Source organism: Enterobacter sp. SA187 (assembly GCF_001888805.2).
Classification (GTDB): Bacteria; Pseudomonadota; Gammaproteobacteria; order Enterobacterales; family Enterobacteriaceae; genus Enterobacter_D.
Genome location: NZ_CP019113.1, coordinates 3786007 through 3841887, shown reverse-complemented (window position 1 = coordinate 3841887; position 55881 = coordinate 3786007). Strand labels below are relative to the sequence as shown.

The following is a 55881-nucleotide window of genomic DNA, read 5'->3' as shown; positions in this document are numbered from 1 at the left end:
TCTTCTATAATAGGGCACTTTATGTCTTGCCAAACGCGCCTCTCTCCATGATCAACTAATTCTGATACCTTACCGCCTAAGATTCTAACGAAGTCTTTGTTCGAAACGGCAAAAAAACATGCTCCAGATTCTATAATGATCGTGGGTGAAGCATTGAACTTACAAATTCCATCAGGATATTCATCCTCTGGCGTGGGCTGTGGGTAAGCTATTGTATACAGATATTCAAAAGCTTTATCTGTTGATGCATTAAATATTTCATCATCACATGGCATAGCTATAAGAGCATTTTCAGGATCAATAATGTCATCATAATCAACGAATAAGGTCGATGTGCGGATGTCATTAGGGTACATACTCCCGTTCAAAAAGAAATAAAAGAAACCATTCTTTATAGAATCGCCCTACTGCGGAATATATTCAATCCTGATTGCAAAGCGATAGGGATCACCGAAAATCATAAAATTCCTTTACAGAGTAGTTTGCCGATTTAGAGAACTTCTATTCGCAGCATATCAATGCTCTTAAAAATTCATAGTTTTTTATGGAGTAACCACTCATCCCAAGCATTTTGCGCATCAATATCGAGATAGCCTCGGCTTTTGATCATGTCTCTGGCAATCTCTGCAGGTAACTCAATAGCAGTAGCATTATCTCGTATCGACTCAACATCCTCTCGGGTCAATTCTCGTCCGAAGTCCTTCTCTTTGGCTTCAAGTAGCGCAACAAGGGCAGGAATAAACACAATAGCCATGATTTACAATACTCCATAAATGATTAATTTAATTCATTTTGGCATAGATTTCATGTCAATAGATACCCTCATAGCCAGTGCATAACTGGAAAAATTTTATATTGAAGTCCGTTCATGAGGTGCAAACGTCCGCTTCTCGCTCTAAGCAGACATCTGACGCCCCGATCTTAAGGATTTTACCTCGCGTGTTTAGCGCCGGGGCACAATCATGAACAAGGGCGATCAAGCTATACGTTTGTTTTCATACAGATAGTATTCCATCGCTAACATAACCGCTTCTCGCTCATTCGTTGCGCGACGCGCTTTTATGCTGGCGTTATAACTCCATGCACCCTGCTGAGGAGATCCGTTATGCTGCAAGCCCTCAATCACATCACGCTCGCGGTGAGTAATGTATCCAGAAGCTTTGATTTTTATGTGAAAACGCCTGGCTTTACTCCTGCGGCGAAATGGGCGCGTGCAGAGAACATCCCTGCGACCAGATGGAATTTTTCTAATATCAGGTCCGGGCTTATAACACGTGGTTTCTAAAATAATACAAACAGGCGCGCTTTACCGTGGATACGCAGCCTGCCTGTTTTTCTCTTTTGTCCCTGATGCCGACACGCTATGCAACGCCTGAACACTGGCTAATGTCATGCCGGTTCCACTGTTATCGGTGAAGGTAGATATCAGGTCGTGTAATGGTCCACGCGTAATTTTCCCTGTTAACGGGTTCATAGCCAAATTTTTCATAAAGCCAGGGTGCAGTGGTAGTGAACAACATAATTCTGCGTAATTTTTCGAAAACCGGGTGGTCATGAATACACGCCATCAGCCATTTTCCCAGACCTTCGCCCTGGTATTGCTCAAGTACATAGACATCGCACAGATAGGCGAAAGTGGCATAATCTGTTATCAGACGAGCAAAGCCTGTCTGGGAGTCATTATGATAAATGCCAAAGTTAAGGCTGTTGCCGATGGAGGCCACAACGGTTTCCAGATCGATTCCTTTAGCCCATGTGGATCTCGTTAAATACTGATGCACCGCCTGCACATCCAGTTTTTCCGGGTCTGTGCTAATCGTATAGTCATTCATATGCCATTCACGTATCGCTGTAATGCTCATTCTCATACCCTTATTTCAGCATTCAACCCTTAGCACAGGGACAGAACGTCCGCTATTAGCTCTTATTCAGCCACCCAGTCGTACCCCAAAAATATTCTTCCCATGCTCGTGACGGTAATACGCGCTGCCGCCGTGTAATGCGGCGATAGCGCTCACCAGCGACAGCCCCAGGCCGCTGCCGGCGGTGTGGCGGACGTTATCGCCGCGCCAGAACCGTTCGAATACTTTCTCCGGCTCGGCCAGCTCTTCGCCCGTGTTTGCCACTTCGATAGCGATGACATCGCCGCGATGAACGGTGTTAATGGTTATCGTGCCCCTGTCCGGCGCATAGCGGATGGCATTGACCAGCAGGTTTGTGATTGCCCGCTGGAACAGCATCTTATCGGCGGTGAGGCTGCCTTCAGCGTGGAGTTCGATCACCATTTCCCTTTCTTCTGCCAGCGGCTCCAGGAAATCGATTATGGTTTCCAGTGCGTCATGCAGTAAGAAGGTTTCTTTATTGAGTTTAATATTGTGGTGGGTAGCGCGCGCCAGAAAAAGAATGTTTTCCGTCAGCCGCGACAGGCCTTCCAGCTCTTCAATATTCCCTTCCAGCAACGCCTCATATTCCTCTGTGGAGCGCGCATGGCCCAGCGCCACCTGATTCTGGCCTAATAACACGTTAATGGGCGTGCGTATCTCATGGGCCAGGTCGTCGGCAAACTGGGTCAGACGGATAAAGTCCGTCGACAGGCGCTGGCGCATGGCATTCAGCGCCTCGCCAAGGGGCAACAGCTCTTTGGGGATCGCCTGAAGCGGCACGGTGTGGGTTAAGCGATCGCTGCCGGTTTCCGCCATGATTTGACTCAGGCGGCCAATGGCCCGCAGCCCGCGGCGGATCAGCAACGGGCTGATGGCAGCGCAGAGTAAAATCGCCGCCAGCGACACCAGAATACTTTTCTGGCGATACTGCTCCAGCATCATCGCCCGCTCCCGCGCCACCCGCGCCAGCGTAATGGTCACCGGCCCTTCCTGCGAACGGGCCTGCAGGCTCAGCGCCGAGGCTTCGGTCTGATCCGCGTTGACCCAGCGGTGTAGCTGCTGCTCGCCAGGGGGGGTGCTGACCGGGGTGGGGGACATCTCCGGCAGCGTCACGCCGGTATGGTTAATGCTGACGTTCTGCTCATGCTGTGTGCGGATACTGAGAATATCCTGACGAATATCCACCATACGGTTGAAATAGAGCGGCAGAGACGCCGGATGCGCGCCGTCTTCCAGCAGTTGCCGTAACTGGGCGGCGCGGTTGATCAGCGTCTGATCGTCGCGCCACACCAGTTCGCTGCGTAACGCGTTATACAGGATCAGGCTGATACCGCCGCAGGCCAGCGCCATGATCAGCGTGAAAATGGCGGTCAGCCGCAGGGTGAGGGAAGGGCTATACACGGCCTGGCTCCTGATCGGACAAACAATAGCCCATGCCCCTTACCGTGGTGATGAGCTTCTGTGGGAAGGGATCGTCAACTTTACGGCGCAGGCGGCGGATGGCGACATCCACAATGTTGGTTTCGCTGTCAAAATTCACCCCCCAGATTTCACTGGCGAGCAGCGTGCGGGGCAGAATTTCACCGTGGCGGCTGGCGAGCAGCCACAGCAGCATGAACTCCTTGCGTGTCAGCGATACCGGTATGCCGTCGCGCGTTACCTGAAAGCGCGCCGAGTCCATCACCAGATCCGCCACGCGCAGCGTGGTGCTGTGCGGCTGATGCTGGCGCAGCTGATTTTTGACCCGCGCCAGCAGCTCAGCGAAGGAGAAGGGTTTGACAAGGTAATCGTTCGCCCCCAGCTCCAGGCCTTTCACGCGATCCTCCACCGAATCCCGGGCGGTAAGGCAAATCACCGGCGTGTTGCTGGCGGTGCGCAGGGTTTTCAGTACCTGCCAGCCATCCATGCCCGGCAGCATAATGTCCAGAATGACAAGGCTGTAAGAGTGCTCCAGCGCCAGGTGCAGGCCGTCCCGCCCGTCCGCCGCGTGATCCACAATATAGCCCGCTTCCTCAAGCCCTTTGCGCACCCAGGCGCTGGCTTTCTGGTTATCTTCAATCAGTAACAGTTTCATGAAATCAGTTTGCCACGAAATTTCAGGTCGCCCCAGCGTTTCAGCCGCAGATGACAATATGGTCATCTTTCTGACAGGCAATCGGCGCGACCACGGGGGTATAACAGCAGGGTGATTAACAAGGAGATCAACCATGAAAAATTCCATCGCTGCTTTATCCCTCGCAATGCTGCTGGCCGCACCAGGCGTGACCTTTGCTGCCAGTAAGAACCCGATCAGCGTGCACGTGCTGAACCAGCAAACCGGCCTGCCGGCGCCGCACGTGGCGGTGACGCTTGAGCAGAAACAGGGTGAAAACTGGAAGGTACTGAACACCGCCAGCACCGATGACGATGGCCGCGTGGCGGCGCTGTGGCCGGGCAAACCGTTCGAAGCGGGCGACTATCGCGTGACCTTTAAAACCGGCAAATACTTCGCGGATCAGAAACAGGAAAGCTTCTTCCCGGAAATCCCGGTGGAATTCCATATCAGCAATACCACCACCACCTACCACGTTCCGCTGTTGCTGAGCCAGTACGGTTACTCCACCTACCGCGGGAGCTGAGCATAAATGAAACGTCTTATGCTTGCCCTGGCGCTGGCGACGGGGCCGGTCATGGCCTTTGCCGCCGGGCCTGCCACGGTTTACGACATGACACAGGCGCTGAGTAATAAACTGGCAACGGAGGCGCTGGCGGTCTGTCACGGCATGGATCGCCAGGGCGTGGTGGCCGTGGTGGATCGCGGCGGCAACCTGGTATCGCTGATGCGGGATGACAACGTCGGGCCGCATAATACCCAGGCGGCGTGGCGTAAGGCCTTCACGGCGCTGTCCACCAAAACGCCGACCAAAGAGTTTGCCAGAAAAGCGCAGTCCTCTCCGGATACGGTTAACCTGAACACCGTGAATGAGCTATTGCTGCTCGGCGGCGGTGTACCGGTGAAATACCACGGCCAGGTGATCGGGGCCATTGGCCTTGCGGGCACCGGCGGCGGAGACTCGGACGATCGCTGTGGCGCTGACGCTATTCGTAATGTGCTGGGTAACGAGCAGCAGAAATAGTGCTGAAAAGCGGGGAGGCGTTTTTTCCCCGCTTTTACGTGTAGTGCAGCAAAACCACGCTTACATTTTAAGCGTATCGATCACTGCCCGCAAAGCAGGGGACACCTTGCGGTGAGGGTAATAAAGAAACGAACCGTCCAGGCGCAGGCTGTACCGCTGCATGACTCTGATAAGCGTGCCTCGCGCTAAGTCTTCGGCCACCAGTTCCTCCGGGACATATGCCAGGCCCAGACCAAGCCTGGCCGCTTTTGCTTCCATATAGCTGTCTGCAAACGCCCACTGCCCCTGCGGCCTGTGGGTGATTTTTTTCCCGTCCTGAATCAGTTCCCAGGCATAAAGATTGCCATCGCCAAACTGGTAAGCGATGCAGGGATGTATCACCAAATCCGCGGGCGTTTGCGGGAAACCGTAGCGACGAAAATGCTCCGGTGTACCTACTACCGCCATCTCCATGTCAGGTGTGATCCTCACTGCAACCATGCCGCTGGCGACCTCCGGCCCCAGTCGTATTCCCGCATCAAACCTTTCCGCGATAATATCGACAAACCGGCTTTCATTGATGAGTTCGAGCCTGATATCAGGATAGCGCTCTTTAAATATCGCAAGCTTCGGAAGCAGCACTTTATCAATAGCGTGCAGACTGGCATTGATACGCACCGTGCCGGAAGGCGTATTGCGATAATAGGCCAGGGTGGAAAGCCCTTTGTCCAGCGCGTCAAACCCGGACTGCACCGTCCGGTAGAGTTGTTCGCCAGCCTGGGTTAAGGATAATTTGCGCGTGGTACGAACCAGAAGCTGGACGCCCAGTCTCTCTTCAAGCTCACGTATTGAACGACTGATCCCGGACTGCGCCAGTCCAAGTCGCTGTGCCGCAGCGGTAAAACTCCCTTCCTGCACCACCAGCATAAACAGATAGAGATCGTTATAGTTTTCCCGTTTCGCCACCGGTCTGCCTCGTCGCTATTTATAACAATATGATATTAATCTTAGCATTTATACCCCTCTAATCATCACAATAACAGCTCATTACAATGAGCGCATGGCAATAAAGCACAGCAGCATTGCCCGTATCAGACCACTACAAACCACACCTTATTGTTAGGGGAAACATGTCATGAAGGCTTTCACCAGAAAACTGTCACTCTCCATACCTGCCATGCTGCTATGCGCATCATTAAGCGGAGTCACGACCATGAGCTATGCACAAACAACGAATCCCAATGCGCCCGTGTCGATGGTTGAAAAGTGGGATAAAACTTTTGCGGAAAGCGCGAAGGTTGATCACCGCAAAGTGACCTTTCAGAACCGTTATGGGATCACTTTAGTCGGGGATCTTTATATTCCAAAAGATCGGGGAGATCGCAAACTGGCGGCCATTGCAGTTAGCGGCCCTTTCGGTGCGGTCAAAGAACAATCCAGCGGCCTGTATGCGCAGACGCTGGCTGAAAAGGGATTTGTCACTCTGGCATTCGATCCCTCTTATACCGGCGAAAGTGGCGGCTACCCGCGTAATGTCGCGTCTCCTGATATCAATACCGAGGATTTCAGCGCGGCGGTCGATTTTCTGGGCTTACAAAAAGAGGTAGATCGCAACCGTATTGGTCTGCTCGGGATCTGTGGCTGGGGCGGCATGGCGTTGAGTGACGCAGCGATGGATACCCGCGTTAAGGCGGTTGCAACCAGTGTCATGTACGACATGAGTCGCGCCATGGGTCATGGTGTGGGCGAGGGCAAAGACCGCTATTCAACCGCCGACCGCCGTGCCGTCTTGCAGTATTTGAACGAACAGCGCTGGAAGGATGCGGAAAGCGGTACTGCCGCGCCGGGCGGGCATGATATTTATGTCGATGAGAATGGCAAAGCCAGTGCCGCCGGGCGGATCCTGCCGGAGGCTTTACCCGCCGATCCACATCCGGTACTGAAAGAGTTTTATGACTATTACCGGATGCCGCGTGGTTTCCATAGTCGCTCTGTCAATTCAACCGGTGCATGGAATGCGACAATGCCGTTGTCGTTTATGAATCTGCCGCTGCTGAGTTATGCCGGGGAAATTACCATTCCTGCACTAATTGTTACGGGTGAAAAAGCACACTCACGCTATTTTGCGGAAGATGCCTTTAACGCCGTTGGCAGTAAAGCGAAAGAGTTAGTGATTGTTCCGGGGGCAAATCACGTTGATTTATATGACAACGCGGCCGGAAAAATACCCTTCGCGAAATTCGAGCAGTTCTTCAAAACCAATTTAAAGTAACACGCTGAGCCAGTTATTCCAGAAAAGCCACCTGCGATGCGCAGGTGGCTTTTATCTGTTTCCGTCTGGCCGGGAAAAGATTAAGAGATATTGTCATGTCTGTACTGAATTCTGATGCCTCACACACAACATCATCCGCGCACTGGGGCGGTGTCTTTGCCATGACGCTGTGCATTTTTGTGCTTATTGCCTCTGAATTTTTACCTGTCACTCTGCTGACGCCGCTAGCAAAAGATTTGCAGGTTTCCGAGGGGCTGGCCGGTCAGGGGATCGCTATTTCAGGTGCTTTTGCAGTATTGACCAGCCTGACTATTTCCAGGCTTGCCGGTGATCTGAATCGAAAATATCTGCTGCTGGGGCTGACCTTCCTGATGGCCGTATCCGGCGTGATTATCGCCCTCGCGTCCAGCTACTGGGCTTATATGGCGGGAAGATCGCTGATTGGCATCACCTTTGGTGGCTTCTGGTCAATGTCGGCGGCGACCGCCATCCGTCTGGTTCCTCAACATCAGGTACCCCGGGCGCTGGCTATCTTTAACGGCGGAAACGCACTGGCCACGGTGGTGGCGGCTCCGCTCGGCAGTTATCTGGGGGCAACCGTAGGCTGGCGAGGGGCTTTTTTATGCCTGGTGCCCCTTGCGGTCGCCGCTTTTATCTGGCAATGCGTCAGTTTGCCCACGATGGAAGCCAGCAAAGCGCAAAAATCCGGCGGTTCTGTGCTTCGCCTGCTCAGACGCGCTGTCGTCGCAACAGGACTGCTGGCTTGCGGCGTGTTCTTTATGGGCCAGTTTACGTTGTTTACCTATGTGCGACCCTTCCTTGAAACCGTCACCCGAGTGGACGCATCGGGGCTGTCTTTTATTCTGCTCGCCATGGGGATCGCGGGGTTTATTGGCACGCTGACCGTAACAATCCTCCTGAATCGGCGGTTTTACCTGACGTTAATTATGATCCCATTGCTGATGGCCATTATCGCCGGAGCGTTACTGCTGACCGGACAACAGACCTGGACTGTCGCTGTGCTGTTAAGCCTGTGGGGCCTGCTTGCGACAGCCGCGCCGACGGGCTGGTGGACGTGGCTGGCACGAACGCTGCCCGAGGATGCCGAAGCAGGCGGTGGTCTGATGGTCGCCGTCATACAGCTTTCGATTGCGCTTGGCTCAACGGCAGGTGGTCTGGTGTTTGACAGCCTCGGATGGCAAAGCGCTTTCGGGCTGAGCGGCGTATTACTGCTGTCTGCGGGTGCGATGACGTTTCTGGCCTCCCGCCAGCATGGTCGCGGATAAATTGGCCTAATGTCATTGCTTATTGGCTGGCGGTCGGCTCACGTTCACCTGTTCTGATACCCCTGTTTACGGTGCCCTATGTAGGTTCATTTCTCTTTATGGACATAATGGCGTCGGTCGGCCTGCTGCTCTTGTCGCTTTACTGTGTGGCGCTTCCGGATTTGGAATAATGGTGCTGGGTCTTACCGCCCCCCCCGTTGCCATGAAACATTATGGTTTTGATCTCTCACAGATTGCATTGGTGCTCCAGCTTCATGTATCGGTGGCACCCGCCTGCTTGCCTTGCACAATAAGCGTCGCCGGCTCGCGAAGGAAAAGGCGATTATTCCGCTGCCGTAGGCGGGATACGCCGGTTGATATTGACCTAATTTCATCGGCGAATGACCCCAGAGCCTGTCACGTATCCTTTACTGCTCCTCGTATAGTAAGCCTGAATCTGACTAATCACTGGAGCCATAAATGAAATTAACGCAAATCCGTAATGCCACCCTCGTGCTGGACTATGCCGGGAAAAAATTCCTCATCGATCCCATGCTGGCGGAAAAAGAGGCCTGGGAAGGCTTTGCCGGGAACGCGCGTCCGCACCTGCGCAATCCGATGGTGGAGTTGCCGGTACCGGTTGAAGAATTGCTGGCGGTAGATGCTGTGATCCTGACGCATACTCATACCGACCACTGGGATGAAGCCGCACAACAGCTCGTACCTAAAGAGATGATTATCTATACACAGAATGAGAGTGACGCCGCGCTGGTACGCTCCCAGGGTTTCCTGAACGTGCGGGTATTACGGGAAGAAAACGCTTTTGTTGATGGCCTGACCATTTATAAAACCGACGGTCAGCACGGCAGCAACGATCTGTATGCCGATCCGCTGTGGGGTGATTTACTGGGCGATGCGTGCGGGCTGGTGTTCACGCATCACCATGAAAAAACGCTCTACATCGCAGGGGATACCGTGTGGGTCAAACCCTATGTCCGCAGTTTGCAGCGCTTCCAGCCGGATGTGGTGGTACTGAATACCGGTTATGCTGTTAACGATCTTTACGGGCCGATTATCATGGGCAAAGAAGACACGCTGCGCACGCATAAGATGTTGCCTGCTGCGACTATTGTGGCCTCGCACATGGAATCCATAAATCACTGTCTGCTGACCCGTGCCGAACTGCGTGAATTTACGCTTGAACAGGGGATTCAGGATAAGGTACTTATTCCCGCCGACGGTGAAACGCTGACTTTCTGATCACAGGATAAAGGTTATGTCTGCTCTTACGGTTGCCGTGATTGCCACGGCCGGCTTCAGTCCCTTCCATTTTTCGGTACCCTGTATTTTATTCGGACAGGCGATGCCGCAGCCGGATCTCTTCCGCGTAGAAATTTGTGCGGAAAAACCTGGCGTAGTGCTGTCTGATATCGGGCTGTCGATTAACGTTGAGCACGGCCTTGAGCAACTGGACAGGGCAGACATCATTATTGTTCCCTTCTGGAATAAACCCGACGAAAAACCCGCTCAGGAATTGCTGGATAAACTTATCAGCGCCTGGCAGCGTGGCGCTGAAGTGGTCGGGCTCTGTTTAGGCACTTATGTGCTGGCTTACGCAGGGTTACTGGATCACCATCGCGCCGCAACGCACTGGGAGTTCGAAAAAGATTTCACCGAACGCTTTCCCGACGTTCATCTGGACCGCAACTCGCTGTACACCAGTGATGAGCGCCTGATCACCTCGGCGGGTACCGCCGCCGGGATTGACTGCTGTCTGAATATCATTCGCGACCATTATGGCTCGGCGATTGCCAACCGCGTGGCGCGCCGTATGGTTGTGCCGCCGCACCGGGAAGGCGGTCAGGCGCAGTTTATTGAGCGCCCGGTGCCGGGGTCCACGCGCGACAGCAAAATGAACGAACTGATGGACTACCTGCGTCGCAATCTGGATAAGCCGCACGATCTCGACGCGCTGGCGGGGTTTGTCAGCATGAGCCGACGCACCCTGACGCGTCATTTTTTCAAAGCCACCGGCACCACTATTGGCGAATGGCTGACCGCCGAGCGCCTGCAACGCAGCCAGGAATTACTGGAAACCACCGACAAGAGCATTGAAAGCGTCGCGGCGATGGCAGGCTTTCAGTCGCCGATCTCGTTCCGGCAAAGCTTTAAAGCAAGATTCAGCGTCAGCCCAAGCGAATGGCGCAGGGCCTTTCGCGGCCCGGAGCCGGTGGATCGCGTGTAAATCTCGCGGCGCGGTTTCATGCCGCGGCCGCTTTGTCTGTTATCCACCAGAACCCCAGCGCCAGCAGGCTGACCGCCGCACCCAGCAGGCACACGCCCGCCCAGCCAGCGCCAGCCCAGGTGAGAGTGGTGCTGATCGCCCCCAGCCCGCTGCCGACGGCGTAAAACAGCATATAAATCCCGACCAGACGGCTGTGCGCTTCCGGACGCAGACGGAAAATCAGGCTCTGGCTGGTGACGTGCAGCGCCTGGCCGCCCAGGTCCAGCAGGACGATGCCGATCACCAGCGTCAGCAGCGAACTTTCCATCATCGACAACGGCCCCCAGGCTAGCACCAGCACCACCAGCGCCATTGCGCTGGTGCGCCGGGCATGTCCCTGATCCGCCCATTTCCCGGCCCGGGACGCTGCCAGCGCGCCGACCACCCCCACCAGCCCGAACGCGCCGATAACCGTGTGCGAAAAGCTGAACGGCGGCGCACTCAGCGGCAGCACCAGTGCGCTCCAGAAAATGTTAAACGCGGCAAACATCAGCAGCGCCAGCATACCTCTCACGCGCAGAACCTTTTCCTCGCGCAGCAGCGTCAGCATTGAGGCCAGCAGGGGCAGATAACCTAAGCCATGCGTAGCCGGTAACAGCACGGGTAGCCGTCGCCACAGGGGAAGGGCGATCAGCAGCATCAGCAGCGCGGCACTGAAATAGACGCCGCGCCAGCCCGCCAGATCGCTCACCGCCCCGGAAAACACCCGCGCCAGCAACAGCCCGATAAAGACGCCACCCTGCGCCGCCCCCACCACGCGGCCCTGCTCACCGGGCGCGGCGGCGCTGGCGGCACAGGCGATCAGCCCCTGCGTCATTGCCGTGCCGAGCATCCCGACGGCCAGCATCCCCGCCAGCAGCACCGGGGCCGAACGCGCAAGGCCGACCACCACCAGCGCGATAAGCAGCGCCAGCAGCTGGATCGCCATCAGGCGGCGGCGCTCCAGCAAATCCCCCAGCGGCACCAGAAACAGCAGCGCCAGCGCGCAGCCGATCTGCGTGGCGGTGATCACGCCGCCCACCGCCGCGTGGCTGATGCTGAAATCCCGCGCCAGGGCATCAAGCAACGGCTGGGCGTAATAAACATTCGCCACGCTCAGGCCGCTGGCGATGGCGAAAAGCCATACCAGGCTGCGTGACAGGGGGGCGACTCCGGGAGGAGCAGTACAGGCATTTGCGGTCACAGGATTTTCCTATTCTGGTTGCAAAACAAAACCGATTGTGTGTCAGCTAAAGTAGTTTTAAAATGCAACCAATGCAAGTCCCACCCATTTCAGGAGTAATCATGAAATCCAGTACTGCGCTGAACAGCGCCCCTTGCCCGGTGGCGCGCACCGTTGATCTGATTGGCGATCGCTGGTCGCTGCTGATCGTCCGCGACGCGTTTGATGGTATGCGCCGGTTCAGCGATTTCCAGCGCAGCCTCGGGGTGGCAAAAAACATTCTTACCGATCGGCTGTACAGGCTGGTGGAGGCGGGCATTCTGGCCCGTGAAGACGCCCCGGACGGATCGGCTTACCAGCACTATGTGCTGACGCCGCAGGGGCAAAGCCTGTTTCCGGTGGTGGTGGCGCTGCGTCAGTGGGGCGAGCAGCATCTGTTTGCGCCTGGCGAACCGCATTCAACGCTTATCGACAGGCGCACAGGTAAACCCCTGCCGCCGATGAAGGTGCAGGGCAAGGATGGTGCGGCGGTATCGCCGGAAGATACCGAAGTGCGGAAAGTGAGCTGACGCCACGGCCTGAATGCCTGAGATTTTCCGCAGCATCGCCTGAAAAACGCCATCGTATTCGGGAAGCGGGACAGGCAGCAAAAACAATACCCCCTTTTCTGGTAGGTAATCTTATAAAACCGCCCTTAACCTTAAAGAAAATTTTATCAGTGTCGATACAGATTAGGTTTTCACTTTTTAAAGGGTCAGGGGAATGGCAGAAAAGCTTAGTGAAGGAAAAATCATGCAAGCCCTTAACTGGGCTTACGATAAAGCCTTAGACGGAAGTATTCCGGGTACAGATTCAGCCTATGAAATGGCCGAAAACTACCTGAAAGGAGAGGGCGATTTAACAGAGAAAGTGAATTCTCTGATTAGATGGCAAAATACAAAATCCGTCACTACCGGCTTTGTATCCGGGCTTGGCGGAATTATTACCATGCCGGTCGCCATCCCGGCGAGCATCGCGACCGTAATTTATGTTCAGATCCGTATGATCACCGCTATCGCTATCATGGGCGGGTACGATGTAAAAGACGATCGTGTTAAAGCACTGGTTTATACCTGCCTTGCCGGTAATGCCGCAAAAGATATCCTTAAAGGAACCGGCATAGTCATTGGCTCGAAGATGTCTACCCAGTTAATTAAGAGCATTTCGAAAGAAACAATTTTTGCTATTAACAAACTGGTTGGTTTTAGATTATTAACCAAGTTTGGTGAAAAAGGGGCGATCAACCTGGGCAAAATGATCCCACTGGTAGGCGGTGTAATAGGCGGGGCATTTGATGGCATTTCAACGAATGTCGTTGGTAACGTTGCCCGTAAAACCTTTGTAGAAGGTAGTGCTGTAACTGAGCTGTAACTTGCCGCATTCGCCGACAATGCTGCAGGACGTTACAGTTGTATCGTAACGTCCTGTACAGACCGTATGACTGGCAAAAGCGTGAAATTTTATCGTCTTAACACTATGCGCTCTGCATTAAGCCCCCGCAGAAGCATCCTCAAAAATCCCTAAAGGTTTTCCTGCTTTGTCCGTTGTAAGTTCAGATAACCATGTCCGGGCAAGGGCAATTTACTTACAGGGAATAAAACCAATGATGAATAAAGTAGTAGTGGCAGGCGCACTGTCTTTAACCTTTTTAACCGGCTGCGCAGGGAACCTCAACTCACACAAAGTGCAGGCGACAAACGGCAGTTCGCTCGAGGTTGCCACCATTTTTGCACCCGTTGATATGAACGATAACCGGTACCCGGACGTGAAACTGCGCGAAGTCACGCCAGCGCACTCCGGCGCGGGCATGGGGCTGGCGGTGCTGACGGCTGCCCTCGGTGGCGGGATTGGCGGTAACTCGTTTGACAAAGATGGCTATAAAGGCACGTCCATTGACACCATGCCGGAGCCGACTGCCGCGTATTTCGGCCCGAAAGCGGAATTAAAAATCCGCGACTGGCTGAATAAAAACGGCAACGGCTATGCGTACAAACAACCGCTGTTTATTGCCGCCGCGCAGTGGTCGCTGGTCTATACCGACATGTCCGCCAGCAACAGCAATTATGATTTAACCTACCGCGTGAAATTCTTTAAACGCCCGGAAGGCGGCAACATGCTGAGCGCCTATGTGATATCAGAGTGCGCCCCGACCCGCGTGACCGCACCGCTCAATGACTGGAAAGCCAGTAACTACGCGAAAGTCACTCAGGAAACGCAGAAGATGATGGACGCCTGCCTGCTGGAGCTGGACAACCAGCTGCCGCGCCTGCTGAAAAAATAACGACTAAACGGCCTGCGATGCAGGCCGTTTTCTTTATCACGCCGTGGTGCGTGTCGGTCTCACCACGATCTCATTCACATCCACCTCATCCGGCTGCTCAATGGCGTAGCGCACCGCGCGGCCAATCGCATCCGGTTGCAGGGCAATCGCCCGGTAGCTTTTCATGGCTTCGGCGGCGGTCGGATCCGTGATGGTGCCCGCCAGTTCACTTTCCACCACCCCCGGATGGATACAGGTGACGCGCAGCTGGCTGTTTTCCTGGCGCAAACCATCGGAAATCGCCCGCACCGCAAACTTGGTGGCGCAGTACACCGCCGCCGTCGGCGACACCGCCAGCGCACCAATCGAGGCGATATTAATGATATGGCCCGCTTCCCGCGCCAGCATCGACGGCAACACCGCCGCGATGCCATACAGCACGCCCTTAATGTTCACATCCACCATCTGATCCCACTCATCAACTTTGAGCGACGCCATCGGTGACAACGGCATAATACCGGCGTTATTAACGATCACATCAATGCGTCCCCACTTTTCCAGCGCGAAGGCGGCGAATGCCTCCACAGAGGTACGGTCAGTGACGTCCAGCGCTTTCACGTCCACCTCTGCGCCGTTAAAACGCAACTCCTCCGCCAGCGTGGCGAGACGATCCTCGCGACGTGCGCCCAGCAGTAATACCGCGTCGGTTTTTGCCAGTTCGCGGGCGATGCCTGCACCAATACCGCTGGATGCGCCGGTAATTAAGATCACTTTATTCGTCATGGGTCTTCTCCTGTTCGGTTAACGCTGGTGATCTTACGCCCGGCAGACTATAAAGATAATCCGCTCATTACTTAACAGACTGGTAACGATGGCTAACCAATGACAGTGGATAAAAACGCGCTTGAGGTGTTTGTGATCGTGGCGCAGACGCGCAATTTTCGTCTGGCCGCCGAACGGCTGGGGGTGACGCGCCCGGCCATCAGTCAGACGCTGCGGCGGCTGGAAGATCGCCTGAACATCTCCCTGATGCAGCGCACCACGCGCAGCATCAACCTCACCGAAGCGGGCCAGCGGCTTTATGCGGAGGTCGCGCCCGCCATCGAACAGCTTAACGGCGCGGTGAGCGATATCGCCGATCAGCTGGCGGCACCGCGCGGCCAGCTGCGGCTGGCGGTGTCGTCGATTGCCGAACGCATTATTGACGGCAGGATGCTGGCGTCGTTCATTGCGGCTTATCCGCATGTCGAACTGGACATCACCATCACCGATGAGGCGTACGACATTGTAGAGCAGGGGTTTGACGCGGGCGTGCAGCTGGGGGAGGTGATCGCCCAGGATATGATCGCGGTGCCGGTGTCCGCCATGCAGCGGCAGATCGCCGTCGCCTCGCCTGATTATCTGGCGCAGTACGGCACGCCGCAGCACCCGAAGGATCTGCTGGATCATCGCTGTATCGGCTGGCGAAAATCCCCCGGCGTGTCGCCCTATCGCTGGGAATTTGCCTGGCAGGGGCAGGAATTTGATGTGGACGTTAATCCGCAGTTGACCACCAATGATATGGGGGTGATGATCCGCACCGTCTGCGCCGGGGGCGGCATCAGCTTTGGCATGGAGGAGACGTACGCGCCATATATTGCGCGCGGCGAGCTGGTGACGGTGCTGGATGAATTTCTGCCGACCTTTCCGGGCTTTTACCTTTATTTCTCCGGCAGAAAGCATATGCCGCCAAAGCTGCGGGCATTTATTGAGCATGTAAGGATGTAAGGGAAATAATCTTCCTGCGAGACGCTACGCAAATTCCTTCACCGGTAACACCCTGATATTGCCGTTTTTATCTGAAAGCGGTATCGTGCAGCCGCACCTGCAAAATCAGGTGCCGGGATTGGCCTCCTGAAACTTCATACTGGTGATAAACGTTTAATCTACTCGCCACCGGAGGCTTCCTGATGACCACCTGCTTTGACCAGACTCACCCGTTACTCACCGTTCCCTTTGACGACGACACGGAATTCACCGTGCTTGCCGACTATTGTCATCAGCTTGCCGAAGCGCAGGCTGAGTCACTTGATCCCGCGCTGCGTATGGCGCTGTGTGGACGCCTTTGTGCCGTCTTCGCGCTGCTTAAACCGCAACTGGGTGAGCCGATCCCGCCTGAACAGCAGGACAGGTTTACGGTGGATACGCTGCCGAACGACGTTCCCCGTTTTGAACCTGATTCCGATACCCTTGGCGAATACTGCGCCGCCCTGACGCAGGTTTTGCTGTGCCGGAGCGTGACGTCACAGCAGGAAGAACAACTGCGCTGGCTACTGGCGGATCTGATGGCGTTTATGACCGAGGAAATCAACGCCCCGCGCTGGGTAAGAACGGCGGACGGAGTGAGATTTATTGATGAGGTGAGGGGGTAGGGGATAAGGGCAGGTGCTGCGGGGGATGGGCGTGGCACCTGGGAGTGTGGCTTGGGAAGGTTGCTTGTCTGCATTGTGCTAGAAGTGGGAGTTGAGACAATATTTTTTGACAATGTATAGGATTCTATTCAAAAGTTAACTTGCAGAAACCGATAAGCACCGTTCGTATTGGCGCATGCAAGTTAATGCTGCTTTGCTTTGCTGTGATATGGGTCAAATTACAACTGAGTTTATCCGGTTACCGCAACAGTCTTCTAGCGGCAAAAAACAATTTAATTACTTATACGTTCGTCAATTCAAACCTGCGTTCCTTAAGGTAGTGCTTAGTTGTTTTCTTCAGTTAGGGCTAGAGACATGACAGAAGGAAAATCATTAATAAATCAATAGGTTGGGCCTTGTATTTGCTGGGTTAATCAACCTTACCGACAAAGAATAACACAACACTGGATTTCGCTATGTCTCTATAAAATGGGATTTCTCTTAATCCATTAGATTTGTGCTTAAAAAAAGGATATAAAAGAGTATACACCCTTAACTGAAGATGGAAAAAATGACTGAATCGATAAATGTCTATCCCGGTAAGCATACTTCTGTTAGAGAAGACCACTTTAGTCAGCAAGAAAAAGACATAATTAATGTTTTATCAAAAGAGTTTTATGTGACTAATGGCGGGGGGATAATAACACTTACATCAAACAGTAAATATAAATTTATACTGTTACGCCCAACTGATATTTACATAGAAATGTTCAACCTTGATAGGGAAGTAATTGTTCTTTTTAGCGAGTATACAAATTTCCAATCACGCACACTTGATGCTATTGAACAAGCAGCGAAACAGCTTTCATCTTTAAGAGTTGATAAAACATGCTGTATTTTGATTAGTAAAGATCAAAATATAGAAGAAAATATCAGTGAACTTATTAAAAAGGAGCCTGAAACAGCCAATATAATTCCTTTCACATATGCTGAAACGCAAAAAGCAAATTCCGATGGCTACTTTTTTAGGAACAGAGTTCAGAAATATTTATATAATAGAGATCTTTTTTCATTCGAAGCGCCGCTGAAAAGTGATTGGCTTTTCTTTGGAAGAAATGAAATTATATTATCAACTATCAATCGAATGAAGGGTGGTAATAATTCTGGTATTTTCGGGTTGCGAAAAACTGGAAAAACCTCTCTTATTAATGCCATATCTAGAAATCTACAAAAAAATGGCGAAATTGTTACTACCATTGACTGCCAAAGTCCATCCGTTAATAAAAGAAAATGGAACGAGGCTATCTATTATGTATGCAAGAAAACGAAAGAAGATAATTATCTTCAATCTTACCTTCCTGAAGAAAAAGAGTTCACTGAAAAGAATGCTGCGGAAATTTTAGCGAGATTTGTTAGAGACATTAACAAAGAAAAAGGGAAGAAATTATTCTTAATATTTGATGAAATTGAAAATATTTCTAGGATTACATCCCCAACTGAGCATTGGAGTAAGGGTTCAGATTTTCTATATTTTTGGCAATCAATGAGAACAGTTTTTCAAACTGTAGGTATAAATTTAGCATATCTTATAGTTGGCACAAATCCTTCGTGCATTGAAACGCCAAGAATAGACAGTTCTGATAACCCATTATTTAATCATTTCACCCCTACTTATCTGCCAGGTTTTGACATTCGGTCCACACGAGACATGATAAGAAGAATCGGAAAAAGAATGGGCGTGAATTTTGAGGAAGCGATATATACTAATATTAACGAAGAATACGGTGGTCATCCATTTCTTATTCGTCAAGTTTGTAGCATAATTGCTAGAAGATCTTTCAGTCAAAAAAAACCTGTCAGCATAGGGAAGATATCTTATAGGGATGCTGTGAAAGATTTTGGAGAGAACAGTTTTAATTACTTAGAAATGATTATAGGTGTATTGAAAGAGCATTATAATGAAGAATATGAACTTCTCATTACTCTAGCAAATGAAGATAACGAAACCTTCAAAGAAAACTCCAGCAAAAAACAAAATTCATTGGCTCATTTATTGGGGTATGGTATTTTAGGAAAAGATAATGATAGTTATTATTTTATCATTGATTCCATGAGGAGTTATCTGTTAGAAATAAATAAATACAGGAAGGTGGAAACAAGCGTTGAGCAAAAGTGGGCGGAAATATCTGAAAGGCGTAATGCAGTTGAGAAAAGATTAAGGACTATAATTAAAACGACATTAAAATCTATGCATGGAGAGCACTTAGCGAAAGATGCAGTGTTGGATATACTGGGTAAAAATAGAAAATTAGAGTATGTTTCTAAATCCTTTAATGAGATTTTTGACCCAAATCTATCAACAATTTATTTCGAAGATCTGAGGAAGATAATATCTAAAGAATGGGGGTCTTTTGAAAATATATTTGAAACATCAAAGAAAGAAACATTCGATTCCTTAGGTTTTATAAATAAGTATAGGTCAGATGCTCATGCTAAAGACATAACGCTTGACGAGTTTACTATATTTAGAATAAGCATACTAAAAATTGAGAATGATATTGCGCAATATTTTTCCTAAGACCACCCCCTTTTTATTGTTTAAAAAGGGGGTGATTTTCTGATGGCTAAGGTATTATGGGTAATTTAATTATGCTTGATGCTATTTTTACTTTAGAACGAGTATGTCTTATATTCATTTTTGCTTATTGACTCAATATGCCCACTCCTCACTTAAAGCGGTCATAATGGTAAATCTCAACGTTCGCAGCTAATAATTCTAACCAGCCTCAGCCTTAAAATTTCCCCCGTTCCCCGGCTTGTTTGTTTAGTAAGCCAGCTATACCAACAAAACCCTCTCCCATCACCGTGCCATATCCCCACTCCCCACATCCGCGCCACCAGCCTGACATGCCAAAACCCCACCGCTATATCGCACAAACTGAACAGGAATTTCCCCTTCCCATAACCTAACATACTGCCTTTGTACATTTTGGGTGGTAGTAATGGCTGTACTCAGAACCTTTCTTTTCTTTCTTGGCGCGGCGGCGCTCAGCTCTGTTGCCGTACTTTGCCTGTGGGGCGATATCGCTATTTTTGACCACGATATTCCGGAAGTTTCGCTGACCGAAATCGTGCAGGAGCTGGTATTAGCGGGCATCGTCGCCATTCATTTCCTGCTGGCGAAAAAGCATGAGCTGCTGCGCTACTGCAATATTCTGGTCGGCGGCTTCTTCCTGACTATGCTGATCCGCGAACTGGATGCGGTCTTTGATCTGATTTCCCATGGCAGCTGGGTATGGTTTGCGCTGCTGGCAACACTCTGCGCGGTCATTCTTCCGCTCAAACATCATCGCCAGACGCTGGCACAGCTGACGCAGTACATCCGTTCGCCCTGGTACGGCGTGATGCTGAGCGGTCTGCTGGCGGTGCTGGTCTTCTCCCGGCTGTTTGGTATGCAGGCGATATGGCATGCGGTCCTCGCGGACGGCTACGTGCGCATCGTGAAAAACGCCGTGGAGGAGGGCAGCGAATCCTTCGGCTATATGCTCTGCCTCACCGCCTCCATCGGCTATTACTGTAATTTCCTCAGGATTGCCTCCCGGAAATCCTCACACGCTGACGCGGGCGTGTAAAAAATCAATAAAGGCTCTGACCTTCTCCGGCACGTGGCGGGTATTCGGGTAGAGCGCATAAATGCCCTGGCGGGGAAAACGGTGATCCGGCAACACGGCGATCAGCGTTCCTGCCGCCAGCGCGTCCTGCACCAGCCATGACGGCAGCAGCGCCACGCCCGCGCCGCTCAGGGCAAATGCCAGCAATGCCGCCGCGCTGTCAGCCATAATGGAAGGCGGCTGGCTTGCCGCAAACAGCAGCATATCGCCATCGGGTTGCACAACCTGCCAGTTCAGCGGCGAGGAAAGACGGCTGTGGGCGATCCACGTTGCCCCGGCAAGCTGTTCGGGAGTGCTGATACCGCCATCGTGAAGCGTGCTCAGATAAGCAGGGGAGGCGACCGGGTAAATATCAAACTGGTCGATGAGCCTCGCGTGATGGGTGGAATCCGCCAGTTGCCCGAGCCGGATGGCGACATCAAAGCGCCCGGCGATCAGATCGTCATTTTGCGAGGAGGCTACGTGCTGGATGCGCAGCTGCGGGTGCAGCGCCGCAAAGTCGGCCAGCGCGGGCACCACCACGCGCGCGCCGTATTCCGGGGTGGTGGTGATGCGCAGTAAACCGCGCAGGCCACCGTGATCGCCGCGCACCTCGTCAAGCACCCGTTCGGCGTCCTGTAGCAACTGCTGGCAGCGATGGTAAAAGCGTTCGCCGGTATCGGTCACCGCCACTTTGCGGGTGCTGCGGGTGAGTAACGCCACGCCCAGCTCCTGCTCCAGCTGTTTGATATTAAAACTCACCACGGCTTTCGTCAGCCCCAGCGTCTGCGCGGCGCGGGTAAAACTTCCGGCCTCTGCCACCGCCACAAACATCTCCAGCCGCTGCATATTCACCATCGTTAATTCCTTCGGGTATTCTGATTGTCAAAATTATTTTGACAGTAAAACCACGGGAAGGGAATTTATCCGCCGCCGTACGGCGCTTATAGTGCGCGCTCTGTTTGTTAATGCTGAGAAAAACATGACGTATCGTGTGCGGGTGGCCTGTGTATATCTGCTGGGTTTTTTTATCGATCTGGTGAACATGTTTATCGCCAGCGTGGCTTATCCCGAGATTGGCCGCCAGTTCGCGGCCAGCGTCAGCGAGCTGGCGTGGATCAGTAATGCCTATATTTTAGGGCTGACGCTGGTGATCCCGCTCAGCAGCTGGCTGGCGCGGCGCATCGACGCGAAGCTGGTGTTTATGCTGTCGCTGGGGATTTTTATCGCGGGCACCTGCGGCGCGGGAAGCGCCTCATCCATTTATTCGCTGATTGCCTGGCGCGGCGTGCAGGGCCTGGGCGGCGGGCTGCTGATCCCCATCGGGCAGACGATGACCTACGCGCTTTATCGCAGCCATGAACGGGCAAAACTCTCGTCCGCGGTGATGCTGGTGGCGCTGCTGGCTCCGGCGTTATCGCCCGCGCTCGGCGGGCTTTTTGTGGAAAGTGGTCACTGGCGCGGAGTGTTTCTGGCGAGCCTGCCGCTGGCGCTGGTGGCGTTAATACTGGCAGGCTGTTGGCTTAAACCCGATGCGCCTTCAACCACGGGTGAGCGGCTGGATCTGCGCGGGTTACTCAGTGGCGGCGTGGCGCTGATCCTGATCCTCACCGGCTTAACCTTTGCAGGCGAGCGGCTTTATCTGTGGCAGGGGGCGTTGCTGTTCGCGCTCGGATTACTTGTGATGGCCGCATATGTGCGGGATGCCCTGAACAAACCCGCGCCGCTGCTTAACCTGCGGCTGATGAAAGATCCGCTGTTGCAGACTGCGATGCTGATCTATCAGTTCGTGCCCGGCATTTTTACCGGCGTCAGTATTGTCGCCATGCTTTATCTGCAAAACCTGTTAACGATGCCAGCCACGGTCACCGGCGCAATGATGCTGCCCTGGGCGCTGGCCTCTTTTGTGGCGATCACCCTGACGGGAAGAACCTTCAACCGCCTGGGGCCGCGCCCGCTGTTTATCACCGGTTGTCTGGTGCATGGGGCAGGGATCGGCCTGCTGGCACTGACGGCCAGTGCGGCGGATGTGCCGCTGTGTATACTGGCCTTCACCCTGATGGGCTTTGGCAGCAGTCTGTGCAGCAGCACCGCGCAAAGTGCGGCGTTTATTCAGATTAACGGGGCGGATCTGGCGGATGCCAGCGCCCAGTGGAACATCAATCGTCAGCTCAGTTTCTGCTGCGGCGTGACCGTCATCAGCCTGCTGTATGGCTTACTGGCGGCAGGCGGGCTGCCGGTGATGCAGGCGTATCATCTGTGCTTTGCGATAGCAGCGGGCAGCGCCCTCATCCCCATAGTGTGCTGCCTGCGGATCGCCAATCAGCACGTGGTTTTAAAACTTAATCAGGAGCAACAATGAATCGTTATTTTCAGGAAGTACGGGATGCCCACGTGTTGATCCGCGACTGTCTGGGTGATGCACACACGCCGGATACGGTGTGCGACGCGTTATTAGCGCGCTTTTGCCCGGCGTTCTCGATGGTGACGCCGCGCGGTGCCATCATGGATTTTACCGCGGTCGATAATCTGTTCCGCACCCAGCGCGGTGTGCGGGCGGGGCTGACGATCGCCATTGAAGATCTGCAACTGATAGCGGAAAGCGACACCGGCGCTACCGTCACTTATCAGGAGCGACAGACGATCCCGGGTCAGGGCGAAACGCTGCGCTTTGCCACGGCGGTGTTTGAAACTGGTGCGGATGGCCGGGTGATGTGGCGACATCTGCACGAAACCTGGCTCTGATAATGACACCGCCGGGAAGCTTACTGCTCCGGCGTGTTCTCATCCAGAAGGCGGGCGCGGCATACCGCGAGAATTTCATCCGCCAGCGGCGAGTCATCCGGGCAGGCGCGGGATAACACCATGGCACCGACCAGATGCGCCAGCGTGTCGATCACATCGGCACGCCGCTTGCCGGCCGCGTCCGGCTCCTGACTCAGCTGCGCCAGTTGCTGTTCAAGACCCGCCGCAAAAGTCGCTTTAATCGTCTCAGACTGGCGGGAGGTATCCGCCCCCAGCGCCGACATCACGCAGCCCTGGCCCTTGTTATCCCGGTGCTGGCGCGAGAGATAACGAGTAATAAACTGCTCCCGGTTTATCCCGGCGGAATGGTCTGCCGAATGCGTAAAACCACACTGCATGGCCTCTGCCATCAAATCCGCCTTCGAGGCAAAATGTTTATAGAAACCGCCGTGGGTTAACCCGGCCGCCGACATCAGCTCCGCCACGCCCACGCCGTCATAGCCCCGTTCACGAAACAACACCGACGCCGTTTCCACAATACGCCTGCGGTTTTCACGCACCTGCTCTTTAGACACTTTCATTGTTTCGCCTTCAATGCTGAACATTCCTGCGGCAAGTATACATTGATGATGACCATAATCAAAAACGTTGACAGGATAGATTACGATCATCATCATTAACCCGCACCATCACCCGGCACGCCGGAAACCGTTAACGCATTCAAGAAGGGTATGTTATGACCACTCCATCCGTCCTCATTACCGGCGCTTCCTCAGGAATTGGTGCCGTTTACGCTGAACGTTTCGCCCGCCGCGGCCACGATCTTGTGCTGGTGGCGCGCGACAAAGCCCGACTGGATGCGCTGGCTGCGCGCCTGCAACAGGAAACCGGCGTGAGCGTCGATGTGCTTGCCGCCGATCTCACTCAGTCCGATGACGTTGCGCGTGTCGAAGCGCGCCTGCGCGAGGACAAACAGATCGGCATTCTGGTCAACAATGCGGGCATTGCGCAGACCGGCAGGCTGGCGGATCAGAGCCCGGCGTCCATTGAGCGCCTTATCGCGCTGAACGTCACGGCGGTCACCCGGCTGGCCAGCGCCGTCGCGCCACGATTTGTTCAGGCGGGTGAGGGCGCTATTGTTAACATCAGTTCCGTGGTCGGGCTGGCGCCGGAATTTGCCATGTCCGTGTATGGCGCGACCAAAGCTTTTGTGCTGTTTCTGTCGCAGGGATTGCAGGTCGAACTCGCCCCTGCCGGCGTGTATGTGCAGGCGGTGCTGCCAGCCGGGACCTACACCGAGATCTGGGCGCGCGCCGGGATCGACATCGCTCACTCGACACAATTTATGAACGCGGGCGAGCTGGTGGATGCCGCGCTGGTCGGGTTTGATCGCCGTGAGCCTGTGACCATTCCTCCCTTACGCAACGCCGCCCGCTGGGATGCCCTCGACGCCAGTCGACAGGCGCTGATGGCCGACATCAACCAGGCGGAAGCCGCCGCGCGTTACAAAGGCTGAAGATTCAGGACTGATGGCTTTGCAAGGCTGCTGATACACTGTGGGGTAATTAACCAGAACAGGAGAGCACATGATGTCCGATCGTCCTGCAATTGCCCTGCTTGGTCCGGGCGCTATTGGTACCACTATCGCGGCTGCGCTGCATGAAGCGGGACGTACGCCGCTGCTGTGCGGGCGCACCGCCCATCCGCAGTTAATTCTGCGTGACGACGACGGGGAGGTGGTGGTGCCCGGCCCGGTGCTTAACGATCCGGCGGCGGTCAGCCAGCCGGTCGATCTGCTGTTTGTGGCGGTGAAAACCACCCAGGACGCCGACAGCGCGCGGTGGCTGGCGCAGTTGTGCGACGAAAACACCGTGGTGTGCGCGCTGCAAAACGGCGTTGAGCAGCAAAGCCAGCTTGAGCCTTATGTGCAGGGCGCGACCGTGGTGCCCTCGGTGGTGTGGTTTCCGGCCCAGCGGGAAGCGGATGCCTCCGTCTGGCTGCGGGCCAAACCGCGTCTGACCCTGCCGGACGTGCCTGCGGCCAGGCGCATTGCCGATGCCCTGAGCGGCACGCGCTGCGCGGTGGAGCTGTCCGGGGATTTTCTTTCCATTGCCTGGCGCAAGCTGTTGCAGAACGCGGCGGCGGGGCTGATGGTGCTGGCGAATCGTCGTGCCGGAATGTTCAGACGCGACGATATTTCCGCGCTGACGCTGGCCTATCTGCAGGAATGTCTGACGGTGGCGCGGGCGCAGGGGGCGGTGCTGGGCGATGAGGTGCCGCAGGAGATCCTCGCGGGCTTTCAGGGTGCGCCCGCCGATCTGGGCACCTCCATTCTGGCGGATCGCCAGGCCAACCGCCCGCTGGAGTGGGACATCCGCAACGGCGTGATCCAGCGTTACGGCAGGGCACAGGGGATTGCAACGCCAGTCAGCGATGTGCTGGTACCGCTGCTGGCGGCAGGCAGCGAAGGGCCGGGCTGAGTCTGGGTCAGGTGATGGTCTGGCGGATCTGACGCGCGTCCCGTGCCGGGGGCGCGCCGAACTGCCGCTGGTATTCGCGGCTGAACTGGGAGGCGCTCTCATAGCCGACAATAAATGCCACGTCAGCGGCGCGATGCTCGCCGGTGAGTAACAGCTGGCGGGCTTCCTGTAATCTGAGCTGCTTCTGATACTGGAGCGGGCTGCTGCCGGTAATAGTCAGAAAATGGCGGTGCAGGCTGGCGCGGCTCATGCCGCTGACCTCACACAGATCCTCAATGCGCAGGCGCTCACGGGAGTGATCGCGGATCCACGCCACCGCGCGACGAACACCGTTCAGTGCGCCCTCTGGCCGGGCGATCTGCCGCAGCAGTTGTCCCTGCGGCTCCTGCAAAAGACGATAAAGCAATTCACGCTCCGCCATAGGCGCAAGCACAGGGATATCAGCGGGGGTATCCAGCAGCGCCATCAGGCGCAGAAGGGCATCGCGCAGCACATTATTGAGCGGGTTGATCATAATGCCGATGCCACTCTGCTCCCGCTCACGCACCGGCGGCATGTTGGCCGCTAACTCCGCGAGGATCGCTGCATCCAGCACCAGCGACACCGCCGCATAAGGCTGCCTGTCTTCTCCATCGAAAATGTGCCCGCTCAACGGCAGATCCAGCGCGCTGATCAGATAGTGTTCGCTGCCGTAGCTCAGGATCTGATCGTTAATGACCACCTGCTTTGCGCCCTGCAAAATAAAGCAGATCATCGCCCGGTACAGGCATGGCGCGCGTTCGCCAGAGCCCTGGCCGATGGTCAGTTCAAGGCGTGGAATGCGGGTCGCGGGCGTGCCCGGCGAGGCATGCCGCAGGGCGAGATCCAGATGCGGGGCGAGGGTGTTTTTCATCGGGCGATTATACCTGCGCCCGCAGGAGGCACAAGCCACTGAGACAATCAGGCAATAAACTGAGCGTTTCAGGCGTGGGTCAGACGCCGGGGGTTACTTATCATGGCGGCTCAACCCTGCACCAGCCGGTGCGCCTGACGAGAGACAGCCCATGACGAATAAAATTGCAGTAATCACCGGCGCAAGCCGTGGCCTCGGACGTAATATGGCCCTTCATCTTGCCCGACGCGGCGTGGATATTATCGGGACATACCGCAGCGGCGCGGCGGAAGCCGCAAGCCTGGAGCAGGAGATCGCCGCGCTGGGTGGCAGGGCGGTGATGCTGCCCCTGGATATCACAGAGACGACCGGTTTTGCGGCATTCTCAGAGGCCGTGGCGGATACGCTCAGGAACACTTTTGGCCTCGAGCGTTTCGATTTCCTGATCAACAATGCCGGTAACGGCCTGTTCGCGAACTTTACGGAGGCGACAATGGAACAATTTGATTCCCTTGCCGCCACACATCTGCGTGGGCCGGTATTCCTGACGCAGCAATTATTACCGCAGATCAACGACGGCGGGCGCATCCTTAATGTCTCGTCCGGTTTTGTCCGCTTTACGCTGCCGGGATACAGCCTGTATGCCGCGATGAAAGCGGCGCTTGAAGTGCTGACCCGCTATCAGGCCGTTGAGCTTGGCGCGCGCCAGATCAGGGTGAATGCCATTGCGCCGGGCGCGATCGCCACAGATTTTGGCGGCGGGGTGGTGCGGGATAATCAAGCGGTGAATGATTTTGTCGCGCAGGGGATCGCCCTGGGGCGGGTGGGTTCACCGGATGATATCGGCAGCGCCGTTGCCGCCATTTTGTCGGATGACATGGCCTGGGCGAACGGCACCACCTTTGATATTTCCGGCGGCCAGTTGCTGTAGTTTTGCTGACCCCCGGCGGGGTGATCACACCCCGCTGTGATTGTTACTTCTCAAAAACTGCCTGTAGCGCCAGGTGCTGGATCAGCATGATGGTTTTGGCGTCCTGGATCTCGCCGCTGCGAATGGCGGCGAGCGCTTTTTCAAACGGCCATTCCAGCACCTGAATATCTTCTCCTTCATCCGCCAGCCCGCCGCCCGCGCCGCTGCGATCTTCATCAGCATATTCCGCAATGAAAAAGTAGAGTTTTTCCGTCACCGAGCCGGGGCTCATATAGGCTTCAAACACTTTTTCAATGGCGGCCACTTTAAAGCCGGTCTCTTCTTCGGCTTCGGCAATAATACGTGCTTCCGGCGAGGCGTCATCCAGTAAACCCGCTGCCGCCTCAATCAGCAAACCATCATGCCCATTGATGTACACCGGCAGGCGGAACTGCCGCGTCAGCACCACCGTTCCTTTGGCTTTGTTATACAGCAGAATGGCCGCGCCATTGCCGCGATCGTAGGCTTCGCGGCTCTGCGCCTGCCAGCTGCCGTCGCGCCGTTGCAGTTCGAAAGTGTATTTTTTAAGCGTGTACCAGTTATCGGACAGCAGCTCTTCACGGAGATGGCGAATATTGGGTTGTGCAGACATGTTATTTCCTTTTTAAAAGGTGACAGGAAATACGCTATCATGCACAATCGTGCATAATCAAGATCATTCGTGAAAGGTGAAAACATGCTGTCAGGGCAACGCAAACAACTGATCCTCGATATGCTGGCGCGGGACAAGCAGGTGCTGTCCCGCGATTTAAGCCAGCGGTTTAACATTTCGGAAGACTCCATCCGCCGGGATTTGCGGGAGATGGCGGCGGAAGGATTACTGCAACGGGTACACGGCGGTGCGCTGGCGGTGTCGGCGGCGACGGGGTCGCTGGAAACACGAAAAAACGTGCATATGGCAGCAAAAAAGAATATTGCCAGTAAAGCCATCACCCTGATCCAGCCGGGGAGTATTGTCATTCTGGATGGCGGCACCACGTCTGAAGAGATGGTTAAACTGCTGCCGCCGGATCTGGCGTTCACCGTGGTGACTCACAGCCCGACCATTGCCGCCGCGCTGATCAATCTGCCGCTGGTGGAGGTGATCATCCTCGGCGGCCAGCTGTATAAGCATTCGATGGTCACTGTGGGGGCGGCGATGATGGAGTCCCTTCGCCGTATCAATGCCGATCTGTTTTTCATGGGCGTCACCGGCGTGCACGAACGTGCCGGTTTCACCACCGGCAATTACGAAGAAGCCTGCGTAAAACGCGCGCTGTCAGAAAGGGCGGCAGAAACCGTGGTGCTGGCCTCGCCGGAAAAAATCAACTCGGCCTCGGCATTCGCCATTGGCGATCTGAGCCTTGCCAGTACGCTGGTGATCGACGGTGAGCTGGACGAGAAAATGCGCAGCATAGTTAACAGCATGAATATTACCGTGCTCTGAGCGCGGCGCGTAAACGAACGCTGCGGTTATGCCCGCCACGTGCGATATACTAATACGCTTAATGCGAAAACCCCTGAGGGCCAGATATGAGCAATGAAGTACCCATCAAATATTATGACATCGCCGACGAGTACGCGACGGAAACCGAAACGCCGGTAAGCGAAACCGAACGCGATGCGCTGGCGCGTTATTTTGAGTTACTGATCACCCGCCTGATGAATGGCGAAGAGATCAGCGAGGACGCGCAGCAGGAGATGGCCGCAGAAGCGGGTATTAACGAGCAGCGGATTGATGAGATCGCCAATTTCCTGAATCAGTGGGGCAACGAGTAAGGCCGCCTGAATTGCAGACAGCAAAAAGCCCGCTATAAAGCGGGCTTTTTAAATGTGGCTCCTCTGACTGGACTCGAACCAGTGACATACGGATTAACAGTCCGCCGTTCTACCGACTGAACTACAGAGGAATCGTGTGGGAGCTAATCTTAGCGGCGAAAAACTTTTTGTCAAACCGCATTTTACGCTCTCGCGTTCGTCTGGCGAACCCGTCGCCGATTTGCCGGAAATACCAGCAAAATTTGTGGGAAATACTTTGCAGGATTAGCATTTCTCCATCATCATTTGAAATGAAGTTTCACTTTCTCACTAAGGTCCATTTTGAACGTCACTGCCGCTTTACGCCAGGCCGTCGCCCGCACGCCCTGGTACGCTAAACGAAAAAGTTACCGTGTACTTTTCTGGCGTGAAATCACCCCGCTTGCCGTGCCTATCTTCCTCGAAAATACCTGCGTACTGCTGATGGGGGTACTGAGTACCTTCCTGGTGAGCTGGCTGGGCAAAGAAGCGATGGCGGGTGTGGGCCTTGCCGACAGTTTTAACATGGTGGTGATGGCCTTTTTTGCGGCGGTCGATCTGGGTACCACGGTGGTGGTGGCTTTTAGTCTCGGTAAACGCGACCGGCGGCGGGCGCGCTCGGCGGCGCGGCAATCGCTGGTGATCATGACGCTGTTCGCCGCGCTGCTGGCGGCGGTGATCCACTATTTTGGCGCGCAAATTATTGATGTGGTGGCGGGCGAAGCCACGGCAGAGGTGAAAGCCCTGGCGCTGACTTACCTCGAATTAACGGTGCTGAGCTATCCGGCGGCGGCCATTACGCTGATCGGCAGCGGGGCGCTGCGCGGCGCGGGTAATACCAGAATTCCGCTACTGATTAACGGCGGCATGAACATTCTCAACATTATTATCAGCAGCTTCCTGATCTACGGCCTGTTCTCCTGGCCGGGGATTGGCTTTGCCGGCGCAGGGCTGGGGCTGACCATTTCCCGCTATATCGGCGCGCTGGCGATCATCTGGGTGCTGATGATTGGCTTTAACCCGGCGCTGCGTATCACGCTGAAAAGTTACTTTAAGCCGCTTAACTTCGCCATTATCTGGGAAGTGATGGGCATCGGTATTCCCGCCAGTATTGAATCGGTGCTGTTTAACAGCGGCAAATTATTAACCCAGATGTTTGTGGCCGGGATGGGCACCAACGTCATCGCCGGTAACTTTATTGCTTTCTCCGTGGCGGCATTAATCAACCTGCCGGGTAACGCGCTGGGTTCGGCGTCCACCATTATTACCGGCAGACGTCTTGGTAAAGGACAGATCGGCCAGGCGGAACGCCAGCTGCGCCATGTGTTCTGGCTGTCGACCATCGGACTGACGATTATTGCCTGGGGCACCGCGCCCTTCGCCGGGCTGCTGGCCGCGTTTTATACGCCGGAGCAGGACGTGCAGGAAGTGGTGAAGATCCTGCTGTGGCTGAACGCCGCCTTTATGCCGATCTGGGCGGCCTCCTGGGTATTACCTGCCGGGCAGAAGGGCGCACGCGATGCCCGCTTTGCCATGTGGGTGTCGATGCTCGGCATGTGGGGCTGCCGTGTGGTGGCGGGTTATACGCTGGGGATCGTGCTCGGCATGGGCGTGATTGGCGTCTGGCTGGGGATGTTCCTCGACTGGGCGGTACGCGGGGCGCTGTTCTACTGGCGTATGGTCAGCGGCCGCTGGCTGTGGAAATATCCGCGCGCCATGCAGAAAAAAGCGGAGTGACGGCCTTAAGCTGCGCTCTTTTTGAACGGGGTGCGGAATAATTCGGCAATCGCGCGTTTTTTTGAAATCAGGCTTTGACAAGGCCACAGAGCGCCGTTAATATTCGCCCCGTTCACACGATTCCTCTGTAGTTCAGTCGGTAGAACGGCGGACTGTTAATCCGTATGTCACTGGTTCGAGTCCAGTCAGAGGAGCCATATTTAAGAAGCCCGCTATTTAGCGGGCTTTTTGCTTTTCTGCCGTTAGCGGAACGGCGGCTCGTTGAAAGTACGCAGTTTACGCGAATGCAGACGTTCACCTTCGGCGCGCAGCAGATCAATCGCCCTGATGCCGATCTGCAAATGCTCCGAAATCGCCCCTTCATAAAAACGATTGGCCTGACCCGGCAGTTTGATCTCACCGTGCAGCGGTTTATCGGACACGCACAGCAAGGTGCCGTACGGCACGCGGAAGCGATAACCCTGCGCCGCGATGGTCGCGCTTTCCATATCAATGGCCACCGCGCGGCTTAAGTTAAAGCGCAGCGCCGACGCTGAATAACGCAGTTCCCAGTTACGGTCATCGGTGGTCACCACCGTACCGGTACGCAGCCGCTGTTTCACTTCCTCGCCGGGCATCTCGCTGACCTGTTTGGTGGCGTCGTACAGCGCGCGCTGCACTTCGGCGATGCTCGGGATGGGAATATCCGGCGGCAGCACCGCATCCAGTACGTGATCGTCGCGCAGATAAGCATGCGCCAGCACGTAATCGCCAATCGACTGGCTCTCACGCAGGCCGCCGCAGTGGCCGATCATCAGCCACACATCCGGGCGCAGCACCGCCAGATGATCGCAGATGGTTTTGGCATTCGACGGGCCGACGCCGATATTCACCAGCGTGATCCCCTGACCGTCAGCGGTGATCAGGTGCCAGGCGGGCATCTGGTGTTTTTTCCACGCCAGATCGGAAATGGCCTGTTCCGGCGCTTCGGTTTCGGCGGTGATCCAGATACCGCCCGCGCAGGAGAGCGCCACGTACGGGCTGTCCGGATCGAGGATCTGGCTGCAACCCCAGCGCACGAACTCATCCACATAGCGCGTGTAGTTGGTGAACAGCACGAACGGCTGGAAGTGCTCCACGGGCGTGCCGGTGTAGTGACGCAGACGCGCCAGCGAGAAGTCCACGCGGCGGGCGTCAAAGTGCGACAGCGGCGAGAATTCCGCCGGGTGATAAATGCCGTCGGCGGTTTCATCGCCAATCTGCGACAGCTCGGTGGTCGGAAAGTGGCGGGTTAAATCCGCGCTCATCGAACGGTCCAGCGTCAGCGCCGATCCGTCAATCACATAGGGATAAGGGATCTCGTGTTCAGACGGACCCACTTCAATCTGCGCGCCGTAATCCAGATACAGCATGGTGAGCTGCTCCAGCAGGTAAGGGCGGAACAGCGCCGGGCGCGTAATGGTGGTGCGATAGCTGCCGGGATGCGTAAAGCGGGCATAAGCGCGGGTTTTCCGGGCGTTCGGCGCGTTACCGTCCCAGCTGACCGACAGCAACGGGTACACAAATTTCCCCTGTGCACGGGCGAGCGTGTCGGGAAGCGTGCCCTTATCGATGTACTGCGCGATGGCATCGCGTAAGTCACTGACCGCCTGGTCATACAGCGCTTCGAGCCGGTCAAGGGCCTGTTCCGGGGTAAGGCTCGCCTTGTTATCCATAATTATCTCCTTGTTTCACACATGTACTGCCATACCGATAGTATGTCACAGGATTGTGAAACAAAAGGGTGGGGATAAGGCTGAAAATCGGCGCTGCGGCGTCCGGTATCAGGCGAGGCGGTCAGTTTGACAGAGTAAACCGATCGTTTTACTTTTAAGGTATGGACATTAAAAACAAACTCCTCTCAGCCGCAGGATCCCTGTTTTACCGGCATGGTTTTAATGCCACCGGGATGGATCGGCTCACGCAGGCGGCGGGCATGTCGAGCCGCACGCTCTATAAACATGCTGGCAGCAAAACGGCGCTGATCGTGCGGGTGCTGGAGGAGCGGGATCAGCGCTTTTTCGCGCAGCTGAAGGAGCAGAGCATCAAAGGGCTGTTCGATGCGCTGGATAACTGGCTGCGGGAAGAGGGCTGTCTGGGCTGTCTGTTTCTGCGGGCGTACGGCGAAACCGGCGGCGACAATCCCGAAATCGCGGCGGTGATCCGCGCCCATAAAGAAAAGACCTGGCAGACCATCCGCAGGCTGGTGGCGGGTGAAATCGGCCATGAGGACGACCGGCTGGCGGAGCAGATCCTCATCCTCTTTGAGGGCGCGACGGCGGCGGCCATTTACCGCGGCGTGGGCACCGTGGCTGCCGCGCGTGATACGGCGGCGATGCTGCTGGCGGGGGCTAAATCATGAGTAAAAACGCCTGGCTTATCACCACCGGCTTCAGTCTGATCGCCGTCTGCTATGGCTTTGCGCGTTTTGCCTTCGGGCTGTTTTTGCCGCGCATCGACGCCGATCTCTCCCTTTCCCCGACGCTGAGCGGGCTGATTTCCGGCGGATCCTTTCTGGGTTACTGCCTGACCATTGTGCTGGCGGCTTTTCTGACGGAGCGCATCGGTCCGCGCACGGTGGCGCTGACCGCCGCGCTGGTGGCAGCGCTGGGCATGACCGGCATTGCGCTGGCGTCATCCCCGCTGTGGCTGGCGGCGGCGGTGATGCTCGCCGGAGCCAGTACGGGGTTAGTCTCGCCGCCGCTGGCGGCCGCGGTGTCGGCTGCGGTTCAGCCGGATCGCCAGGGCGCGGCTAACACCATCATTAATGCCGGGACGGGCGCGGGCGTGGTGCTCTCAGGCCCCGTGGCGCTGGCGATGGGCGGACAATGGCGGCTGGCGTTCGGGCTTTTTGCCGCGGTGGCGTTCGCAATGGCGCTTGCCGCTGCGCGTTTTGTGCCGCGCAGTTCGCCTGGCGCAAGCAACCGCGCTGGCGGTCTGCCGCCGATCAGCGCGTCCCTGAAACGGCTGATCGTCGCCTCGTTTTTAATGGGCGCGGGCAGCACGGCGATCTGGTCGTTCGGCAGTCAGCTGGTCGCGCTGCGGCTGGAGTGGCGCGATACCGGCGCAGGCGTGCTGTGGATGGTGACGGGGGCGGCGGGCATCGCCGGTGCGGCGGCGGGAACGCTGGTGGCGCGCTTTGGTATGGATCTCATGCACCGGCTGTTTTTGCTGGCGATGGCGTTGGGTATGCTGCTGATCGGCTTTGAGAGCACGACGCCCGCGCTGACGCTTATCGGCGGGGCGCTGTTCGGCGCGGCCTATATTACGATCTCCGGCATCTATCTGATGTGGGGCGTTTCAGCGCTGCCGGAACGCCCGGCGACGGGACTGATGATCTGCTTTCTGACGCTGGCGGTGGGGCAGACTGCCGGATCGCCGCTGTTCGGGCTGATCATGGATCGGCTGTCGGCGGGTTATGCCGTGGCGTTCTTCGCCACGCTGACCCTGTGCGCCGGGTTCAGCGGCACGGTGCCGCTTCACTCCGCCTGGCGGAAGCGTTTTCGCAAAGCCTGAGACGACACCTCCGGCACCAGTGAAACCAGGTTCAACGCGCGGCGCAGCTGCACACGATCATAAAGTTCTGGCCGGGATGCCGCGTCAGAACTGATAATCAGCACGTCCACTTCATCCACCAGCGCCTGCGGATCGTCCAGCGTCCAGCAGGGAAATTCCTGCGACAACCGTTGCGCCCGCTCGCCGGTGCCGGGGGAGAGAAACACCTGCGCATTCGGATCCGCCAGAAAGAGATCCCTGACCAGCGCTTCGGTCAGCGCATCTAACCCGAGAATACCCGTCCTTTTCATCCTTCCCCCGTTCAGCCACGGTGCAAATGTGACTACATTATCAAACGGTCACTTGCTGTCAACTGGCCCGATCGAACAAAAATAAGTTCCAATGTCTCGCTTTGTGACCATTGACAATTTTTGTCACTAGTTTAAGAATGCCGCCATTGTTCCTTCCATTTAATCAGGTATCCCATGTTCAGGCTTAAACCTGTCTCCCTTGCTGTTTGCTTCCTGCCGCTGGCCCTGGCGGCCTGCGGTGACACCGCCAGTCAGGACGATCCGCGCACGCAGCCACCCCAGGTACGGGCGGCAACGGTGGTGAGCGCTGCCGGTCAGTCCCGCGCCTTTACCGGGGTGGTGGTCGCCCGCGTGCAGAGCGATCTCGGTTTCCGGGTGCAGGGCAAGATCCTCGAGCGGCTGGTGGATACCGGCCAGACGGTGAAGCGTGGTCAGCCGCTGATGCGCCTCGATCCTGTGGATCTGAACCTGACGGCGCAGGCGCAGCAACAGGCGGTTTCTGCGGCCCGCGCCCGTGCGCGTCAAGCCGCTGCCGACGAAGCCCGCTATCGCAGCCTGGTGAAAACCGGCGCGGTGTCGATTTCGGCATACGATCAGATCAAAGCCGCCGCCGACAGCGCCCGCGCCGACCTCAGCGCGGCGCAGGCGCAGGCGAATGTCGCGCAGAACAGCACCGGTTACGCCGTGCTGCTGGCGGACGCCGACGGCGTGGTGATGGAAACCCTGGCGGAACCCGGCCAGGTGGTGAGCGCCGGGCAGCCGGTGGTCAGACTCGCCCGGGCCGGGCAGCGGGAAGCCATCGTGCAGCTGCCGGAAACCCTGCGTCCGGCCATCGGCAGCGAGGCGCAGGCCAGCCTCTACGCCAGTAAAAACCCGCCGGTGCCCGCCACGCTGCGTCTGCTTTCGGATGCCGCCGATCCCGTCACCCGCACCTTTGAAGCCCGCTATGTGCTGCAAGGCGCGCTGGCCGCAGCCCCCCTCGGCTCCACCGTGACGCTGCATCTTGCCGAAGGCGAAGCCCGGGATGCGCTTATGCAGGTGCCGCTGGCGGCGATTTATGATGCCGGAAAAGGGCCGGGCGTCTGGCAGATTGTTGGTAAGCCCGCCACTGTGCGCTGGAAACCGGTACAGGTACGGGGGCTGGGGGATGACGCGGCACAGGTCACCGGTAGCCTGACGGCAGGGGAGCAGGTGGTAGCCCTCGGCGCGCATTTGCTGCATGAAGGCGAAGCCGTGCGTATCGCGGCGGGCGCAGCCGGGAGCCAGCCATGAGTCAGGGTAAATTTAACCTGTCGGCGCTGGCGGTGCGCGAGCGCTCCATCACGCTGTTCCTCATCCTGCTCATCACCGTGGCGGGGATACTGTCGTTTTTTCAACTGGGGCGCGCAGAAGATCCGCCGTTTACCGTCAAGCAGATGACCATCATCACCGCCTGGCCGGGAGCCACTGCGCTGGAAATGCAGGATCAGGTGGCGGAACCGCTGGAAAAACGTCTACAGGAGCTGAAATGGTATGATCGTACCGAGACGTTCACCCGTCCGGGCATGGCTTTTACCACCCTCTCTTTACAGGACAGCACGCCGCCCTCGCAGGTGCAGGAGGAATTTTACCAGGCGCGCAAAAAGCTCGGCGACGAAGCCAGAAACCTGCCCGCGGGCGTTATCGGCCCGATGGTGAACGATGAATTCTCCGACGTCACCTTTGCGCTGTTCGCGCTGAAGGCGAAAGGGGAGCCGCACCGCCTGCTGGTGCGCGACGCCGAATCCCTGCGCCAGCGGCTGCTGCACGTGCCGGGCGTCAAAAAGGTCAATATCATTGGCGAGCAGGCGGAGCGCATCTTCGTCTCTTTCTCCCATGACCGCCTCGCCACGCTGGGGATTTCGCCGCAGGCGATTTTCGCGGCCCTTAATAACCAGAATGTCCTGACGCCTGCCGGATCCATTGATACACAGGGGCCGCAGGTTAACATCCGCCTTGATGGCGCATTCGACACGTTGCAGAAGATCCGCGACACGCCGCTGGTGGCGCAGGGGCGCACGCTGAAGCTGTCGGACGTGGCGACGGTGGAGCGGGGCTATGAAGATCCGGCCACCTTTATGGTGCGCCATCAGCGCGAACCGGCGCTGCTGCTGGGGGTGGTGATGCGTGAAGGCTGGAACGGCCTCGATCTGGGAAAAGCGCTGGACGCGGAAACCGCCAGCATCAACGCTGAAATGCCGTTGGGCATGACGCTGAGCAAGGTCACCGATCAGTCGGTAAACATCAGCTCCGCCGTTGACGAGTTCATGATCAAATTCTTCGTCGCGCTGCTGGTGGTAATGGTGGTGTGCTTTGTCAGTATGGGCTGGCGCGTGGGCGTGGTGGTGGCCGCCGCCGTGCCGCTGACGCTGGCGATTGTCTTTGTGGTGATGGAAGCCTCCGGCAAAAACTTCGACCGCATTACGCTGGGATCGCTGATCCTCGCGCTGGGGCTGCTGGTGGATGACGCCATTATCGCCATCGAAATGATGGTGGTGAAAATGGAAGAGGGCTATGACCGCATCAAAGCCTCGGCCTATGCCTGGAGCCATACCGCCGCGCCTATGCTGGCCGGGACGCTGGTTACCGCCGTGGGCTTTATGCCGAACGGCTTTGCCCAGTCCACCGCCGGGGAATACACCAGCAATATGTTCTGGATCGTCGGCATCGCGCTTATCGCCTCCTGGGTGGTGGCAGTGGTGTTTACGCCCTATCTCGGGGTGAAAATGCTGCCGGCGATCAAAACCGTGGCGGGGGGACATGCCGCCATTTACAACACACGCCATTACAACCGTTTCCGCCGCCTGCTGACCCGCGTCATCGCCCGCAAATGGATAGTCGCGGGCGCGGTGATCGCCATCTTTAGCGTGGCGATCCTCGGCATGGGGCTGGTGAAAAAACAGTTCTTCCCGACTTCCGACCGCCCGGAAGTGCTGGTGGAAGTGCAGCTGCCTTATGGCACCGCCATTGAGCAGACCAGCGCCACCACCGCGAAAATTGAAGCCTGGCTGCAACAACAGCCGGAAGCGAAAATTGTCACCTCATACATCGGCCAGGGATCGCCACGCTTTTATCTGGCGATGGCCCCTGAGCTGCCCGATCCGTCGTTTGCCAAAATCGTGGTGCTGACCGACAGCCAGCAAGCCCGTGAAGCGCTGAAATTCCGCCTGCGTGACGCGGTCGCCGCCGGGCTGGCACCGGAAGCCCGCGTACGCGTCACTCAACTTGTATTTGGTCCGTACTCCCCCTATCCGGTGGCGTACCGCGTGGTCGGCCCGGACACCGCCACGCTGCGCGATATCGCCGGGCGGGTGGAGAAAGTGATGCAGGCCAGCCCGATGATGCGCACCGTCAATACCGACTGGGGCCAGCGCGTGCCGACGCTGCATTTCACCCTGAAACAGGATCGCCTCCAGGCGGTGGGGCTGACGTCGAACGCCGTCGCGCAGCAGTTACAGTTCCTGCTCTCCGGCGTGCCGATCACCAGCGTGCGGGAAGACATTCGTTCGGTGCAGGTAACGGGCCGCGCGGCGGGGGATATTCGCCTCGATCCGGCCAGAATTGAAGGCTTTACGCTGGTGGGGGCCGACGGGCAGCGCATTCCGCTGTCGCAGATTGGTGAAGTGACCGTGCAGATGGAAGATCCGCTGCTGCGCCGCCGCGACCGGATGCCGACGCTGACCGTACGCGGCGACATCGCCGAACACCTGCAACCGCCGGATGTCTCGACCGCTATCCTGAAATCCTTACAGCCGATCATCGACACGCTGCCGCCCGGCTACCGTATTGAGCAGGCGGGTTCCATTGAAGAGTCCGGCAAGGCCACCAGAGCGATGGCACCGTTGTTCCCGATCATGATCGCCCTGACGCTGCTGATCATCATCCTCCAGGTGCGCTCGATGTCGGCGATGGTGATGGTGTTCCTTACTGCACCGCTGGGGCTGATCGGCGTGGTGCCGACCTTGCTGCTGTTCAACCAGCCGTTTGGCATTAACGCGCTGGTGGGGCTGATTGCGCTCTCCGGCATTCTGATGCGTAACACGCTGATCCTGATAGGGCAGATCCACCACAACGAGCAGGAAGGGCTGGCTCCGTTCCATGCGGTGGTGGAAGCTACGGTGCAGCGCGCCCGTCCCGTACTGCTGACGGCGATGGCCGCCATTCTGGCGTTCATTCCCCTGACGCACTCGGTGTTCTGGGGCACGCTGGCCTACACCCTGATCGGCGGCACTTTTGGCGGCACCATTATCACGCTGGTGTTCCTGCCCGCCATGTACGCCATCTGGTTCAGGATCCGCCCTGACACGACGGGCTGATGAGTCGTTATGGGAAAAAATTACTATTTTTAGTAGGGCTTTATGAAAAATTTCACATGATAAGATGGAGGAAAAAACGGCGATTAATTAGCATCACCATCGCCTGGAAAGATCATTCGCAGGTAATCAGTAACTGCGGATGATCTTTTACGTTCAATAATGAAAATCAGAAAATATGGGTTTTGACATGGCAGGCAGGAAAAACAATAAAAGCAGAACCCAACGGAGTAAACAAAATGGTCCGGGTAGTACGCAAAGGACTAATCAGGCGGCACATAAAAAAACCTCCCGCGGCATAGGGAAATTTGCTAAGCGTGCCGGTCAGTTTTTGCTGGCTACGGGGGCGCTTACATTACTTGCAAGCTTTGCATATGATTTTTTGACGGGGGATGTGCAGGTTAAATACCTTAAGCCTTCCGGCAGAGGTTATGAATTTCAGTTAAGCAATAATAACTCTGTTGATCAGGTGATAGATGAATTCAGGATAACGCCCGATCCGGATCAACAATTTATTTTCAAAATTACCAAAGATATTCATGCCAACGTGCACAATGGCGGCGTGACAATACCAGGTGGTAATACAACCTATATGCCAGCCTATGAATATAAAGAGATGGATGGTAATGAGCTAGGCGCTAAGTCTGAAGTGAATTTTCGCATCCCGCCGCTGGTGGCAAGGGATTATATGGTTCCGGAATATATTGTGGTTTTTGCTGAATACAAAACCAGCCCTAAAAACGTTTATATGAAGAAAATAGCGTCATTTTTGACTCGCTTACATCTCCGGGAGCCGAAGCAGCGGCAAAAATATTTGATAGTAGATAATTACTGGACACCGATTGGCAATGGCAACGTCGTCAATGCCATCCAGACGGCGTGCAGAGATGATGATGTGTTCGCACAGTCGGAAAGTTGCAGGGCATATTTAAAAAATTAGAGGCAACGCTGCTGTTCCAGCATTCTTGCGAGCATCAAAGCATTTCGCTTCATTCATAAGGCGTACCTGACGGCGGAAATCAACGCGCTGCGCCAGATACGCATCGCGGACGCGGCTTAGCAGGGATTATGACTTCCTCAGAGTATAGGGAAAAATGTGCACCATGTTGGCTGCCAGTGGATACACCCCAAGCCCGCGTGTTGTATTTTTAAGTTCATCTAAAGTCGCCCCTTCCTCAGGCATTTTACCTCCCCACACTGTCACACCTTCAGGTATTTCGCCTGGACGATTTTTGTTTTCATCGCTGATCTCAATGGTTTCACCGTTGTCCAGTGTGATAATCAACGATGAGACTTCAAGTTGTTGTATCGTCCCATTTTCATTTTTAGCGGTTACTTTCATTTAAACCTCTCTGGTATGTCCTTAGTTCTGAATCCGCAAAGGCATCGTTATTAATTATTACCATCATACCTATCTCAGATGACTAAACGGCAATCGATCCTTCCGCACAATGCAGGGAGCCGATCAACGTTTCCAGATATATTTAAGTGAAACTGGCGCTCAGTCTTTTCAGTACTGCTTTGATTCCCCTGCTGACAATCCGATCTTCCCGTATTACCGTCCCGAGCGTGCGGTGCAGGGCAGGTGCCATTGAATACACACTCAGCCCCCGGCTTTCTTCCGGACTTTCAACAGACATGCGGGGAACGATGCTGTAGCCCAGACCGGCGCGGACCATCCTTTTGATGGCTTCAATACTGCCCAGCTCCATTACGGGGCGGGCAACCTGTCCGGCATCCCGAAACCACTCATCAATCAGGGAACGGGTTCCGCTTCCGGGTTCAAATACAATCAGCGGCAGGGATAAAAGATCGTCCGCAGACAGCGGTTTTATATTCTGCTCTGCGGGATCCTTTTCCAGGATGATCACAAACTCTTCCGTTCCGAGCGGGGCCACACTCAGGCACTTGCCTGCTGCCGGCAGGGTGACCAGGCCAATATCTATGCGATTTTCCTCCACACCGCGCACGATATCTGACGTATTGCCGGTACGTACGTCCACTTTCAGCAGGGGATGCGTCTGTCGCAGCTCCTGCAATAAAGGGGGGGGAGGAGATGAATGCAGGCCGTTGCGCCTGTCCCCACAGTCACGGTACCGGTGATATCGTCTGAATGCAGGGACACGGATTCCACCGCTGCACCGACAGCAGCGTCAATTTTTATGCAGTGCTCACAGAGAGTGATCCCGGCAGGCGTGGGCTTTATCCCCCGGCTGGTTCGCTCTATCAGCCGGACCTGCAGCGCCTGCTCCAGCTGCCTTATCTGCAGGCTGACGGCGGGCTGCGACAGCCCGAGCGCTTCTGCCGCCCCGGAGAAGGTGCCCCGGCTGATTACCAGTCTGAAGGTAGTCAGGTGGTCGAGATTCAGGATTGCCATGCCAAAGTTTTCCTTATACCGCTGATAAGTCCCACGATCTGTCTGAATATAGTTATCCGGGTTAGTCTCCGTTTCTGACCGGAACAGGAGCCGTACCGATGAAAATAACTGAAGCAGATGAACAACATCTTCCCGGCATTCAGCGGGTTTATGCTTATCACGTATTACATGGCACCGCCACTTTTGAAACCAGACCGCCAGATGTAACTGAAATGATGGCCCGTCTGAATAAGGTGCGTGCCGCAGGGCTGCCCTGGTTTGTGGCGATTGATGAAGGGCAGGTTCGGGGATACTGCTACCTGTCTTTTTACCGTGAACGCTATGCCTACCGCTTCACCCTCGAAGACTCCGTATATATTGACCCCTTGTTTAAGGGGCAGGGGATCGGCAAACAGCTGTTGTCCCGTGCGATAACCTTGGCTGAAAACCGTGGCTTTCGCCAGCTTGTGGCGGTGGTGGGTAACAGCGAGAATACCGCCTCTCTTGCCCTGCATCGTTCCGCGGGGTTGAGCATCACCGGCACGCTCAGATCGGTGGGATTCAAACACGGGCGCTGGCTGGATACGGTTATCATGCAGCGCACCCTCGGGCAGGGCGACGCCACCTTTCCGGAATATGCAGATTGAGTGGCGGACGGCTAACGGGCCGCACCGTTTTTTGCATCGGCATGACGCAGCTGATTAACTGGGGAATTACCTTCTACATGCCGGGAGCGTTCGGCACGGCTGTTATGGCGGAGACGGGCTGGTCTGCAGTGGTGACGTTTTCAGGGTTAACAGTGGCCATGCTGGTTATGGGACTGGTATCGCCCCTGACCGGCCTTTTTGTGGCGCGCGCTGGCGGGCGTACGATGATGATGGCAGGAACACTTTGCATCTCTGGCGGATGTCTCCTGATGGCTTTAACGCATTCTGCCGCGATGTGGATTGCCGCCTGGGTCCTGACAGGTGCCGGGATGCGCTTTGCCCTGTATGACGCTGCGTTTGCACTACTGGTGGCAATGGCAGGAGTCCACGCCCGCCGGTCCATTTCACTGGTCACCCTGCTGGGCGGCCTCGCTTCAGCGGTGTTCTGGCCTGTGGGGGCGGCCCTGTTGCGCATCACCGACTGGCGGCATGCCGTCTTCATTTACGCTGGCGCAGGGCTGGTTAGCCTGCTTTTTCTTTGCGCTGTTCCCTCAGACGGCAGTCCTGCGCTTCCCGTTGCCGCTCCGTCAGACGCCGGAGAGGGAAGGGCAACGGAAAACCGGCGGACGATGATCAGCGGACTCTGGTATGCGACGTTGATTGCCCTGCTGAGCTTCGTGTCAACCGGTGTGTCCACGCACTTTCCACAGATACTGGCCGCTTATGGAATGCCAGCCCTGGCGGGGATGCTCTGGGGCGCAGGCCAGGTCGGGGCCCGCTTGCTGGACGTGATGTCCGGCGCACGCATCAGTGCGCTACGCCTGAATCTTATTACCGGTATCGCGTTGCCGCTCTGTTTTCTGACAGGCCTGGCGGGGCATTTTACCCCGGCAGCGACGGCGGTGTTCGTTCTGGGTTACGGCGCCGTGAACGGGCTGAGCACGGTAGTAAAGGCTGCACTTCCCCTTACTCTGTTCGGTTCAGAGCACTATGCCCGGAAAACAGGCATCCTGCTGTCCCCGGCATTTTTTCTTGCGGCTCTGGCACCCTCGGCGTATGCCTTTCTGCTTGAGCGCGCTGGCATTCCCGGCACGTTGCTTGTCTCTGTTGTTCTGGGTCTGCTTGTCACGATGATTTCCGTGATCCTCTGGCTTCGCCATCCGGATCCGGTTACGTTGAAAAAGTCCTGTATCAGGCAGCTTTGATTTTGTGTGTAAACGCTGCGCCTGGTGCCAGAAGCGGACGTTATTAAGATCGTGTTATGTTATTAACCGGAGCAGTTCATGGGGTGTGCGGTTCGCGCAATGATGGGGCTGTCTGACATTAATTAATGATGGAGAAGATGGATGACAAGTGATTTGATCGCGCTCTCCGCTATTGGCGTAGCTATCCTGTTTGGCGCAATGAGTCCGGGTGTGAGCTTTCTTCTCGTTGCCCGAACGGCCATGTCCAGTTCGAGACGGGCAGCTTTTTCAGTCGCTGCTGGTATGGGTTTTGGTGCGTTTGTTTTTGCGGGCATAGCGTTAGCAGGTCTTCACACTCTGCTGACTCTGGTTCCATCACTTTACACCGGACTCAAGGTTGCAGGCGGTTGCTATCTTTTATGGCTGGCGTTGAAAATGTTTCGTCGTCCTTCAAATCGGTTAAATGACACTGCCGGAACAGAGGAAGTGAGCGCCTTAAAAGCGTTTATGACGGGCGTATTCACGCAAATCAGCAATCCCCATACTGCACTGGTATTTGCCAGTATTTTTTCCGCGGCGCTGAGCAAAAATATTCAGCCTGTTATGTACATCATCCTGCCCACAATGGCATTCGTTATTGATGTGCTCTGGTATGCCGTCGTTGCCTGCTTATTATCAACGGACGGGCCGCGTCAGGCTTACATTAAATACCGCATGTTTATAGATAAACTAAGCGGAGGCGTTATGGCCTTTCTGGGATTACGGCTGCTGTTGAAGTAAGTCTGTTAAGCAGGCATGTCCGCTTTTGGAACCAGGCGGACATCTGCCCGGGAGTCAGTCCGCGCTGTACCAGAAGCCGTCTCTGACCCCTTCAGGATTGTTCATCGGGATAATCCTTTAAAGACTGAGTGCGTTTACTTCGGGCGCGTGGCGAAGAAGACCACCGCTGCTCCGATAGCGACGATGAGCGTATCTTCAATCAGGCCACTCCTGGTCTGACCCATCCCGACCATGGCCTTTTTGCGTGCCGCAAGAGTGACACATGCAAGTGGTACAGCGGCAGAGATAGCGATCGCTGCCCCGGTTTTTTCCTCTCCGCGGGGTGCCAACGCGGCGCCCGCAATCCCTGCACTGGCCACACGTGCTGTCATGCCCAAAAACACAGTGCGGTCTGGCGCTGACTTCATCTTGTCGCCAAATATTTCCCCTATACCCATCGCTAACGCGCCAAATTTAAATAGCGGACGGTCCAGCAGCAGGAGACGGCCAGAAGTGTTGCGTCCGGCAATGCGTGCTGCAGCGAGGGTCGCCATCGGCGTCATCGAGCGGCAACTGGCGACAACGCCAATTAAGGCGGAATAAACAAAATCGGTTATTTTCATTAGTTATCTCCAGGATAAATAAAAATTTTTTATTCCTTAAGCTTTGAGGGGGGTAAACCGAGAACAAACGGCCTAATTAAGGCATTCACACGCTCAGGTCATTCAAAAGCTTATCCTTTGCGCGCTGGGTTGCCTCCTGCAATGCCCATTCTTACTTTGTCAGCAAAATGAAAACGTTGACAGCGGCGCGGCCTCCTGTGCAAATTGCACTGCAAGAGTCAGTATAGATGAACGGTTTAAGACAGCTGAAATGATGGAAGTGAAAGGCTGAAGAACGCGGATCGTACTGAATTTCTGAGCCAGGCCTCAGTGAAAATCATCCGGCAGCAGGGCTGTCAGGACGAGCGGTTACGTGCTTACTTCATTGACTGACATTACTGTTTACCAGAAAGAACTCATGCCGGACGTCCGCTCTTCGCTCTAAGCAGACCTTTAGCCCAGCCATCCTGTCCGCTCTGTGCCAGAAGCGGACGTTGGAGTGTCAAAGTCTTTCTAAAATTGGATGGATGGTTTTGCAGGGATATTTACACAACCTAATACTCCTTTAAACCGCACTTATCCGTATTGAGGTTTCATGTGTCGCTATGATCAGTATTAGAAAAAGCCTATTCGCGTTTTCGCTTCTACCCTCTAGCCTCGGAGCACCTGACGGGCGTTTCCTTAAGCCCGCAGTTGGAATGAGGTCTTTTCATTCAAACCGTACAGCGGGTTTATGGTACATTGGATCTCTCTGGCGGAAGATAATCAATCACCTGGTCTGGTAACAATGCGGGCAGAGCAAGTGTTCGGCCTTCTTCATCACAAAACTCAACTAGGTAAGCGAGTGTCGGGTTTTCAAATACAACGACTATTGTCCCGATCATCCCTTTTGCTAAGCCTTCCCCAGGCAAGTCCTCAGCTAAAACTACCACATCAAGTTCGGCTCGTTTCATCAGTAGCTCTCTCATTTCACAAAAATAGTGGTTAGCCTTGGTACTAACGAATCTGTTTCATAGATCCAGCCCGTTCGGACTATCGCTGTTTCGCCATTTACCCCTAAAATCGGCATGTCTACAGCCATTTTTTGCCCAAAATTAATTGGATCTAGCATCTTTGCTGGTGCCCACAATACTCCCTCCTGAACTCGTGCACCTAAAATGTCAGCATTCGTTGGGTTATAACCCAGCGCTGACTGGAACACCCTCGCTTTATGCCCTCCAGTTGGATGAGTAGGGTCTAAAGAGTAAGTAGATAGCTTTCTGTAATCTACAACGGCGTGTTCAGCATTCAGTAATGTCCCTGACTCTGAGGTAAAACCCTTTAAAGCAGGAGATTCAAATGTTGGGATTTTGCTTAATGACGATAGCTCTTCTAGTTCTCCAGTGACGTTAACTTTTCCCATTGTCAGTACGGCTGCTGTCGAAGCGGCAGTAATGAGTAATCCCTTGTTGTCCATGACCTGATCGTAGCCTGCTGGCGCATCACCACCGAGCTGCTGTGCGGTCTGATGGAACCCCTCGACATTGCCGTTATAGATACCACCCGCAGCCAGAAGACGTCCGGCTGCTTTGCTGTTGATAGTTTTACCCGCCTGGGCGTGCTGTATCGGGGCATCGGAATAGTGATGTTTAATGGTCGGAGGCGGCTTTCTTCCCTGATGCTCGCTGAGGCTATATTCATAGATTTGACGCACTGCCTGCTGAAAACCCTCGCTATATGTATCCATGAAGCAGTCGTAAATCAGATTACTGTCATCATCGAAATAGAACGGATTGCGGAAGTGGTCCCATTTTTCTTTAGGGTTAACTCCGACCATCCAGCCGTGCTCCAGATTCCATTTCACCTCATCATAGAGTCCGTCGTATTCAGCAAGACGCTTGCGTTTGTAGGGTTGTGTTGCGAATCGGTGGTAAACCCCTTCCCGTCGCTTCGGGACGCTGTGAGGCAGAATGCGGTTGTTATGGTCGTATTCAAGGTAATCCAGTTCGTAAAAGATGCTCGCCATTTCCAGCGCATCTTGTGGCGACAGAATGAACTGAATATCACCTGGAGCCAGTTCCCGCTCTGCATCCCATCTCATGTAAAGAGTGAACATTCCGTTCCTTCCTTATTCCATGCATTTTATAAGGATTCTCTCGTTGAAGCGGCGAAAAATCAAACGGTTTGATTTTTGTGGTCGATCTATTTTGGTTTTGCCTGGGGAGCTGTAACCGCCTCTCCGGTACATTATTGCGGCTCAAACCGCCACGGTGTAAGTAAGACTTTGCAAATGTCCGCTCCTCACTCATCGCGAACATGGCTATAAAGGGCAGGTGATGACACGCTGCCCCGTTGATTTCACCTCACAGCACCTCAACCACTTCAAACTCTTCTGCGATAAGCTCCATCTCCTCAGAAAAATGTCCTTCCCCGGTGAAAAACCGCTGATGCTCTTTCTGCCAGTATTCAAGGCTTAAATCGCCTTCACCTTCTTTGCGGGCAAACGCCTCTGTCACATCACAAAAACGTACCAGTCGCATCGACATCAGCCTTGTTACGCAGACCGGGACATTCTGGCCATCGAGGATGATGTTATAACTCCCAATCCGCGGGGCAGACGCTTCCTGCTGGTAAGAGGCAAAAGAGCCGCAGGAGGCCGTTTTGATACCTCTTTTAATAAGTTCGGCAAGCTCGCTGGCCAGTTCAGGGCTGTCACCCATTTGCCAGGCCTCTGCGCCCGGATACTTCATTTTTAATGCTTCAACCGCAGCCATCTAAATCCCTTCTTAACCATAGATAAAAAATGTCATACCCGTTTATTCTTCTTACTTACTTAAACAGCTTCTGCACAAATTCGGCATAGGCCGGACGCCAGACGTCCATCTCATGGCCTGCGCCAGGATAGTTTTTATATTCAAAGTTGATGCCTTTTGCCTCCAGCTCGCGTTTGAGCCCGGCAATATCCTCGCCGGTGACGGCGTCTTTTTCGCCCACCACCACGGTGAAGTTATGCAGTTGTTTGTTCACCTCCTGCGGCTTGTTAAGCTGCGCGCTGATGCCCGCATCCGGCACGGTGGCGGTGGTGACGCCGCTGAAGGTGCCCAGCCAGCCGAAATTGTCGAGGTGGTGCATGCCGGAGAACAGCGCCTGGAAGCCGCCCTGGGATAACCCCGCCAGCGCGCGGCCACTGGCGTCCTTGCGCACGTTAAAGCGCGCATCCACCAGCGGGATAATGTCCTGCATCAGTTCGCGATCGGCGGCTTTTGCATTCAGCGGATAGAAGGTCTTGCGACGCTCTTTCGGCGGGTAATTTTCCGGGATCGCGTCAGTGATGTCCGTTTCAGTATCCGGCACCACCACCAGCATTGGTTTGATTTTGCCCTCCGCCAGCAGGTTGTCCATGATTTGCGGCAGTCGCCCCTGATCGATAGCGGAAAGCCCGGTATCGCCAAAGCCGTGATAGAAATAGAGCACCGGCAGCGGTTCGCCCTGGCCGCTATAACCCGGCGGTGTCCAGACATACATCCGGCGCTCAGATGCCAGGGCTCTGGAGTGATACGTCACCGTCAGCAGATCGCCATGCGGCACGGCACGGTCATCCAGAATACTGCCCGGCACGAGGATCAGGCTGGTATTCACCTGGCGCTGCGGCTTCTGGAAGCGGCTTCCCGTATCAACGGAGCGGAAGCCGTCCACATCAAAGTAATATTCATACAGGTTCGGGGCCATCACGTCGCTTTTCCACGTCCAGACGCCGTTTTCGCCTTTGCTCATATCATGGGAAGCAAGTCTGTCCGGGCTGGAGCCGGTGACCACCGATACGCGCTTTGCGTCCGGAGCGAACAGGCGGAAGGTGATGCTTTTATCGGCGTTCACCTGGGTCACATACTGGCTGACCGGTATGGCTTGATCCGGCGTGGCCGGGAAGGGCGCGGCAACAACCGGTGCCGCCGCGCCGCCGAGGAGTGCCGTGATGGCAAGTGCCAGGGTGATGTTCTTCTTCATATTCAGTCCCTCGTTGTTATGTTGTCGGTACCCGTCATTCTGAACAATATCTGATGACGATGGGCTACAATTCAGTCATTTGCACAAAAAATCAACCCTGATTTCTGGCAAAAGAACGACAAGCGATAAAGCGTGATCCCCACACTCAATAAAAAGAAACAGTGGTGCTAATTTTACAAAACAACTCACCATAAGATAAAAAGGACAACACTATGTCTCCTCGTACTCTGCCTCTGTGGGCCGTCGCTGCGGTGGCGGGCATCTTACCGCTTCATGCTGCGCAGGCGGCAAGCGCGGTAAAATTTCCCGATAAGGTCTGCAACGTCACTGAATATGGCGCTGAAGGCCACCGTTTACAGATCGCGCTTAATACCGATGCCATACAGAAAGCCATTGATGACTGTGCGGCAGCAGGCGGCGGAACGGTACTGATACCGAAAGGCAATTTCTTAACCAATCCGCTTTTTCTGAAGAATAATATCCAGCTGAAACTTGAGAAAGACGCCACGCTGGTGGCTTCTACGGAAGAGGCCGCTTATCGCGCCGGTAATAAAACGAAATATGCTGAAGCGGAAAACGGCTGGCTGCCGTTTATCAGTATTGCAGATGCCCAAAATGTGGCGATTGTCGGCGAGGGGACAATTGATGGTCAGGGGGCGGTATGGTGGGAGCGCTGGCGGGAAAATATTCGCGCTACCGGGAAAAAGGGCGGCACTGACCGGCCACGGTTGATCTATATTACGCGCTCGAACAATGTGCTGATTGACGGCGTCACCCTGACGCATTCGCCAAGCTTCCATATAGTGACCCGCTATGCGCACGATGTGGATATTAACGGTACGCGCATTCTTTCACCCTGGCATGCTCCCAATACGGATGCCATTGATCCTATCGACAGTCAGAATGTCCGCATCACCAATAATTACATCGACTGCAATGACGATCATATTGCCATTAAAGCGGAAAAAGCCGATCCGCGTTTCCCGGACGGCGTGGTGGAGAATATCTATATTGCCAACAATACCCTGAAACAGGGGCGCGGCATTTCCATCGGCAGTGAAAGCGCAGGCGGCGTGAATAAGGTGCTGGTGGAAAATAATACCTTCGAAGGTTCGATGTATGGCATCCGTATTAAAAGCCCGCGCGGGAAGGGCGGTGAGGTAAAAAATATTATTTACCGCAATACCACCATGCATGATGTCGAGGTGCCGCTGGTCTTCTCTGCGTACTATAAAGCAGCGCCTATTGTCGAAGCGGAAGTTACGAAGCTGCTTAAGGCGGGCGGATTTACCCTTGGCGAGCAGATTTATCCGCCGGACAGCGATCCGAAACAACCCTTCGACAAACACAAAACGCCGCACTTTCGCAATATCACAGTGGAGAATTTAATATCCACCGGAGACAGCAAAGCGGCTGCCTTTATCATAGGTACGCCGGAAGCGCCGCTGAGCGGATTCCATTTCAGTAATGTGAATATTGAAGCCGTTCAGGGGCTACGCATTCGCAATGCAGAGCTGGAAACCCGGGGGCTGACCCTGGAAGTGAAAGAGGGGCCGGCAATCAAAAAGGATGCAGGAGCTATCGTGCGCGAATAAGCATTCCAGGCCGCAGCGCAGGCGGCTTATCGCCTGCGCACATATAAAACATTGCCTGACGGGGGTGTTGGCTGGCTAATCCCGAAGCGGGCGCTGACAGGATCGTAACTAACAGAAAGCAAAAAGCCCGCTAAAAAGCGGGCTTCTTAAATATGGCTCCTCTGACTGGACTCGAACCAGTGACATACGGATTAACAGTCCGCCGTTCTACCGACTGAACTACAGAGGAATCGTGTGAACGGGGCGAATAGTAGCGGCGCGATCCGGGCTTGTCAAAGGGTGGATTGCCTGTCGACAACCGTTTGCTGACAAATTCAGCAATCCGCTGATTTCCTCACCGAAACCCGTATTCGTGCACCAGTACAGTGCAGGGGTGCCTCCTGATGGAACGCTTTCAAACCGCTGTTTCAGTGATGAAAACGTAGCGGGTAATCAGAATCTCTTATTATCTGGTGGGTTACGAGCGACCAGAGAGGCTTTGCCAAAACTGGCAAGCATCTTGCAACTCCTCCGACATGATGACTGCCAGCGTGGCACTGTTATTCCGTACCGGAGGCAATATGAACTTTAGACGACTGAAATACTTCGTGAAAATCGTCGACATTGGCAGCCTGACTCAGGCCGCAGAAGTCCTGCATATCGCGCAGCCCGCCCTGAGCCAGCAAGTTGCCACCCTTGAAGGGGAACTGGATCAGCAGTTGCTGATCCGTACCAAACGAGGCGTCACGCCAACGGAAGCGGGCAAAATTCTCTATGCGCATGCGCGCACCATTCTGCGTCAGTGCGAGCAGGCGCAGCTGGCGGTGCATAATGTCGGCCAGACGCTGCGCGGCCAGGTGTCGATCGGCCTTGCGCCGGGCACGGCGGCCTCGTCCATCACCATGCCGTTATTGCAGGCGGTGCGTATGGAGTTGCCGGACGTCACCGTCTATCTGCATGAAAACAGCGGCATGTCGCTGAATGACAAACTGCTGAGCGGTCAGCTGGATATGGCGGTGCTGTATGAGCGCGCGCCGGGCGCGGGCATCACCAGCCAGCCGCTGCTGAAAGAAGATCTTTACCTCGTGGGTACCCGCGATTGTCCGGGTCAGAGCGTTGATCTGGCGGCGGTGGCGGACATGAATCTATTCCTGCCGCGGGATTACAGCGCGGTGCGCCTGCGTGTTGATGAAGCTTTTTCCCTGCGCCGCCTGACGGCGAAAATTATCGGCGAGATCGAGTCCATCGGCACGCTGACCGCCGCCATTGCCAGCGGGATGGGCGGCACCGTGTTGCCGGAATCCGCTGCCCGTTCCCTGTGCGAAGCCACTAACGGCTGGATGGCGCGGATCACCTCGCCCTCCATGAGCCTGCCGCTGTCACTGAACTGCTCCGCACGCGGGCCGCTGTCGCCGCAGGCCCAGGCCGTGAAAGAGATCTTAATGTCGCTGGTCAGCCGTCCGTCGCTGGAGGCGCGTGAGCTGCTGCTGGTGGGCTAGGGTTATTCCTTTTCGACATAAGATGCAGGTTTTTATTATTTGTTACCCCGGCCTTCAGACTCTAACAATAGCGTTATGTCTGAAGGCCGGGAGAGAAGGGTGAATTTCCAGCAACTTAAAATAATCCGTGAAGCGGCGCGGCGGGATTTCAATCTCACCGAAGTCGCCAATATGCTTTACACCTCGCAGTCGGGCGTCAGCCGTCATATCCGCGAACTGGAAGAAGAGTTAGGGATTGAGATTTTCATCCGGCGCGGCAAGCGATTGCTGGGCATGACCGAGCCGGGTAAGGCACTGCTGGTCATTGCCGAGCGCATTCTTAACGAGGCCAGCAATGTGCGGCGGCTGGCGGATCTCTTCACCAACGATGCCACCGGCGTGCTGACCATCGCCACCACTCACACCCAGGCGCGTTACAGCCTGCCGCCGGTGATCAAATCTTTCCGCGCCCTGTTTCCGGAAGTGCGTCTGGAACTGATCCAGGGTACGCCGCAGGAAATTGAAACTCTGCTGCACAATGGCGGGGCGGATATCGGTATCGCCAGTGAGCGGCTGAGCAACGATCCGGCGCTGGTGGCCTTCCCCTGGTTCCGCTGGCATCACAATCTGCTGCTGCCGGTGGATCATCCGTTAAATACCGTCAATCCGTTAACGCTGGAGGAGATCGCCCGCTGGCCGATTATCACCTATCGTCAGGGGATCACCGGACGTTCGCGTATCGACGAAGCCTTTATGCGCAAAGGGCTGGCGCCGGATATTGTGCTGAGTGCGCAGGACTCCGATGTGATCCGCACCTATGTGGAGCTGGGGCTGGGCATTGGCCTGGTGGCGGAGCAGTCCGGCGACGGTCTCGAATCCGGCGGCCTGGTGCGTCTGGATACCCGTCATCTGTTTGACGCCAATACGGTCTGGCTGGGGCTGAAGCGCGGCCAGCTGCAGCGCAACTATGTCTGGCGCTTTATCGAACTGTGTAATGCCGGGCTGTCGCTGGATGAGATCAAACGTCAGGCGATGGAGCCGGACGACGTGGCGATTGATTATCAGATTTAGCGAAGGGTGATCTGCCCGGCAGAAGCCGGGCAGCGGGTTCAGGACTTAAAACTGGACGGAATAATTCACACCAAAGGTGCGTCCACGACCTTTGTATTCATAGAGGGAGGATGCGCCATAAGTCGGGCTGTAGAGCATCTGCGCGCGCTGGCCCCAGACGGTGGTGTAATCCTTATCAAGCAGGTTCTCAATGCTGAACGCCAGGTTCCCCACCGGTAAGGCATAGCCGCCGATCAGATCAACGGTGTTGTAGCCGTCGATTTTATTGCCATTTGCATCGCTAACATCAAAGGACTGCGTAGTCTGTACACGCAGGCTCCAGGGATCCGGCGCCCAGCCGACATAAGCAGTGGCTTTTGACGGGCTGGCGTAACTCACATCCCACTTATCCCATTTGCCGTCAACGCGGGTTTCGGATTTCAGCACGTTAAAGTTCACGCCGGTGCTCCAGTCCGTTTCCGGAATAAAGTAATCCACCGCCCCTTCCACACCGTAAATACGGCGCTTATCGTCATCGACGTTAATGGTCATGTCGCTGCGGTTAATGGAGATGGATTTATCCGACAGGGAATAATAGGCGGCCAACTGGGTGCGCAGGGCATCGCCGGTATAGCGCCAGCCCAGCTCGTAGGAATCCACTTTGATCCCCTGGAGTTTCGATTGTCCGACGTTGACGCTGTTCAGCAGACGATAGTGGCCGTTGACCAGGCGGTAGGTGCCGTTGCCGTAGTATTTCCCTGGATCCGGTAATTCCACGCCCTGGGAGAAGTTCACCCACGCCTGCTGGCGTTCGGTCAGATGCAACAGGATCCCGGCGTTATACAGGAAGTTGTCATAGTCGGTGGTGCCGCCAGGGATGTCGTCAGCCGAGCGGGCCGTGCCTTTGGCAATCGCCTGCTGCTGCGTGTAACCGATGAAATCATCAATGGCATTACGCGTTTTCTGGTAACGCACGCCGCCGCTCAGGGTAACCAGATCGTTGACGTCGTAGCTGGATTGCAGGAAGGCGGCTAGGTTGGTGATCTCATAGCCCGGATAGCGCCCGGTGGTATAGATGCTCTGGTTATTCAGACCGCCGGAGGCGCTGGATTTAGCCAGATCGAAGAACATCTGGTTGGAGGTAAAGCGCTCGTGATCGGCATCGAGCCCATAAGTCAGCTGCAGGCCGTCCAGCGGTTTGCTGTTCAGCGTCAGTTTTGCGCCGTACTGATCGGTATCCTGCTGCGAGGAGGAGAGGCTGGTCACCGCGCCGCCTGCGACAGTCGGGAACGGATAAAAGGTCAGGGATTCATCGCGATAATAAACCTGGCCCACCAGCTCCTGGCCGAGGAAATCCGTATTCGAGTACTGCATGCTGATCAGGTGGCGTTCGGTACCCGGAATACGGTCCGAATTCAGACCTTTACTGGCATAAGCTTTACCGTTACCCGTTACCGCCGAGAAATTCTCCCCGAGGAACAGGCCGTAGTCTTCATCGCCCTGGCTTTTATAGTACTGGCTGACGACCTGCAATTGCTGTGTATCATCAATTGCCAGCGTGCCGGTGCCCGTCACATCCAGACGATCGGAATACTGCAAGCCGGTCTGGGTATTGTCCAGCAGCGTGGCATCGCCGTTACCGTCATACCAGCCGCCAAACTTCTGGTAAGCCACAGCCATGCGCCCGGAAATTTTGTCGTTTCCGCCGGAGATGGCGCTTGCCACCCGCTCATCATGATCTTTACTGCTGTTAAATCCGGTTTTGCTGCCGGCTTCAAATTCCACCTGCGTGTCCGGCTGGCCTTTTTTGGTGACGATATTGATAAGCCCGCCAGTACTGCCGCCGCCGTAAAGGGAGGTGGAGCCGGAGATCACTTCGATATGCTTGATGTTGAACGGATCGATGGCGTCCAGCTGGCGGCTGTCGGTGCGCGAGGAGTTCAGGCGCACGCCGTCAATCAGTACCACAATTGCGCGGCCACGCATATTCATGCCGTAATTCGTGCGGCCCTGGCTGCTGACATCCATGCCAGGGATCAGCTGCGACAGCGCGTCTTTCAGCTCTTTGCCGCCTTTAACCTGCTGTTCAAGCTCTGCGCCTTCAATAACCCAGGTGGTTTGCGCCATTTCGGCTACGGTGCGATGAGTGCGACTGGCGGATACCACCATATCCTGTTCACTGGTTTGCTGTGCCAGCGCGGGCGTTATCATAGCCAGAAATAGCGGGTTAAGCGCCCAGAGCGTCTTTTTGCAGGTGTTCATTATCATTCCTTAGTTTTTATACATAATCCGCGTGAACGCCAGGCGGCATCACGCCGGAATTAGATCAATAAAATCAGCACGAAAGGGAACATTTATTTTTTGAGAATAAGAATTTTGCCGATAATGGTTATCATTAGCAATATGAATTGTTAGATTTTGTGAATTTTTTGCGTGCGACGGCAAGAAAATGAAAAACAAGGAATTGGCTGCGGCGGAAATGCAAAAACCCCGCTCAGGTTTCCCTGAGCGGGGCTCTCGAATTTGGCTCCTCTGACTGGACTCGAACCAGTGACATACGGATTAACAGTCCGCCGTTCTACCGACTGAACTACAGAGGAATCGTGTGAACGGGGCGAATACTACTGGCCCCCGATATTTGTGTCAACAGCAAATTTAACTTGCTGATTCAACTGGCGAATATTAGCTCAAATTGCTGTTTCAGTGAACATAAGGCGGTTCATCGTTAACAGCAGTACTATTGCCGCGCAGCCGTGCCAGCGGATCCTGACGGTAAAACTGGCAGAAACGCTGCCACAGCGCCGGGAAACGCGGAGCGAACAGCTCAGGCGCGCTGAAGAAATACTCCGACAGCACGGCGAAACATTCTGCGGGATCGGTGGCTGCGTAGGCATCAATGCTGGCCGCGCTTTCGCCCACCAGGTCGATCTCATCCTGAATGTTGTTCATGGCGGCGTGCAGATCATGCTCCCAGCCAGCCACTTCGCGCAGGGGGATCAGCGGCACGCCGCTGGCGCGGTCGCCGTTGCGCGTATCCAGCTTATGCGCCACTTCATGAATAATCAGGTTAAAGCCGGAGGTGTCGAACGAATCCTGAATGTCGAGCCAGTTTAAGATCACCGGCCCCTGCTGCCAGCTCTGCCCTGACTGCACCATGCGCTGACTGTGCACCAGCCCGATGTCATCTTCCCATTCGTCGTCCACCACAAAAGG

The 55881-nt window shown here is 55.4% G+C and carries 55 protein-coding genes, 4 tRNA genes and 1 pseudogene (2 of these 60 cut by a window edge); 34 read left to right on the top strand and 26 right to left on the bottom strand.

The genetic code is table 11. The features are described from left to right. A protein-coding gene (locus BMF08_RS18545) for an Imm42 family immunity protein (RefSeq protein ID WP_234007194.1) crosses the window boundary here: on the bottom strand, positions 1–356 show its 5' portion. 85 nt of this gene lie to the left of the window's left edge; only the first 356 of its 441 coding nucleotides appear in the window; it begins with the start codon at positions 354–356; the stop codon falls past the left edge of the window. A 176-nt stretch (positions 357–532) separates the two neighbouring features. Next, on the bottom strand, positions 533–754 hold the full coding sequence (locus BMF08_RS18540; protein WP_072568988.1) for a hypothetical protein: 222 nt from the start codon (positions 752–754) through the stop codon (positions 533–535). 351 nt (positions 755–1105) lie between these two features. Between BMF08_RS18540 and BMF08_RS21275 the strand changes: the two genes are divergently transcribed. Beyond that, positions 1106–1285, top strand: coding sequence for a VOC family protein (locus tag BMF08_RS21275; protein WP_199775936.1), 180 nt, complete (start codon positions 1106–1108; stop codon positions 1283–1285). Positions 1286–1406: 121 nt separating this feature from the next. Here the strand turns inward: BMF08_RS21275 and BMF08_RS18530 are convergent, their stop codons facing one another. The 3 genes from BMF08_RS18530 to hprR form a co-directional block, all read right to left on the bottom strand. Next, positions 1407–1862 (bottom strand): GNAT family N-acetyltransferase, encoded by a 456-nt coding sequence (locus BMF08_RS18530; protein ID WP_199775935.1) that lies wholly within the window; start codon positions 1860–1862, stop codon positions 1407–1409. A 66-nt stretch (positions 1863–1928) separates the two neighbouring features. After that, a complete protein-coding gene (locus BMF08_RS18525) occupies positions 1929–3284 on the bottom strand; it encodes a heavy metal sensor histidine kinase (protein ID WP_072568986.1) in 1356 nt (451 codons plus the stop codon). Continuing rightward, positions 3277–3957: a response regulator transcription factor HprR gene (gene hprR, locus BMF08_RS18520; RefSeq protein WP_072568985.1), complete on the bottom strand. Its 681-nt coding sequence runs from the start codon at positions 3955–3957 to the stop codon at positions 3277–3279. Before hprR ends, BMF08_RS18525 begins: the two co-directional genes overlap by 8 nt. A gap of 133 nt (positions 3958–4090) precedes the next feature. Between hprR and uraH the strand changes: the two genes are divergently transcribed. Together uraH and BMF08_RS18510 are read left to right on the top strand one after the other, a co-directional pair. Continuing rightward, a complete protein-coding gene (uraH, locus tag BMF08_RS18515) occupies positions 4091–4501 on the top strand; it encodes a hydroxyisourate hydrolase (RefSeq protein WP_072568984.1) in 411 nt (136 codons plus the stop codon). 6 nt (positions 4502–4507) lie between these two features. Next, the gene (locus tag BMF08_RS18510; RefSeq protein WP_072568983.1) at positions 4508–4999 is read left to right on the top strand and encodes a GlcG/HbpS family heme-binding protein; all 492 of its coding nucleotides are present in this window, start codon (positions 4508–4510) and stop codon (positions 4997–4999) included. A 60-nt stretch (positions 5000–5059) separates the two neighbouring features. Here BMF08_RS18510 and BMF08_RS18505 read toward each other — a convergent pair whose 3' ends face one another. Then, positions 5060–5944 carry a LysR family transcriptional regulator gene (locus tag BMF08_RS18505; RefSeq protein WP_072568982.1) on the bottom strand — a complete coding sequence of 295 codons (885 nt, stop codon included), beginning with the start codon at positions 5942–5944 and terminating at the stop codon, positions 5060–5062. Between the two features lie 169 nt (positions 5945–6113). On the opposite strand from BMF08_RS18505, the gene BMF08_RS18500 reads away from it, so the two are divergent. From BMF08_RS18500 to BMF08_RS18480, 4 genes are all read left to right on the top strand, one after another. Then, on the top strand, positions 6114–7250 hold the full coding sequence (locus BMF08_RS18500; protein ID WP_072568981.1) for an alpha/beta hydrolase: 1137 nt from the start codon (positions 6114–6116) through the stop codon (positions 7248–7250). A gap of 95 nt (positions 7251–7345) precedes the next feature. Continuing rightward, positions 7346–8536, top strand: coding sequence for an MFS transporter (locus BMF08_RS18495; protein WP_072568980.1), 1191 nt, complete (start codon positions 7346–7348; stop codon positions 8534–8536). A gap of 459 nt (positions 8537–8995) precedes the next feature. Then, complete coding sequence (locus BMF08_RS18485) at positions 8996–9775, top strand: MBL fold metallo-hydrolase (protein WP_072568979.1); 780 nt, start codon at positions 8996–8998, stop codon at positions 9773–9775. 16 nt (positions 9776–9791) lie between these two features. Further along, on the top strand, positions 9792–10760 hold the full coding sequence (locus tag BMF08_RS18480) for a GlxA family transcriptional regulator (protein WP_072568978.1): 969 nt from the start codon (positions 9792–9794) through the stop codon (positions 10758–10760). A gap of 16 nt (positions 10761–10776) precedes the next feature. Here the strand turns inward: BMF08_RS18480 and BMF08_RS18475 are convergent, their stop codons facing one another. Then, positions 10777–11982, bottom strand: coding sequence for an MFS transporter (locus BMF08_RS18475; protein WP_072568977.1), 1206 nt, complete (start codon positions 11980–11982; stop codon positions 10777–10779). A gap of 101 nt (positions 11983–12083) precedes the next feature. On the opposite strand from BMF08_RS18475, the gene BMF08_RS18470 reads away from it, so the two are divergent. The 3 genes from BMF08_RS18470 (at position 12084) to BMF08_RS18460 (ending at position 14281) form a co-directional block, all read left to right on the top strand. Beyond that, on the top strand, positions 12084–12530 hold the full coding sequence (locus tag BMF08_RS18470) for a winged helix-turn-helix transcriptional regulator (RefSeq protein ID WP_072568976.1): 447 nt from the start codon (positions 12084–12086) through the stop codon (positions 12528–12530). 193 nt (positions 12531–12723) lie between these two features. Continuing rightward, positions 12724–13371, top strand: a complete 648-nt coding sequence (locus BMF08_RS18465; RefSeq protein ID WP_072568975.1) for an EcsC family protein — start codon at positions 12724–12726, stop codon at positions 13369–13371. Between the two features lie 235 nt (positions 13372–13606). After that, positions 13607–14281, top strand: coding sequence for a hypothetical protein (locus tag BMF08_RS18460; protein WP_099458798.1), 675 nt, complete (start codon positions 13607–13609; stop codon positions 14279–14281). Between the two features lie 36 nt (positions 14282–14317). Here the strand turns inward: BMF08_RS18460 and BMF08_RS18455 are convergent, their stop codons facing one another. Then, entirely contained in the window at positions 14318–15043 is a 726-nt protein-coding gene (locus tag BMF08_RS18455) for an SDR family oxidoreductase (RefSeq protein WP_072568973.1), read from the bottom strand. A 99-nt stretch (positions 15044–15142) separates the two neighbouring features. Between BMF08_RS18455 and BMF08_RS18450 the strand changes: the two genes are divergently transcribed. The 4 genes from BMF08_RS18450 (at position 15143) to BMF08_RS18435 (ending at position 20282) form a co-directional block, all read left to right on the top strand. Further along, positions 15143–16027, top strand: coding sequence for a LysR family transcriptional regulator (locus tag BMF08_RS18450; protein WP_072568972.1), 885 nt, complete (start codon positions 15143–15145; stop codon positions 16025–16027). Between the two features lie 182 nt (positions 16028–16209). Beyond that, a complete protein-coding gene (locus tag BMF08_RS18445; protein WP_072568971.1) occupies positions 16210–16671 on the top strand; it encodes a hypothetical protein in 462 nt (153 codons plus the stop codon). Positions 16672–17221: 550 nt separating this feature from the next. Continuing rightward, positions 17222–19228: an AAA-like domain-containing protein gene (locus BMF08_RS18440; RefSeq protein ID WP_072569481.1), complete on the top strand. Its 2007-nt coding sequence runs from the start codon at positions 17222–17224 to the stop codon at positions 19226–19228. Between the two features lie 424 nt (positions 19229–19652). Next, the gene (locus BMF08_RS18435) at positions 19653–20282 is read left to right on the top strand and encodes a transporter (protein ID WP_072568970.1); all 630 of its coding nucleotides are present in this window, start codon (positions 19653–19655) and stop codon (positions 20280–20282) included. Here the strand turns inward: BMF08_RS18435 and BMF08_RS18430 are convergent. Further along, a complete protein-coding gene (locus tag BMF08_RS18430; RefSeq protein WP_072568969.1) occupies positions 20259–21158 on the bottom strand; it encodes a LysR family transcriptional regulator in 900 nt (299 codons plus the stop codon). The two genes, BMF08_RS18435 and BMF08_RS18430, sit on opposite strands and share 24 nt — an antisense overlap. Before the next feature lie 124 nt (positions 21159–21282). Here BMF08_RS18430 and BMF08_RS18425 point away from each other — a divergent pair, with 124 nt between their 5' ends. Together BMF08_RS18425 and BMF08_RS18420 are read left to right on the top strand one after the other, a co-directional pair. Further along, positions 21283–22662, top strand: coding sequence for an MFS transporter (locus BMF08_RS18425; protein WP_072569480.1), 1380 nt, complete (start codon positions 21283–21285; stop codon positions 22660–22662). After that, a complete protein-coding gene (locus tag BMF08_RS18420; RefSeq protein ID WP_072568968.1) occupies positions 22659–23045 on the top strand; it encodes a DUF4440 domain-containing protein in 387 nt (128 codons plus the stop codon). The genes BMF08_RS18425 and BMF08_RS18420 overlap by 4 nt, the downstream gene beginning before the upstream one ends. A gap of 20 nt (positions 23046–23065) precedes the next feature. Here the strand turns inward: BMF08_RS18420 and BMF08_RS18415 are convergent, their stop codons facing one another. Beyond that, positions 23066–23626 (bottom strand): TetR/AcrR family transcriptional regulator, encoded by a 561-nt coding sequence (locus tag BMF08_RS18415; protein WP_072569479.1) that lies wholly within the window; start codon positions 23624–23626, stop codon positions 23066–23068. Between the two features lie 155 nt (positions 23627–23781). Here BMF08_RS18415 and BMF08_RS18410 point away from each other — a divergent pair, with 155 nt between their 5' ends. Both BMF08_RS18410 and BMF08_RS18405 read left to right on the top strand, forming a co-directional pair. Further along, positions 23782–24561, top strand: coding sequence for an SDR family NAD(P)-dependent oxidoreductase (locus BMF08_RS18410; protein ID WP_072568967.1), 780 nt, complete (start codon positions 23782–23784; stop codon positions 24559–24561). 73 nt (positions 24562–24634) lie between these two features. Further along, positions 24635–25525, top strand: a complete 891-nt coding sequence (locus tag BMF08_RS18405; RefSeq protein WP_072569478.1) for an oxidoreductase — start codon at positions 24635–24637, stop codon at positions 25523–25525. A 7-nt stretch (positions 25526–25532) separates the two neighbouring features. Here the strand turns inward: BMF08_RS18405 and BMF08_RS18400 are convergent, their stop codons facing one another. Then, positions 25533–26417, bottom strand: a complete 885-nt coding sequence (locus BMF08_RS18400; protein WP_072568966.1) for an AraC family transcriptional regulator — start codon at positions 26415–26417, stop codon at positions 25533–25535. Positions 26418–26568: 151 nt separating this feature from the next. Here BMF08_RS18400 and BMF08_RS18395 point away from each other — a divergent pair, with 151 nt between their 5' ends. Beyond that, on the top strand, positions 26569–27327 hold the full coding sequence (locus tag BMF08_RS18395; protein WP_072568965.1) for an SDR family NAD(P)-dependent oxidoreductase: 759 nt from the start codon (positions 26569–26571) through the stop codon (positions 27325–27327). Between the two features lie 43 nt (positions 27328–27370). Here the strand turns inward: BMF08_RS18395 and BMF08_RS18390 are convergent, their stop codons facing one another. Next, positions 27371–27958 carry an NUDIX domain-containing protein gene (locus BMF08_RS18390; RefSeq protein ID WP_072568964.1) on the bottom strand — a complete coding sequence of 196 codons (588 nt, stop codon included), beginning with the start codon at positions 27956–27958 and terminating at the stop codon, positions 27371–27373. Positions 27959–28042: 84 nt separating this feature from the next. On the opposite strand from BMF08_RS18390, the gene BMF08_RS18385 reads away from it, so the two are divergent. Next, the gene (locus BMF08_RS18385; protein ID WP_072568963.1) at positions 28043–28792 is read left to right on the top strand and encodes a DeoR/GlpR family DNA-binding transcription regulator; all 750 of its coding nucleotides are present in this window, start codon (positions 28043–28045) and stop codon (positions 28790–28792) included. A gap of 86 nt (positions 28793–28878) precedes the next feature. Then, the gene (locus BMF08_RS18380) at positions 28879–29124 is read left to right on the top strand and encodes a DUF2543 family protein (protein ID WP_072568962.1); all 246 of its coding nucleotides are present in this window, start codon (positions 28879–28881) and stop codon (positions 29122–29124) included. Between the two features lie 55 nt (positions 29125–29179). On the opposite strand, the gene BMF08_RS18375 is transcribed toward BMF08_RS18380, so the two are convergent. Further along, positions 29180–29255: transfer RNA gene (locus tag BMF08_RS18375), tRNA-Asn, on the bottom strand. 187 nt (positions 29256–29442) lie between these two features. Between BMF08_RS18375 and BMF08_RS18370 the strand changes: the two genes are divergently transcribed. Together BMF08_RS18370 and BMF08_RS18365 are read left to right on the top strand one after the other, a co-directional pair. After that, the gene (locus BMF08_RS18370) at positions 29443–30879 is read left to right on the top strand and encodes an EmmdR/YeeO family multidrug/toxin efflux MATE transporter (RefSeq protein WP_099458771.1); all 1437 of its coding nucleotides are present in this window, start codon (positions 29443–29445) and stop codon (positions 30877–30879) included. 121 nt (positions 30880–31000) lie between these two features. Beyond that, a tRNA-Asn gene (locus BMF08_RS18365) sits at positions 31001–31076 on the top strand. A 45-nt stretch (positions 31077–31121) separates the two neighbouring features. Here BMF08_RS18365 and BMF08_RS18360 read toward each other — a convergent pair. Further along, positions 31122–32573, bottom strand: coding sequence for an AMP nucleosidase (locus tag BMF08_RS18360; protein WP_072568960.1), 1452 nt, complete (start codon positions 32571–32573; stop codon positions 31122–31124). Positions 32574–32806: 233 nt separating this feature from the next. On the opposite strand from BMF08_RS18360, the gene BMF08_RS18355 reads away from it, so the two are divergent. Then, complete coding sequence (locus BMF08_RS18355) at positions 32807–33259, top strand: TetR/AcrR family transcriptional regulator (protein ID WP_234007193.1); 453 nt, start codon at positions 32807–32809, stop codon at positions 33257–33259. Further along, on the top strand, positions 33256–34413 hold the full coding sequence (locus tag BMF08_RS18350) for an MFS transporter (RefSeq protein WP_072568958.1): 1158 nt from the start codon (positions 33256–33258) through the stop codon (positions 34411–34413). The genes BMF08_RS18355 and BMF08_RS18350 overlap by 4 nt, the downstream gene beginning before the upstream one ends. Here the strand turns inward: BMF08_RS18350 and BMF08_RS18345 are convergent. Continuing rightward, on the bottom strand, positions 34377–34703 hold the full coding sequence (locus tag BMF08_RS18345) for a hypothetical protein (protein WP_072568957.1): 327 nt from the start codon (positions 34701–34703) through the stop codon (positions 34377–34379). The genes BMF08_RS18350 and BMF08_RS18345 overlap by 37 nt on opposite strands. Positions 34704–34877: 174 nt before the next feature. Between BMF08_RS18345 and BMF08_RS18340 the strand changes: the two genes are divergently transcribed. From BMF08_RS18340 to BMF08_RS18330, 3 genes are all read left to right on the top strand, one after another. Then, positions 34878–35975 carry an efflux RND transporter periplasmic adaptor subunit gene (locus tag BMF08_RS18340; protein WP_072568956.1) on the top strand — a complete coding sequence of 366 codons (1098 nt, stop codon included), beginning with the start codon at positions 34878–34880 and terminating at the stop codon, positions 35973–35975. Beyond that, entirely contained in the window at positions 35972–39037 is a 3066-nt protein-coding gene (locus BMF08_RS18335) for an efflux RND transporter permease subunit (RefSeq protein WP_072568955.1), read from the top strand. Before BMF08_RS18340 ends, BMF08_RS18335 begins: the two co-directional genes overlap by 4 nt. Before the next feature lie 187 nt (positions 39038–39224). After that, positions 39225–39974, top strand: coding sequence for a hypothetical protein (locus tag BMF08_RS18330; protein ID WP_158684900.1), 750 nt, complete (start codon positions 39225–39227; stop codon positions 39972–39974). A gap of 126 nt (positions 39975–40100) precedes the next feature. Here BMF08_RS18330 and BMF08_RS18325 read toward each other — a convergent pair whose 3' ends face one another. Next, positions 40101–40376 (bottom strand): hypothetical protein, encoded by a 276-nt coding sequence (locus BMF08_RS18325; protein WP_072568953.1) that lies wholly within the window; start codon positions 40374–40376, stop codon positions 40101–40103. Positions 40377–40518: 142 nt separating this feature from the next. Then, positions 40519–41411, bottom strand: a pseudogene (locus BMF08_RS18320) (LysR family transcriptional regulator). A 98-nt stretch (positions 41412–41509) separates the two neighbouring features. Between BMF08_RS18320 and BMF08_RS18315 the strand changes: the two are divergent. The 3 genes from BMF08_RS18315 to BMF08_RS18305 all read left to right on the top strand — a co-directional run bounded on the left by BMF08_RS18315 (position 41510) and on the right by BMF08_RS18305 (position 44001). Continuing rightward, a complete protein-coding gene (locus tag BMF08_RS18315; RefSeq protein WP_072568952.1) occupies positions 41510–42037 on the top strand; it encodes a GNAT family N-acetyltransferase in 528 nt (175 codons plus the stop codon). Positions 42038–42078: 41 nt separating this feature from the next. Beyond that, positions 42079–43242: an MFS transporter gene (locus tag BMF08_RS18310; protein ID WP_234007192.1), complete on the top strand. Its 1164-nt coding sequence runs from the start codon at positions 42079–42081 to the stop codon at positions 43240–43242. Between the two features lie 141 nt (positions 43243–43383). Continuing rightward, positions 43384–44001 (top strand): LysE family translocator, encoded by a 618-nt coding sequence (locus BMF08_RS18305; RefSeq protein WP_072568950.1) that lies wholly within the window; start codon positions 43384–43386, stop codon positions 43999–44001. 134 nt (positions 44002–44135) lie between these two features. Here BMF08_RS18305 and BMF08_RS18300 read toward each other — a convergent pair whose 3' ends face one another. The 5 genes from BMF08_RS18300 to BMF08_RS18280 all read right to left on the bottom strand — a co-directional run bounded on the left by BMF08_RS18300 (position 44136) and on the right by BMF08_RS18280 (position 48566). After that, on the bottom strand, positions 44136–44603 hold the full coding sequence (locus tag BMF08_RS18300) for a hypothetical protein (protein WP_072568949.1): 468 nt from the start codon (positions 44601–44603) through the stop codon (positions 44136–44138). 710 nt (positions 44604–45313) lie between these two features. Continuing rightward, a complete protein-coding gene (locus BMF08_RS18295; protein WP_072569477.1) occupies positions 45314–45535 on the bottom strand; it encodes a DUF4926 domain-containing protein in 222 nt (73 codons plus the stop codon). A gap of 11 nt (positions 45536–45546) precedes the next feature. Then, positions 45547–46677: a DUF6883 domain-containing protein gene (locus tag BMF08_RS18290; protein ID WP_072568948.1), complete on the bottom strand. Its 1131-nt coding sequence runs from the start codon at positions 46675–46677 to the stop codon at positions 45547–45549. A 247-nt stretch (positions 46678–46924) separates the two neighbouring features. Continuing rightward, positions 46925–47335 (bottom strand): ASCH domain-containing protein, encoded by a 411-nt coding sequence (locus BMF08_RS18285; protein ID WP_072568947.1) that lies wholly within the window; start codon positions 47333–47335, stop codon positions 46925–46927. 55 nt (positions 47336–47390) lie between these two features. Continuing rightward, positions 47391–48566 carry an alpha/beta hydrolase-fold protein gene (locus tag BMF08_RS18280; protein ID WP_072568946.1) on the bottom strand — a complete coding sequence of 392 codons (1176 nt, stop codon included), beginning with the start codon at positions 48564–48566 and terminating at the stop codon, positions 47391–47393. A gap of 212 nt (positions 48567–48778) precedes the next feature. Here BMF08_RS18280 and BMF08_RS18275 point away from each other — a divergent pair, with 212 nt between their 5' ends. Next, positions 48779–50161 carry a glycoside hydrolase family 28 protein gene (locus BMF08_RS18275; protein ID WP_083580936.1) on the top strand — a complete coding sequence of 461 codons (1383 nt, stop codon included), beginning with the start codon at positions 48779–48781 and terminating at the stop codon, positions 50159–50161. 153 nt (positions 50162–50314) lie between these two features. Here BMF08_RS18275 and BMF08_RS18270 read toward each other — a convergent pair. Then, positions 50315–50390, bottom strand: a tRNA-Asn gene (locus tag BMF08_RS18270). 331 nt (positions 50391–50721) lie between these two features. On the opposite strand from BMF08_RS18270, the gene nac reads away from it, so the two are divergent. Further along, complete coding sequence (gene nac, locus BMF08_RS18265) at positions 50722–51639, top strand: nitrogen assimilation transcriptional regulator NAC (RefSeq protein WP_072569475.1); 918 nt, start codon at positions 50722–50724, stop codon at positions 51637–51639. A gap of 99 nt (positions 51640–51738) precedes the next feature. Beyond that, positions 51739–52689: an HTH-type transcriptional regulator Cbl gene (gene cbl, locus BMF08_RS18260; RefSeq protein ID WP_072568945.1), complete on the top strand. Its 951-nt coding sequence runs from the start codon at positions 51739–51741 to the stop codon at positions 52687–52689. A gap of 45 nt (positions 52690–52734) precedes the next feature. Here cbl and BMF08_RS18255 read toward each other — a convergent pair whose 3' ends face one another. From BMF08_RS18255 to mtfA, 3 genes are all read right to left on the bottom strand, one after another. Beyond that, positions 52735–54930 (bottom strand): TonB-dependent siderophore receptor, encoded by a 2196-nt coding sequence (locus BMF08_RS18255; protein ID WP_072568944.1) that lies wholly within the window; start codon positions 54928–54930, stop codon positions 52735–52737. Between the two features lie 262 nt (positions 54931–55192). Then, a tRNA-Asn gene (locus BMF08_RS18250) sits at positions 55193–55268 on the bottom strand. A gap of 100 nt (positions 55269–55368) precedes the next feature. Then, positions 55369–55881: the 3' portion of a DgsA anti-repressor MtfA gene (gene mtfA, locus BMF08_RS18245; protein ID WP_072568943.1), read on the bottom strand. Its footprint extends 285 nt past the window's final position; only the last 513 of its 798 coding nucleotides appear in the window; its start codon lies off the right edge, out of view; the stop codon is at positions 55369–55371.

What these genes read in the sequence shown, in the direction of transcription:
- BMF08_RS18420 (WP_072568968.1), top strand. Translation starts at nt 22,659, where the DNA reads ATGAATCGTTATTTTCAGGAAGTACGGGATGCCCACGTGTTGATCCGC.
- BMF08_RS18345 (WP_072568957.1), bottom strand. Translation starts at nt 34,703, where the DNA reads ATGAAAAGGACGGGTATTCTCGGGTTAGATGCGCTGACCGAAGCGCTG.
- BMF08_RS18395 (WP_072568965.1), top strand. Translation starts at nt 26,569, where the DNA reads ATGACGAATAAAATTGCAGTAATCACCGGCGCAAGCCGTGGCCTCGGA.
- BMF08_RS18280 (WP_072568946.1), bottom strand. Translation starts at nt 48,566, where the DNA reads ATGAAGAAGAACATCACCCTGGCACTTGCCATCACGGCACTCCTCGGC.
- BMF08_RS18510 (WP_072568983.1), top strand. Translation starts at nt 4,508, where the DNA reads ATGAAACGTCTTATGCTTGCCCTGGCGCTGGCGACGGGGCCGGTCATG.
- BMF08_RS21275 (WP_199775936.1), top strand. Translation starts at nt 1,106, where the DNA reads ATGCTGCAAGCCCTCAATCACATCACGCTCGCGGTGAGTAATGTATCC.
- BMF08_RS18300 (WP_072568949.1), bottom strand. Translation starts at nt 44,603, where the DNA reads ATGAAAATAACCGATTTTGTTTATTCCGCCTTAATTGGCGTTGTCGCC.
- BMF08_RS18385 (WP_072568963.1), top strand. Translation starts at nt 28,043, where the DNA reads ATGCTGTCAGGGCAACGCAAACAACTGATCCTCGATATGCTGGCGCGG.
- BMF08_RS18430 (WP_072568969.1), bottom strand. Translation starts at nt 21,158, where the DNA reads ATGGTGAATATGCAGCGGCTGGAGATGTTTGTGGCGGTGGCAGAGGCC.
- BMF08_RS18325 (WP_072568953.1), bottom strand. Translation starts at nt 40,376, where the DNA reads ATGAAAGTAACCGCTAAAAATGAAAATGGGACGATACAACAACTTGAA.
- BMF08_RS18450 (WP_072568972.1), top strand. Translation starts at nt 15,143, where the DNA reads ATGACAGTGGATAAAAACGCGCTTGAGGTGTTTGTGATCGTGGCGCAG.
- BMF08_RS18290 (WP_072568948.1), bottom strand. Translation starts at nt 46,677, where the DNA reads ATGTTCACTCTTTACATGAGATGGGATGCAGAGCGGGAACTGGCTCCA.
- nac (WP_072569475.1), top strand. Translation starts at nt 50,722, where the DNA reads ATGAACTTTAGACGACTGAAATACTTCGTGAAAATCGTCGACATTGGC.
- hprR (WP_072568985.1), bottom strand. Translation starts at nt 3,957, where the DNA reads ATGAAACTGTTACTGATTGAAGATAACCAGAAAGCCAGCGCCTGGGTG.
- BMF08_RS18390 (WP_072568964.1), bottom strand. Translation starts at nt 27,958, where the DNA reads ATGTCTGCACAACCCAATATTCGCCATCTCCGTGAAGAGCTGCTGTCC.
- BMF08_RS18315 (WP_072568952.1), top strand. Translation starts at nt 41,510, where the DNA reads ATGAAAATAACTGAAGCAGATGAACAACATCTTCCCGGCATTCAGCGG.
- BMF08_RS18445 (WP_072568971.1), top strand. Translation starts at nt 16,210, where the DNA reads ATGACCACCTGCTTTGACCAGACTCACCCGTTACTCACCGTTCCCTTT.
- BMF08_RS18530 (WP_199775935.1), bottom strand. Translation starts at nt 1,862, where the DNA reads ATGAGCATTACAGCGATACGTGAATGGCATATGAATGACTATACGATT.
- BMF08_RS18335 (WP_072568955.1), top strand. Translation starts at nt 35,972, where the DNA reads ATGAGTCAGGGTAAATTTAACCTGTCGGCGCTGGCGGTGCGCGAGCGC.
- BMF08_RS18495 (WP_072568980.1), top strand. Translation starts at nt 7,346, where the DNA reads ATGTCTGTACTGAATTCTGATGCCTCACACACAACATCATCCGCGCAC.
- BMF08_RS18330 (WP_158684900.1), top strand. Translation starts at nt 39,225, where the DNA reads ATGGCAGGCAGGAAAAACAATAAAAGCAGAACCCAACGGAGTAAACAA.
- BMF08_RS18540 (WP_072568988.1), bottom strand. Translation starts at nt 754, where the DNA reads ATGGCTATTGTGTTTATTCCTGCCCTTGTTGCGCTACTTGAAGCCAAA.
- BMF08_RS18405 (WP_072569478.1), top strand. Translation starts at nt 24,635, where the DNA reads ATGTCCGATCGTCCTGCAATTGCCCTGCTTGGTCCGGGCGCTATTGGT.
- BMF08_RS18460 (WP_099458798.1), top strand. Translation starts at nt 13,607, where the DNA reads ATGAATAAAGTAGTAGTGGCAGGCGCACTGTCTTTAACCTTTTTAACC.
- BMF08_RS18310 (WP_234007192.1), top strand. Translation starts at nt 42,079, where the DNA reads ATGACGCAGCTGATTAACTGGGGAATTACCTTCTACATGCCGGGAGCG.
- BMF08_RS18400 (WP_072568966.1), bottom strand. Translation starts at nt 26,417, where the DNA reads ATGAAAAACACCCTCGCCCCGCATCTGGATCTCGCCCTGCGGCATGCC.
- BMF08_RS18360 (WP_072568960.1), bottom strand. Translation starts at nt 32,573, where the DNA reads ATGGATAACAAGGCGAGCCTTACCCCGGAACAGGCCCTTGACCGGCTC.
- BMF08_RS18350 (WP_072568958.1), top strand. Translation starts at nt 33,256, where the DNA reads ATGAGTAAAAACGCCTGGCTTATCACCACCGGCTTCAGTCTGATCGCC.
- BMF08_RS18455 (WP_072568973.1), bottom strand. Translation starts at nt 15,043, where the DNA reads ATGACGAATAAAGTGATCTTAATTACCGGCGCATCCAGCGGTATTGGT.
- BMF08_RS18485 (WP_072568979.1), top strand. Translation starts at nt 8,996, where the DNA reads ATGAAATTAACGCAAATCCGTAATGCCACCCTCGTGCTGGACTATGCC.
- BMF08_RS18305 (WP_072568950.1), top strand. Translation starts at nt 43,384, where the DNA reads ATGACAAGTGATTTGATCGCGCTCTCCGCTATTGGCGTAGCTATCCTG.
- BMF08_RS18410 (WP_072568967.1), top strand. Translation starts at nt 23,782, where the DNA reads ATGACCACTCCATCCGTCCTCATTACCGGCGCTTCCTCAGGAATTGGT.
- BMF08_RS18275 (WP_083580936.1), top strand. Translation starts at nt 48,779, where the DNA reads ATGTCTCCTCGTACTCTGCCTCTGTGGGCCGTCGCTGCGGTGGCGGGC.
- BMF08_RS18480 (WP_072568978.1), top strand. Translation starts at nt 9,792, where the DNA reads ATGTCTGCTCTTACGGTTGCCGTGATTGCCACGGCCGGCTTCAGTCCC.
- uraH (WP_072568984.1), top strand. Translation starts at nt 4,091, where the DNA reads ATGAAAAATTCCATCGCTGCTTTATCCCTCGCAATGCTGCTGGCCGCA.
- BMF08_RS18465 (WP_072568975.1), top strand. Translation starts at nt 12,724, where the DNA reads ATGGCAGAAAAGCTTAGTGAAGGAAAAATCATGCAAGCCCTTAACTGG.
- BMF08_RS18355 (WP_234007193.1), top strand. Translation starts at nt 32,807, where the DNA reads ATGGATCGGCTCACGCAGGCGGCGGGCATGTCGAGCCGCACGCTCTAT.
- BMF08_RS18285 (WP_072568947.1), bottom strand. Translation starts at nt 47,335, where the DNA reads ATGGCTGCGGTTGAAGCATTAAAAATGAAGTATCCGGGCGCAGAGGCC.
- BMF08_RS18380 (WP_072568962.1), top strand. Translation starts at nt 28,879, where the DNA reads ATGAGCAATGAAGTACCCATCAAATATTATGACATCGCCGACGAGTAC.
- BMF08_RS18425 (WP_072569480.1), top strand. Translation starts at nt 21,283, where the DNA reads ATGACGTATCGTGTGCGGGTGGCCTGTGTATATCTGCTGGGTTTTTTT.
- BMF08_RS18340 (WP_072568956.1), top strand. Translation starts at nt 34,878, where the DNA reads ATGTTCAGGCTTAAACCTGTCTCCCTTGCTGTTTGCTTCCTGCCGCTG.
- BMF08_RS18470 (WP_072568976.1), top strand. Translation starts at nt 12,084, where the DNA reads ATGAAATCCAGTACTGCGCTGAACAGCGCCCCTTGCCCGGTGGCGCGC.
- BMF08_RS18295 (WP_072569477.1), bottom strand. Translation starts at nt 45,535, where the DNA reads ATGAAACGAGCCGAACTTGATGTGGTAGTTTTAGCTGAGGACTTGCCT.
- BMF08_RS18435 (WP_072568970.1), top strand. Translation starts at nt 19,653, where the DNA reads ATGGCTGTACTCAGAACCTTTCTTTTCTTTCTTGGCGCGGCGGCGCTC.
- BMF08_RS18440 (WP_072569481.1), top strand. Translation starts at nt 17,222, where the DNA reads ATGACTGAATCGATAAATGTCTATCCCGGTAAGCATACTTCTGTTAGA.
- BMF08_RS18415 (WP_072569479.1), bottom strand. Translation starts at nt 23,626, where the DNA reads ATGAAAGTGTCTAAAGAGCAGGTGCGTGAAAACCGCAGGCGTATTGTG.
- BMF08_RS18255 (WP_072568944.1), bottom strand. Translation starts at nt 54,930, where the DNA reads ATGAACACCTGCAAAAAGACGCTCTGGGCGCTTAACCCGCTATTTCTG.
- BMF08_RS18500 (WP_072568981.1), top strand. Translation starts at nt 6,114, where the DNA reads ATGAAGGCTTTCACCAGAAAACTGTCACTCTCCATACCTGCCATGCTG.